Here is a 52,286-nt window from a genome sequence, read left to right on the forward strand (position 1 = left end):
GATCCAGCACTACTCGGTCCAGCACCCCCCTGATCCACCACTCCCTAGTCCAACACCACCCGGTCCAGCACCACCCGGCCCAGCGCCCCCCGGTCCAGCACCACCCGGTCCAGCGCCCCAACCCTAAGCGCCATCCCAACCCCAAGCACCGACCCCAACCCCCAGCCCCAGGCCCCAAGCCCCGAAGCATCCGCACGCACTTATCCATACTTTTGTATGGCCATCTCCCATAAAGAGCGGAGTTGAGAGCAGTTGTGCATGGATTGAAGGGAGAAGAATGCACTTTTGCATAGGTTAATGCGAGGGAGAAGCGGGAGGAGAAAATGAGCGCGGGGGAAGCGGAGGAAGCGGGAAGCGAGAGCGAGCGCGAGGGAAACGGGAAGTGAAAGCAAGTGCGGAGGAAGCGGGAGGCGAGTGCGGGGGAGGCGAAAGTGACTGTGGGGCGGCAGCGAGAAGCAATGAGAGGCGGCAAGCGGCAGTTAATGGGACAATCTCGGCGGGAAAGAGGGTTTTTGGCCTTATACTGGCACTTTACTGAATGCCGCACACGCCTGTGAGCGCGGCGACGAGCCGAAAGGGAGACCGTGCACGCCGTCAAAGTGGACAGCCGCAAGATTATGGCCATCGGGCTCGTCATTGTGGCCATCTTCGCTGCCGTCGCCATCACGACGAACCTGTTCTACCTCGGGCAAATTCAATCGCTCGTGCGCAACACCACCACGACCTCGGTCATGGAGCTTTCCACGGCCCGCGCGCGCTACCTGGACGAATGCCTCACCGCCGACCAGAACGCCGTGCACAGCCTGGCCCACTACATCGCCCATTCGAGCTCCGCCGAGGCCCGCGATCAGGTGCGCGACTTCATCTCCACCCACGACGCCGCCGCAGCCTGGATTCGCGGCACCGACGGCTCGGTGTGGTGCTCCTCGGACAGCACCGACTTGTATGACCCGGCCTTGGAAGACGAGCTGTTCGGTCCGGCGCTTGCCGGCGAGACCGGCTCCACCCAGATGTATCTGGGCCACAACGGCGAGCGCCGCATCATGTTCTACGCTCCCATCGTGGAAGAGCCCGTGCTCACCAATGCCGGCGACCACGCGCCCGCCGTCGACGCGAGCCAGGTGCTCGGCGCCGTCTACGTCTCCTACCCCACCGACGAGCTGCAGAACTCCTACGGCACCACCTACACCGACGCCGGCGCCACCTTCGTGGTGAACGCCGCGGGCACCATCGTGCTGGACGCCAACCGCGGAACGAGCGAGGCCGTCCAGGGCAGCTTGGAATCACTGCTTTCGGGCGAAGCGGCGGGCGCAGACGGAAAAGGCATCGCAGGCGAAAGCGGCGCCGGCGCCTCTCAAAGCACCGGCGACGACACGACCGACGGCGGCGCGACAGCCAGCGCCGGCGCCCCCACCGCCGCAGACAACAAGGCCGCCGAGCTGCTCGCGGGCATCGCCTCCAACGAGTCGGGCAGCCTCGTCATGAACCTGGACGGCGCCGACCAGTTCGTCTTCTACACCCCCATCGAGGCCAAAAGCGGCTGGTCGCTCGTGACCATGCTGCCCCTCTCGGTGGTGGAATCCGACGGCGCGCAGATCGTGGGCATCACCAACCAGATGGTGGCCGTGCTCGCCGTGGCCGTAGCGCTGGCCGCGGCGGCCATGGTGGCGCTCATGGTGTACCGCCGCCGGCGCGAGCACCGCTACGAGCAGTACATCCAAAGCGTGTACTCGGCCATCGGCGCCAACATCGACACCGCCATCTTCATCGTCGACCGCAAGGAGCGCCTCGTGGAGGCGGTCTTCGAAAACACCCAGGACATCTTGGGCATTCCCGCCCGCGCGTTCTTCGTGCACGACGAGCTGTCCCCCAACGAGGCCTACGCCAAAGTGGCGGCCATCGTGCACTCGGGAGATGCCGACGAGCAGCTCTGCTGGGAATTCGAAGCGGACAACCCGGCCCTCGGCCGCCCCCAGTGGCTGCGCATGACGGCCCGGCCCGTGATGCTCGCCGAGCGCGAGAAGACCATCTTCTCGCTCACCGACGCCACCGCCGACCACGAGACCCGCGCCCGCCTCGAGCGCGCCGCCGTGGCCGCCGAGGACGCCAACCGCGCCAAGAGCCAGTTCCTCTCGTCCATGAGCCACGACATCCGCACGCCCATGAACGCCATCCTGGGCTTTTCCACCCTCATCGAGCGCGAGGCCGACAACCCCGAGCTCGTCCGCGACTACAACCGCAAGATCGCCACTTCCGGCCAGCATCTGCTCGGGCTTATCAACGACGTGCTGGACATGTCGAAAATCGAGTCGGGCAAGACGACCCTGGCCACCGAGCCCTTCGCGCTGTCGAGCACCGTGGAGGCCGTCGAGGCCATGATGCGACAGCAGACCGACGCCAAAGAGCAGGAATTCACCGTGGAGATGGAGGGCATCGACCACGATCGCCTCATCGGCGACGAGGGGCGCCTGCGCCAGATTCTCATGAACCTGCTCTCCAACGCCATGAAGTACACGCCCGAGCGCGGCAGCATCTTGCTGCGCGTGGACGGCTCGGCCAAGCACCGCGGCAAGCTGCAGCACCTGCGCATCATCGTGCGCGACAACGGCATCGGCATGTCGGCGGACTACCTGGCCACCATCTTCGACTCGTTCACCCGCGAGGAATCGAGCCTCACGAACAAGATCCAGGGCACGGGACTGGGCATGGCCATCACGAAGAACCTCATCGACCTTATGGGCGGCACCATTTCAGTGGAAAGCGAGCTGGGCCAGGGAAGCACCTTCATCGTGGACCTGGACTTCCCGCCGGCATCGGGGGCCGAAAGCGCGAAGAGCACGGACGCGGCGAAGGGCGGCGCCCCGAGCGCCGAGACAGCCGGGGCCGAAGGCGGCGCGGCTGAGGTAGACCCCGAGGCGCTGGCCGGCAAGCACTTCCTCGTGGCCGAGGACAACGACCTGAACGCCGAGATCATCGGCGCTATTCTGAACATCCACAACGCCACCTGCGAGGTGGCCGCCAACGGCGAGCAGGCCGTGGCGAAGTTCGCGGAAAGCGCGCCAGGCACCTTCGACATGATTTTCATGGACGTGCAGATGCCCGTGATGAACGGCCACGACGCGGCGCGGGCCATCCGCGCGCTTGACCGCGACGACGCGCGCAGCATCCCCATCATCGCCATGACCGCCAACGCCTTCGCCGAAGACGAGCGCCAGGCCCTAGAGGCCGGCATGAACGCCCATGTGGCCAAGCCCATCGACATCCACGTCCTCGAGCGCGTCGTCGCCGAACTCTCTCAATAGCGTATCGCGCTTCGCGCTCTAAGCAGTTACGTCGTCAATCTTCAATTGCTGGGGTTCTGGGTCCGCGCCGGCTGACTGTGCGCTCGGCAGATCGTCGAGCATGGCGCGGGCTTCCTTGAACTGACGGGTGAGCTCTTCTGTGGGGTCGCGGCGGCGCTCAGTGGCGGCCACGGACTCGTCGGTAATGGCCATGGCGCAGGCCACGGCATCGGTGTGCGTGTAGGAAAGCGAGATGGGAATCTCGCGCACGCCCTGCTCGCGGGCCACCTCGCGGGCGCGTCCGGTGAGCACCGCATAGGGGCGGCCCTTGCTCGTGCGTCGCACTTCCACATCAAGCCAGCCAATGCCCTCGGAAAAGCCGGTGCCCAGGGCCTTCAGCACCGCCTCCTTGGCGGCGAAGCGCGTGGCGTAGTGCACCTCGGGATGGGCATGGTCGTCGCAGTAGGCGCGCTCGGCGGCAGAGTACACCTTCTCCACGAAGGCCGGCGAGCGCTTGATGATCTTGGCCATCCGCACGATTTCCACGATGTCCACGCCCAGCCCGACGGTCTCCTCGGGCACGGCCATGGACAAAGCGCCATCCACGATGGCCTGGGATTTCTTGGAACGGGCCACAGGCGCGCCTTTCCTTTCAGTGAGCGAACAAGCAAAGGCGCCGCATCGGATGCGATGACGGCGCCGGGGTTTCGGGGTTACTCGACGGTGACCGATTTCGCCAGGTTGCGAGGCTGATCCACATCGCAGCCGCGCTTGACGGCCACGGCGCGGGAGAGCAGCTGCAGCGGCACGCTGGCCGTGATGGGCGAGAACGCATCGCGCACCTTCGGCACATAGATGACATGGTCGGCGTGCTTCTTTATATCCTCGTCGCCCTCGGTGGCCACGGCGATGATGCAGGCGCCGCGGGCGCGGGACTCCTGCAAATTCGACACCACCTTGTCGTACACCGCGCTGTTGGTGGCGATGGCCACCACGGGGAAGCCCTCGTCGATGAGCGCGATGGGACCGTGCTTCATCTCGCCGGCGGCATAGGCCTCGGCGTGCAAGTAGCTGATCTCCTTCATCTTCAGCGCGCCCTCGTAGCTGGTGGCAGCGCCCATGCCGCGCCCGATGAACAGCGCAGAGGCGGCGTCCACCATGGCACAGGCGGCCTCGTCTACCGCATCGTCGCACTCGGCGAGGATGCGCTCCACCTGCTCGGCGGTATCGGCCAGCTCGCTGAACAGAAGCTTGATCTGGCCGCCGGTGAGCTCGCCTTGGGACTGGCCGAGCAGCATGGCCAAAAGCGTGAGGGACACCACCTGGCCGAGGAAGCTCTTCGTGGAGGCCACGGCGATTTCCTTGTTGGCCTTGGTGTAGATGACACCATCGGACTCGCGGGCCACGGGGCTTCCCACCACGTTCGTGATGCCGAACACCTTCGCGCCCTTCACACGGGCATCGCGAATGGCCGCGAGCGTGTCGGCGGTCTCGCCGGACTGGGAGACGGCCACCACGAGCGTGGTCGGCGTGATGATGGGATTGCGGTAGCGGAACTCGCTGGCCACTTCCACCTCGCAGGGAATACGCGCCCAGCTCTCGATGAGGTTCTTGGCGATAAGTCCCGCATGGTAGGAGGTGCCGCATGCAATGATGTAGACGCGGTCGACGAGGTTGAGTTCCTCGGCGGACATGTCCAGCTCATCGATGACGAGCGAGCCGCCGGACAGGCGCCCGGCCAGGGTGTCGCGGATGACGCGGGGCTGCTCGTGGATCTCCTTCAGCATGAAATCGGGGTAGCCGCCCTTCTCCGCCACGTCGATGTCCCAATCCACATGGGTGATCTCGGGATCGATGGGGTTGCCGGACGTATCGAAGTACTCGATGGCGTCGGGTCGCAGGCGGGCCATCTGGCCATCGGCGAGCACCACCACATCGCGGGTGGCGTCAATCATGGCGATGATGTCGGAGGCCACGTAGCTGCCGCCGATGCCGCGGCCCACCACGATGGGCGAGTCCTTGCGGCAGGCGATGATGGTGCCCGGCTCCTGCTCGGCCATGACCGCCAGGCCGTAGGCGCCCACGAGCTGACTTGCGGCCTCGGCCACAGCGGCGCGCAAATCGCCCGAGCCGTCGGCGAGCATGCGGTGGAAGATCTCCTCCACCAGATGGGCCACGACCTCAGTGTCGGTCTCGCTCTTGAACGCATGGCCGCGGGCGATGAGCTCCTCGCGCAGCTCGGCGAAGTTCTCGATGATGCCGTTGTGCACCACGGCGATGTCGCCGGCGCAGGAGGTATGCGGATGGGCGTTGGCCTCGCTCGGCTTGCCGTGGGTGGCCCAGCGGGTATGGCCGATGCCGCAGGTGCCGGTCATTTCGAAGTGGCCCAGGGTGTGGGCCAGCTCGGCCACCTTGCCCTTGCGCGTGACCACCTGAATGCCGCCGTCCTGCTCCACCGCCACGCCGGCCGAGTCGTAGCCGCGGTACTCCATGCGCGTGAGCCCCTCTACGAGAATGGGGGTAGCGCTCGCCTCACCGGTGTAGCCAACGATTCCGCACATATCGTTTCTCCTTGATTGAGACGGGCGGCACGCACGCCGCCCGATGTCAGGTCATTAGCGAGTTATTGTACCGAAGGCACCCGTGCCCCCTCAACGCCTTCCACGAAAAGCCCGTCTCAAGCACGCCTAGGCCAAGCGGGGCCGCGGGGCGTTCTGACCAAGCGAGTTCCTTAAGCGACCAGAACATGACTAAATGTCCTGTTCTGCAGAGCGAGGACTGTCTGAGCGAATCAGAGCGCCCCGCGGTTCCGCCCCGGAAGACTCACTACCCGCGAACTTCAGCGCCCGTCGCCTTTTCCACCTTGGCAACGAGCTTGGCGTGGGCCTTCTCCACTTCCTCGCTCGTGAGCGTGCGGTCGGGGGCGCGCCAGATGAGGCTGTAGGCCATGGACTTCTTGCCCGCGCCCACGCGCTCCGCGTCGCGGTACACGTCGAACAGCGCCACGGATTCCAGAAGCTTGCCGCCGGCCGAGGTCATCACCTGCACCATCTTCTCGTGGGTCACATCCTCGCCCACCACAAAGGCCTGGTCCATGGTCACGGCCGGGAAGGTGGGCACGTCCACGTAGGGGCGCGCCGGCTGTGCATGCTTCACGAGCGCGCTCACATCAAGCTCGAAGGCCACCACGGGCGGCTCGGCGCCGAAGGCGTCGGCTACAAGCGGGTGAATCTCCCCTACCCAGCCGATGACGGCGCCGTTGGCCATCATCTCGGCAGCGCGGCCCGGCTGCAGATGCGGGGCCTCCTCGGCCGAAAGCGCCCGGAAGCGCACCTTGGGCAGCGCCAGCTCGCGGGCCAAGTTCTCCAGCACGCCCTTGGCGTCGAAGAAGTCGAAGGGCACCGCCGGCGCGTTCCACGCCGCCTCGCGCAGAGCGCCGGCCATCACAGCGGCGAGCTTCTTGCGCTCCTTGGCCTTCTTGCGCCCCTCGGCCGCGAAGAACACCGTGCCGATCTCGTAGAGCTGGATGTTCTTCACGCCGCGGCTCTGATTGTAGGCCACCGAGCGCAGAAGGCCCGGCACGATGGACTGGCGCATGACCGACTGCTCGGCATTCAACGGGTTCAGCAGCTCCACGGCCACGCCCAGCCCCTCGGCAGGCAGGCGCAGACGCTCGATGTCGCCCGGCTCGGCGAATGAGTAGGTCATCGTCTCGTTCAAGCCCGAAGCGCGCAGGGCGTCGTTCACAAGGCGCACGGTGAGCTGCTCGGGCGTGCGGGAACCCACGCGCTCGCGGCCGCCGGGCAGCGTGGAGGGAATGCGGTCCATGCCCCACAGGCGCAGCACTTCCTCGTACAGGTCGATCTCGCGCTCCAGGTCGGGACGGAAGGTGGGCGGCAGCACCCGCAGCACGGCCGGGTCGTCGGTGGTCTCCACAGCGCAGCCGAGACGCACGAGGATGTCGCGGATGAAATCGTCGGGAATCTCAGCGCCCATCATGCCCACAAAGCGCGGGATGCGGAAGAAGAGCTCGATCTGCTCGGTGGGCTGGCCGTACACATCCACCACGCCCGGGCGCACGGTGCCGCCGGACACCTCGGCCAGAAGCGCCGCGGCGGCCTGCGACACCACTTCGCACAGATTGTCGTCCACGCCGCGCTCATAGCGCATAGAGGACTCGGAGATGAGCCCCAAGTTGCGGCTCGTGCGGGAGGTGCGGCCGCGCTCGAAGGCGGCCGACTCCAAAAGCACGCAGGTGGTTTCTTCGGTAACCTCGCTGTTCTCGCCGCCCATGACGCCGGCAAGGGCCACCGCGCGCTTTGGCGTGGCGATGACGGTCATGTCCTCGGTCAGCTCGCGATCCTCGCCATCCAGCGTCATCAGGTGCTCGCCTGCGGCGGCGGCGCGCACGATGATGTGGGCGCGCCCGTCATCGGCGGCCACCTTGGCGAAGTCGAAGGCGTGCAGCGGCTGGCCATAGAGGTACAGAATGTAGTTGGTCACGTCCACCACGTTGTTGATGGGACGCCCGCCCGCCGCCGTCACGCGCTCGGCGAGCCACTCGGGGCTCGGGCCCACCTTCACGTTGTCGATGACGCGGGCGGTATAGCGCGGGCAGCGCGCGGCATCGGGCACTTCCACGGTCACCGCGTCGGCCACGTCCTCGCCCGCGGTCGCTCCGGCAAGCTTCTCCACATCGGCGGCCAGCGGATAGGCGACGGGTTGCTGGTACATGGCGCCCACTTCGCGGGCCATGCCCACCATGGACAGGCAGTCGGGACGATTCGGGGTGATCTCCAAATCGAGCACCGTATCACCCGCGCCCAGGTAATCGGCCATGGACTGACCCACCGGCGCGTCATCGGGCAGCACCCAGATGCCGGAATGGTCCTGGCCAAGACCCAGCTCGCGCTTCGAGCAGCACATGCCGCAGCTGGCCACCCCGCGCAGCTTCGACTTCTTGATCTTGAAATCGCCGGGCAGCTCGGCGCCCACCAGCGCCACGGGCACCTTGATGTCGGCGGCGATGTTCGGCGCCCCGCAGACGATCTGCACCGGATCGGCCTCGCCCGCATCCACCGTCACCACGTGCATATGGTCGGAATCGGGATGCGGCTCGCAGGTAAGCACGTGCCCCACGACGATGCGGTCGAAATGATCGCCCGTCTTCTCCACGCCTTCCACGCCCGTGCCCGTCAAGTCAAGCCGATCGCAGAACGCCTTCAAATCGGAGGGAACCTCCGTATAGGCCGAAAGCCACTTCAATGATACTTTCATCTGTCCTATCTTTCTCTAAAGCGCTTCCCGTCATGTTTTCGCGGGAAGTCGATGAGCCACTAGAGCGACGGGGTGCAGAGAGGCGCAGGGTGGTGCTCACCAAGCGAGTTCCGCAGCGAACGAAAATGTCCAGTGGACATTTTCGCCGAGCGAGGACTGTCTGAGCGACTGAGCGCTACCCTGCGACTCGACCCCGAAGAGCCACAACCAGACTTAAAACTGCCTCAGGAAGCGCATGTCGCCTTCCAGCAGCATGCGCAAATCAGGCACGTCGTACTTCAGGCAGGCGATGCGCTCCACCCCCATGCCGAAGGCGAAGCCCGAGTACTCCTCCGGGTCGATGCCGCTCATGGAGAGCACGTTGGGATCCACCATGCCGCAGCCCAAAACCTCGATCCAGCCGGTGCCCTTGCACATGCGGCAGCCCTCGCCGTGGCAGATGCCGCAGCTCACATCGGCCTCAGCCGAAGGCTCGGTGAACGGGAAGTAGTGGGCGCGGAAGCGCGTCTTGCGCTCCGGGCCGAAAATCTGCTTGCACATGTAATCCAGCGTGCCCTTCAGGTCGCCGAAGGTGATGCCGCGGTCGATGACGAGGCCCTCGATCTGATGGAACTGGGGCAGATGCGACGGGTCGGCCACATCGCGGCGGTACACCTTGCCCGGCGCGATCATGTAGATGGGCAGATCCCAGTCCTCCATGACATGCACCTGCACGCCGGAGGTCTGGGTGCGCAGAAGCACGTCGGACTCGCCGCGCACCCGGGAGGTGTCGCCGGACAGGTCGCGCACGTAGAAGGTGTCCTGCATAGAGCGGCTCGGGTGGTCGGCCGGCGCGTTTAAGGCCGTGAAGTTGTAGTAGTCGGTCTCGATCTCGGAGCCTTCCACCACCTTGTAGCCGAGCCCCATAAAGATGTCGGACACCTCGTCGATAATGCCGTTGATGAGGTGGCGCGTGCCCATCTGCTGGGCGCGGCCGGGCAGCGTCACGTCCACCGCCGCCGCGTCGATGGCCGCCTCGAGCTCGGCGGCATCGAGGGCCGCCTTGCGGGCCGCCAGGGCCTCTTCCACCTCCACGCGGGCAGCGTTCACCGTCTTGCCCACGGTCGCGCGCTCCTCGGGAGGCACCGAGCCCATCGACCTCAGGTAGCCGGTCAGCGTGCCGGACTTGCCGAGCACGGCCACGCGCACAGCCTCAAGGGCCGCCGACGTATCGGCCGCGGCGATCTCGGCCAAGGTGCGCTCGCGCAGCGCCGCGAGCTCCTCTGCGATTGCCATAGGTTTCGCCTTTCTTCTCAGTGCAAACAAAAAGAGCCTTCTTCCGTCCTGCCTGTCGGCCCGAAGGCGTTCAGGAATCCAAGGACGGGAGAAGACTCTCGCGGTACCACCTCGGTTGGCGATGGCCGGCGCGGCGCGTTGAACCGCGGCGGACATGCCCGCTCGTTGCGCTCTGTGACGGGAGCACCCGGCATTCCCTACTGGACGCCTCGCGTGCGCGTTCGCGTTCAGGAATGCTGCTCGGAAGGGAATAGGGCTCGCTCAGAGGGCCGGGCTCTTTCAGCCGGTGAAGCCGTTCTCTGGTGACCGTGACGCGCGCCTGCTGTCTTCGTCATCGCATGTAACGCAGAAGTATAGCGCAAATTCGAAAGCGCGGCCGGAGAAAACTACAGGAAGCGGTACTTTACCGTGCGCAGGCCCCAATCGCGGCAACTGGAGAACCCGAAGGCCTTCCAGACGCCGGGCTGCAAATCGAGCACTCGGGAGCCGCCGCCCATGGAGCCGCAGTCGTTCACCGTGGCGTACACCGTCTGACCGCCGTAGACGATCTCGACGGTGCGACCGAAGTAGCTGCGGTAGTTGGGAAGGGACTTCGGCACGGCCACGCCCATGGAGTTGTCGTCGCAGACCGCACCGGTGGATGTCGTGCCCGGATTCGGCGTGCTCGGGTCGGTGCTGCCGCCGTAGGCCGAAGCCACGCCGCTCAGCCACCCTTCGGACGAAGAGCTGCTCGAGTCGGAGCTGTCGGAACCTGATCCGCCCGAACTGCCCGAATCGCCCGATGACCCGCCATCGGAGACGGGCTCGTCGTCGGAGACCACCGGATCGCGATCGGTCGTGTTCGCATCGGGACTCTCCTGGACCGCCTCGGCAGCGGCGGCGGCCTCCTCTTCCTTCTGCTTGCGCAAGGCCTCGGCCTGGGCGGCCAGCTCGGCCAAGCGCGCGGCCTGCTCCTCCTTGGCGCCCTGAAGCTGCTCGGTGGCCTGGGCCACGACCGCCTCGGCCTCGGCGCGCTTTTCCTCTTGGGCGGAAAGCGCCTGCTCCTGTTGGTTTTTCTGGGCATTCAACTCGGCGGACACCTCATCGAAGGCGCGCTTGCGCTCCTTCTGCTCGGCCACCTCGTCGGCCTGGTAGGACATGATTTGAGTGACGTACTCCATATTGCGCAGCAGATCGTCGAAGCTTTTGGAGTCGAGAATGAGCCCGAGCAGGCTCATGGAACTGCCGTCTCGGTACTCGCCCACGGCCACCTGGCCCAGGGCCTCGCGGCCCTCGAGCACCGCCTGCTGGGCCTCCATGGCCGAAGCGGCCGTCTCGTCTATTTTCGCCTGGAGCTCGGTTACCTGAGCCGAAAGCTCTTCGTACTCGCTGTTGATCTGGCTCATGCGGGATTCGGCCTCGTTCAACGTGGCCTGGGCGGCATCCACGGCCGCCTGGGCATCGTCGGCCGGATCGGCCAAGGCCGCCGAGGGCGTGAAGCCCACAAGGGACAACGTGAGCAGCAGCGCCAGCGCGGCAGCCGCCACCTTCCTTCCCTCAAGCGCTAGATATGCCAAGGCTTCCCTTCCGTTTGCCCAATACGCCGCAGCGCGCCTCCCGGGGCGCGAAGGCGCCGCAGGCAGGCTGCACCGACCTATCTTCCCTAAACCAACCAGACGAGGCAAGCATCTTGCCGAAAAAGACACGAGCCCGATGCTCTCCTGCGTTGAAAGCAGAGCACGATTTCGTCATATTGCAAATATTTGTTCGTATTATTCTTGCAACTCCTCAGGATTGACGCTATACTGCGGAAAACGAGGAAAGGAGCAGCGATGCATGCCATGGTTACGGCCCGAGTCCCTCTGGAGATACGAGATCAAGTGAACGCGAAGCTGCGCTCCATCGGCTCATCGCCCACCGAGCTGGTGAACGCCGCCTACGATTACGTGCTCGCCACCGGCGAGCTTCCCGATGCCCAGCGCGGCGATACGCCTTTGCACATCACGCTGACCGATGCCCAGGCCAACGAGCTGCGCTTCCGCTTGCGTCACGCCACGCGCCCGGTGCCCGCCTCCTTCTGGGAGGCCCAGAATGCGCGCCAGGTGCTGAAGGAAGGAGAAGAGCCATGCGGCTTTTAATCGATAGCGACATCCTGCTCGACTTCATCGGCGAGCGCGAGAGCACCGCCGCGGCCTGGGTCAAGCTCAACGCCATGGAACTGGCCGGCGCCGCAGAGCTCTGGGTCACCGCCGACGCCTTCGCCGATGTGCGCTCGCGCCTCGAGGGAGTGCTTTCCGACCACGATGCCCGCTCGGCGCTGCGCTCGGCCATGGCCTTCCTGTCGGTGTGCTCGGTCGACGGCCCCGATGTGCGCTTCGCCTTGGAACATGAGGCCCTCCCCTACGACGCCGCCATCACCGAGGCCTGCGCCCGCAAGCTGCAGGCCGACTTCATCGTCACCAGCGGCGGAGAGATCGCCGTGTCCCGAGCCGTGCGCCGCGTGACGCCCGATGCGCTGTTCTCCGCGCTCGAGACCGAGCAGGGCGTCGTGTTCGACGTCATCGAGTTCTAGCGAGGTCGCCTTATGATCGACGAAATACAAGTGAGGGACGTGGCCCTCATCCGCGAGGCGTCCCTGGCGCCCTCGCGCGGTCTTACCGTGCTCACCGGCGAGACCGGCGCCGGCAAGACGGCTCTCGTGAGCGCCGTGAAGCTGCTCATCGGCGAGCGCGCCGACAGCTCCACGGTGCGCGAGGGGGCCAAGGGTGCCGAGGTTCGGGGCCGCCTGTTCCCTGCCGACCCTGAAGCCGACGAGCTCGTCGTCGTGCGCAAGGTGAGCGCCGACGGACGCAGCCGGGCCACCATCAACGGGGCCATGGCCAGCGTGTCCGAGCTTGCGCGCGCGGTCGGGCCGCTGGTGGAGCTCTGCGGCCAGCACGAGTACCAGGCCCTGCTCAAGCCGGCCGAGCACGGTCGCATCCTTGACGCGTGGGCCGACCTTGACGCGGGCGTCGCCTCCGAGTACCGCCGGGCGCTTGAGGAGGCCCGCACGGCGGGCGAGGCGTTGGAAGCGCTGCGCGCCCAAGCGAGCGCCTCCAACGTGCAGCTGGAAGAAGCTCGTTTCATCCTGCAGCAAATCGAGGCCGTAAACCCCCAGGGCGGAGAGTACGAGGAGCTGCACGACTGGCTGGCCCGAGCCGAGCACGCCGAGGTGCTCGCCCGCAACTCCCACGGAGCCGCAGACGCGCTCTCGGGAGACGGAGGGGCGCTCGACGCCCTGAATGCCGCCATCTCGCTCATCGACGAGGCGGCCCGGGCCGACGAGGGCCTGGCCCCCTTTGCCACCTCGCTCAGGGAAACCTGCTTTGTGGTGGAAGATGTCGCCCGCGACATGGCAGGCTACTGCGACTCCATCGATTTCGACGGCGAATCACTGGCCGCCGCGCAAGAGCGCATGGGAGCGCTCACGGGCCTCATGCGCAGCTTCGGCCCCACCATGGAGGCCGTCTTCGAGCGCTGGGACGAGGCGGCGGCGCTGGTCGGGCTGGTAAATGACGCCGACGACCGCATCGCCCGAGCCGAGGCGGCGCTGGCCCAGGCCGAAGAGGCCCTGGGCAGCGCGGCCCGCGCCTACAACGAGGCTCGAGAGGAGGCGTCGCCGCGCCTCGCCGCCGCCGTGAACGAGGTGCTTGGCCGCCTGGAGATGGGAACCGCCTCGGTGGTGTGCACCGTAAGCCCCCTACCCCGCGCATCCTGGAGCGCCCAGGGCAGCGCATCGGTAGCCTTCGCATTCAAGCCCGGCGCCTCCATGCAGCCCCGCCCGCTCGCCCGCATCGCCTCGGGCGGCGAGATCAGCCGCGTCATGCTGGCCGTGAAGGTGGCCTTGGGGGCCAAGGACGGCACCGAGACGCTCATCTTCGACGAAGTGGATGCCGGCGTGGGCGGAAGCACCGCCAACGCCCTGGCCGCCGTGCTCGCCGAGCTGGCGGAAAGCCACCAGGTCATCACCATCACGCACCTTGCCCAGGTGGCCGTGCTCGCCGATGCCCACTACGCCGTCACGAAAACGGGCGACGACGCGCCGGAAACGCTACTTTCTCCCCTCGAGGGCGAGGCGCGCGTGGCCGAGGTGGCCCGCCTGCTCTCCGGCACCACCACCGAGACCTCCCTCGCCCACGCCCGCGAGCTTTTGGGCTAGAAGCAATCCTTACTCGCTGGCCTGCTGGGCAGCGAGGTCTTGGGCGAGGGCCTTGGCGTCGTCGTAGGCCAGAAGCTGGTCGATGGTTACGAACTTGAATCCCTCGGCCTTCAGCTTCGGCAGGGCAATCTCCAGCGCCTCGATGGTCTGGCTGCGGTCGCCGCCGCCGTCGTGCATGAGCACGATATCGCCGGACTTGGCCGAAAGGATGCGCTGGGCAATAGCGTCGGCGCCCGGCGTCCGCCAATCCTCGGTGTCCACGTTCCAGCCGATTTCGCTGGTGATATAGGGCTGCAGGTTCCAGATAATCTCATCGTGGAAGTTGCCACCAGGAGAGCGGAACGCCTTGGAGGCCTCTTTGCCCGTGGCCTCAGCGATGGCCTGCTGGCCCATCTGCACTTCCTCGATCTGCTTCTCGGGGCTCTGGCGCGTCATGTCGACGCCGTTGCCGCCGCCGGTGGCCGCGTGATCGTAGGAGTGCGTGCCGATTTGGTGGCCCTCGGCGGCCATGCGCTGAATCGTCTGCATGTAATCGGTCTTGTCGGAAATCTGCTCGCCGATGGTGAAGAACGTGGCAACCGCCCCGTTCTCCTTCAGCACATCAAGCAGCTCGTGGGTGGTGGGCCACGGACCGTCATCGAAGGTGAGCGCGATGACCTTTTCTCCGTTGGTGTTGGCGTTGTACCTCAGGTAGATGTTGTCGGAGCCCTCTCTGACGGTCTCTTCCACGGTCTTGCCCGACACCTTGCCCGTGCGCTTCTCAATCTGCGCCGTCTCGCCGGGAACGTACACGTGAATGGCACCCTCGCCCAGCTCCACCTGGCCCGGCTCGGTCTCCACCGTTTCCGCGTCGTAGTCCTCGGTGACATCGACGCCGTTGTCCATCTGCACCGAGTCGCCCTTGTGCAGCTCGGTGGCCTGGTCGGTCACCTCGTCGCCGTTGAGCGTGCCGGTAAAGGCCGTGCCGCCGCCCTCCTCGAGCACCTCGCCATCGACGGCCACCAAGTTGCCGGGAGTCGGCGACACCACGCCCTCGGCGATTATGTCGCCGAGCGTGGTTCCCCTGTCGACCGTGCGCGTCATGCCGTTCACGGTGACGTTGAACTGCAGCGGGTTCAGATACAGATACACGCCTGCGCCGATGGCGGCCAGGATGACCAGGGCGGCGATGACGGAAATGACACTCGCCTTCTTCTTGCCCCTCTTCTTGTAGCGCCCCATGTCAGCATAGGGGGCCATCTTGCCGTCGGAGGGAGTCGCGGGCATCACGCGAGGCGGCACTTGGGCCGCATAGCCCGCGTACCCGCGCTGGGGCTGCGACTGAGGTTGAGGCTGGGGCGGAGCCTGACGCCCCTGGGGATAAGCCTGCTGAGGAGCCATCGCCGGCGCGTCGTGGCTCGCGGCCGCCGAACCCGGATAAGGCCGGTTGGTGGCCGACACGTAGCCCTCGTAGGCGGCGCGGGCCTCGGCTTCGCGGGAAGCCGCGTCGCGGCCCGACGGTTGCGCGCCCGCCGGCTGCTGCGACGGTGCCGCCGCGCGCGGCGCAGAGGCCGGAGACGACGCCGCAGATGCGGCAGAGCGGCGAGTGGGCTTCTTGTGCTGTCGCGGGTTGTTGCGAGGGTTGTTCGAACCCTGGGAGGCGGGCTGGTCGGGCATCGCTTCTATCCTTCAGGCATGCATCGTGTGGTCTATGGGTTATTCGGCGATTATACGCCGAATAACCCATAGACCCACCGTGCGGCGGCTTACATTTCCGTAAAGTTCCCAATCCATAGCAGTTCCACAAAAGCCGAGCATGGACGCGCGGCGCCCTAGCTGCTGCGGCTGCTCCCGTAGGCGGCGTGCTTGCGGTTGCCGTAGGCGCTCCCCTTGCGGGCGCTCTTCTTCAAATCCTTCAGCACGTCGTCCTCGGACTTGTCCTCCACGGTGCTCTTCAGCTTCACCACCTGGTCGCGCAGGCGGGCCGCCTCCTCGAAGTCCATGTCGCGGGATGCGGCCGCCATATCGTCCTCCATGGACGAGATGAGGCGCAGCACCTCCTCGCGCGACAGCTCCGCGAGCTCCTTGTTCACCTGCTCGGCCGTGGTGCCCTCCACGTCCTCGGTGATAAATCCCATGATGTCGCTGATGGCCTTGCGGATGGTCTGGGGCTCAATGCCGTGCTTTTCGTTGTAGGCCATCTGGATGTCGCGGCGCCGGCGCGTCTCGTCGATGGCCCGGCGCATGGAGTCCGTGATGCGGTCGGCGTACATGATGACCTCGCCCGACACGTTGCGGGCCGCACGCCCGATGGTCTGGATGAGCGAGCGGTGGTTGCGCAAAAAGCCCTCCTTGTCGGCGTCCAGGATAGCTACGAGCGACACCTCGGGCAAGTCCAGCCCCTCGCGCAGAAGGTTGATGCCCACGAGCACGTCGAACTCGCCGCGGCGCAGATCGCGCAGGATCTCGGTGCGCTCCAGGGTGGCGATGTCCGAGTGCATGTAGCGCGCCTTCACGCCCTGGTCGAGCAGATGATCGGTCAAGTCCTCGGCCATCTTCTTCGTGAGCGTGGTGATGAGCACGCGCTCGTCGCGGGCCGCGCGCTCCTTCGCCTCGTCGATAATGTCGTCGATCTGGCTTTTGCTCGTGCGCACCACAATCTCCGGGTCCAAGAGGCCCGTGGGGCGGATGACCTGGTCGATCTTCGCCTGGCTCACCTTCTCCTCGTAGTCGCCGGGCGTGGCCGACACATAGATGAACTGCGGGATGCGCTCCTCGAACTCGTCGAAGCGCAAGGGGCGGTTGTCCAGGCAGCTAGGCAGGCGGAAGCCGTGCTCGGCCAGGGTGATCTTGCGGGAGCGGTCGCCCTCGTGCATGCCGCGAATCTGCGGCACCGTGACATGGGATTCGTCGATGATGCAGAGGAAATCCTTCGGAAAATAGTCGATGAGGGTGTAGGGCGGCTCGCCCGGCTCGCGCCCGTCCAAATGCCGCGAGTAGTTCTCGATGCCGGAGCAGAAACCCATGGTCTCCAGCATTTCCAAGTCGTAGTTCACGCGCATCTCCAGGCGCTGGGCCTCCAGGAGCTTCCCCTCTTCCTTGAACTGCGCGAGGCGCTCGCGCAGCTCGTCCTGGATGGTGGTAAGCGCCTTGTCCATCTTGGGGCGCGCCGTGACGTAGTGGGAAGCCGGCCAGATGGGCAGCGCCTCGTAGGAGTTCAGCACCTCGCCCGTGACCTGGTCGATCTCATCGATCGATTCTATCTCATCGCCCCAGAACTCGATGCGGATGGGATGGTCGGCGTAAGGCGGGAACACATCGAGCGCATCGCCCCGCACGCGGAAGGTGCCGCGCTTCTGCTCGTAGTCGTTGCGGTCGTACTGGATGTCGATGAGCTCGTGGATGACCGCATCGCGGTCCATCTCCTTCTGCCTGTCCACGAACACCGCCATGCCGGCGTAGTCCATGGGGCTGCCGATGCCGTAGATGCAGCTGACCGACGCCACCACGATCACGTCGCGGCGGGACAGAAGCGCGCTCGTGGCCGCGTGGCGCAGCTTCTCCACCTCCTCGTTGATGGAGGCGTCCTTCTCGATGAAGGTGTCGGAGGCGGGCACGTAGGCCTCGGGCTGGTAGTAGTCGTAGTAGCTGACGAAGTACACCACGGCGTTGTCGGGGAAGAACTCCTTCAACTCGGCGGCCAGCTGGGCGGCGAGCGTCTTGTTCGGCGCCATGACGAGCGTCGGCTTCTGCACCGCCTCGATGGTCTTCGCCATGGTGAAGGTTTTGCCCGAGCCCGTGACGCCCAGAAGCGTCTGGTAGCGCAGGCCCTCTTCCACGCCCTTCGCCAGCGCGGCGATGGCCTCGGGCTGGTCGCCCGACGGCTCGAAGGGCGAAACGACTTTGAGCGGGGTGTTGGCCAGACGCACCTCGGGCAACTCCCCCTCCATGACCATGCCCTCGATATTGGAAAGATGAGTGGACACGCACGTCCCTTTCTCACTAGGTTCGCGATAAGGGATTCAGTCTAGCACGCTGCCCGATAATTGAACAGATGTTCGCATAGATTTCATGGACGCTGTCACGCCTCCGTTACCCTCCCCGTGCGCTTCCAGGCTGGTTCCGCAATACAAAAGCCCCCAAGCGACATGAGAGCTCGGGGGCAATAGCAATGCTGCTAGAGGGCTTAGGCACTCGGCGGCTTGGGAGCACTCGGCGGCTTGGGAGCGCCTGGAGCCGACGGGGCGCCGGGCGGCACGGGAGCGCTCGGTTTAGCGGACTCGGGTGCATCTCCCATATCGCCTTTGCAATGCGGGCATTTCTTTAGTTTAACTCCGCCAACGATAGGTACCTGTTGGCCGCAATGCGGACAGATGGGAATAGTGTCCGCTTCAGCTGGTCTAAAGCACATAGGGAATCCTTCCGTAAGGGCGCCGCCGACAGGCAAACGCCCTTTTAGCTCATCGTCTCCTGTTTACCAGGCAAATCCGTTATCGCCGCGACCAGGCTTCAGGCGCACTTCATTGCCAATCTTGATAAGGCCCAGTCCATAGGGGGCAGATTGACCTGCCTCTTTTTTCTCGATACCGATGCTCTCGAGAATCGCCTCGTAGGACTCACCGTCAGCAAGGCGTCCATTGATGTAATCGATGCGCTCCTGATCGGACATGTTGAAGATTGTTTCGCGGTCCATAAGACATCTCCTCCGCAGTCGAAGCGCGCGACAGGCGCGAGACACCTGCCGCGCGGGAACATTACATTGGCTTGTAGATAGCCACCTTCTCGCCAAGTTCGGCCGCCTTTTCGGCAAGTTCGTCAAGCGGCCCAACTTGCATGCAGAATGTGAGGCAGTGCTTCACGCACATAGGCTTTTTACCCTCGTCCAGGCGAGCGGCGCACAGGTCGCAACGTCCCGTCGGCACGGGCACATAGTCCCAATCCCAGCCATCATCTAGCGTCGGATTGTCTTTCTTCCAGGGACCCTTTTCGAACACCTTGATGCCAAATTGATCGGCCTCGAGGTCGTGGTACTCCTGGCACGCCACGACGCAGGCTCCGCAGTTATCGCAGTACTTGTAGTCAACGAGAAGACCGTAATTGCTGTAGTCTGCCATGTTCGCACCTCCTCTTATTTGATCCAGCCGTGGCTGTCGACCAGCACAGGCGGAATCTGCTTATAATTCTGCTCGTTACGATCTTCGATGCTCTCGACTTTGCGGATATTGGCCATGATGCCCTTGGCAGGACAGCCGAATCCCAAGTTACCGACATTGAAGTGGGGGACGAGAAGATTGAAATTGGCCTTGAATACGCCGTATAGATTCGGCGCGCTACCCTCGTCCTCGGGGAACCACCATCCGTGCTGACAGTGAATGGTGCGCTCGTCGATGGTGGGAGTCACAACCGCGCGCCAATTGCCCTGGCCGAACATGTTGTAAACCTGCACCCAATCGCCATCTTCGATGCCGTACTTCTGGGCCGTAACCGGATTGATCTCTACCAGCGGATCGGGATTGAGGGCGCGAAGCTTCGCAATCTGGCGATGCTCGGAGTGGAAGAACGCCGAGACGCGAGCACCCGATGTCGCCATGAGCGGATATTCCTCAGCCAACTCGGACTTCGAAACCTGGGTGTAGGTCGGCTCTTCATAATAGGGCATCGGATCTTCGCCCCAAGCGTCATACAGCACCGAATAAAGCTCGAACTTACCTGTCACCGTATTAAAGCCGGGCTGACCGTCGTTACGCAGCATGCCCTTCTCGTACTTCTTGTAGGTCATCGGCGGGAAGTACATGCCCATCTCTTTGAACTCGTCCCACGTGAAGGGCAGCAGCGGTTCGCCTTCGAGCTGCTCGTTGAGCCACTCGTCGGTGTTGTTGTACTTCGGCCAGTTGGAATGCGGTGTGACTCGACGGCCCACTTCCCAACAAATCTCGAGATCAGACTTGGTATCGCCCACGCTGAACGCCTTCGCCATGCACCCCAGCCAAACATTGTTGGACATGTAGTAGGGAATGACGAAACCATCATGCTCGGCAAAGGTGCTCATGGGCAAGAACAGGTCCGCCAAGCCCTCAATGGTGGGGTTCATGTACAAGTCAGAGGCAATCGTGTACTCCATGGGCAGCAGAGCCTTGTACCAACGCTGATTCTGGTCGGCGCATGTTGCGGAAAGGAAGTTCGAGGAATTAATCCAGGCCATCTTCACCTCGTAAGGCTGACCCGTCTCCAGCGTTTCCAGTGTCTCGTCAGGATGAGTGGAGGCCATCGTAGCCGCAAAGGCAGGCCATTTGTCGACGCCGATTCGCTTCGCCCAGAGCTCATCGGACAAATACATACGAGAGTCGGTGACCCAGCGGCCCAAGCGCACAGATGGGTCGCCCACCGTCAGGCCGCCGGGAACATCAATGTTGCCCGTGATAGCCTGGATGGATAGGATGGCGTGACCAGCCTGAACGCCGTTCTTATTCTGGTCGATGGCCAGACCCCACAGGATGCACATGGGATTGGCCTTCGCCATCATGCGTGCCGCCGTACGAATATCCTCGGCAGGAACCCAAGTAATTTTCTCGACGAGCTCAAGAGGATACTCGTTAACGCGCTCGGCCAACTCTTCGAAACCGTAGCACCAATTCCCGACGAAGTCGTGATCGTAGAGATCCTCATTGATGATGACGTTCAAGATGCCCATGGCCAAGGCGGCATCCGTGCCGGGCTTCAGCTGCAGCGTCATGTTGCCCTTGCGAGAACCAAGCCACGTAACGCGCGGATCGATGCAGATGATTTTCGTGCCACGCTTCATCATGTCGATAAGCGAATGGCCAAAGAAACCGTCGCCGTTGGACCACAAAGGCATCTTGCCCCAGCAGACGGCCACCTCGGTCAGCTTATAGCGAGGATCGTCCATACGATCCGGGAAGTAGCCCGTGTCAAGCTCGGGATACCCGGCGCCCAGGATGTAGTCGGCTACCGAGGCGCGAGGGCCATAGCACGCCCATCCAGACTGCGCATAGCAAAGGTTCGGCGTGTTAAGGGAAGAGAAAGCCAGCGGATAATAGAACATACACGCCTCACGGCCCGTACCACCGAACACGAGAATTGCCTCGCGGCCATACTTCTTCTCGATGTCCCCAACCTTCTCTTCAATAATCGCGAAGGCTTCATCCCAGGTAATCTGCTCCCACGCATCCGCCTGACCGCGCTTTTCCGGGTCGCGTTTCATGGGATAAATGATGCGCTTGGGATCGTAGGTATAGTCCTTGAGCGCCAAACATCTCGGGCAGAGACGTCCTTGCGTGATGGGATGCGTCTCATCGCCCTCGACATGAATCAGCTTCCCATCCTTTACATGCAGCTCAACACCGCAACCTACAGGATGATCGCCCGGAGGAGACCAAGCACAAGTCCGGAAAATTGTGGACCCGTCGGCTTGCGGCGTTTGCCATTCATGCTCGAACTGCTTGTCCATTTCACACCTTCCTTTTCTTCTTTCCATACGCCTCGATTTTTATAGCGGAAACCCTTTTCCGCCGCGCCCTCACCTTATGGAATCTAACGCGCCCACGATATAGGGTAAAAAGTGCGAATATAGACTCTGCGCGGGGGCGTCGTACCTGGAGTACGAGCCTGAATCCGCCGAGATAACGACCCGAACCAAATCAACCCCACAAATCAACAGGGCCGGAGTTCCCCGGCCCTGTCTACTCGGTTTAAGGTCGCGCCTCAGAGCGCACGCGCTTTCAAGGTCTGCGCGACTCACTTGCGTTTATCATGGGAGGCGTCGTCATAGGAGCAGCTGTGGCGTGCCGCCTTACCATTTGCAGCTTACGATACTTCTCATCCACCGCCCGCTTGAACTCGTGGTCGACTGCGCCGTCTTCCCCGACAAAGACCGCCGATCGAGTAAGGTTCTCGGCAACTTTTGCCCTTAAGGCCAAGTCCTTGAATGCGTCGATCTGACCAGACTGCTCTGCTTCCACTCTTGCAGCATAAGTTTTCTCGGGAGTTGGCTCGCCGAACATGAAATCAATATCCTCGTCGGTCAAGCTGATTCCAAAATGGGTCGCCCAAGCCGCAAGTGCAACATCCTGGCGAACTCGCTCTCGTGCATCTCGAGCGATTTGCTCGAAAAATGTCGCATCGTCCATCCCCTGAATCGCCAAATACGCCGGACGATCAAGCTCAAACTGATCGAGAAAACGATCGAACTCCCTCAGCATCTGCTTCTCAACACCGGTAATCGCGGCGGAATCCGGCTCACCTACCAACCTCTCCCCCAAGACGCGCATGACTTCATGCTCAATCTCGTTGGCATATCTTCGCTGCCTCTCCAGAAACAGTTTTCGAGCGGTCCTATCCCGAAAGTCTTCCACCGAGTCAGAAAGAGCTATCTTCTCTTTGACCCACTCATCGGTTATGTCGGGAATCACATGACGCTTGATTGAGCGTATCTCAACAACGCTGTGCAGGGGGATCTCCATCGGCTCGCCGGTATCGGCCACCCCGCATCCGCCGTCCGAGGGAGTCTCTTTCCTGGTCGCCACCTGCGAATTATCCTCATAGATGAAATCGACCTCAACCGTATCTCCGGGCACATGACCTAAAAGAGCCGTCTCCAATTCATTTGGAAGGGACCCAACGCCCAGCTGGACATCAACATCGTCATGGGTGAAACCCGGAAATACCTTCGCCCCCTCGCGCGTGATAATCTTGAAGCAAACAAGGTCATCTGCTTTGATGGGATGCGAGTCGATTGCCTCGTTTGCCCCATGGCGCGATGCGATGCGCTCCATTTCTGCAAGCACCTCATCATCGCTCACTAAAAAGGAAGGCACTGTCACGCGAACCGGTTCCCATGACGACAGCTCTGCATTCCCGTATTTTTCCTGAATCACTGCGCCGCTCCTTACTCGATTGCGAGACGCGCCCGATAGTCCGAGAGGCAAGCCGTCTCAACCGTTCTTCTTAATGCCAATCTAAAGGGTCGTGAACGCAAATCCTATCGGTCAAAAATACTGAAATCCTGAGAAACCACCCTCATTTCGCACCTGAGGACTGAGGCGCACTCCTACCTTGAGTAGTAAACTATCTCCCATCGGAGCTCGGCAGACGGAGGAACGGCACGGTGCTATTACGGCCGCTATTGCGAGGCGAAACCATCTCGCGATTTCTCCGTTGCAATACAACGTCATCAAATAAACCGAAATTCAAGTAACGTGCAAAGAGGTGGCCCATGGGTGCTAAAACTGCACTAGCCCAAAACGACCAGTCAAACGGCTTTCTCTATGCCACGAGAAGCCTCGTAGGACTCGCTGCATTCGGCTCTTTGCTACTCGTTACCATCTTTGGAACTTACTCTCTCACTGCCCCAGAAAGAGGTTTCCCGCTCCCGACCGTTGCCCTCTTCGCCTCGATAACCGTAACGCTTGGCCTCATGCGACTCGGATCGAAACACCCCAATACGCTCAGCAAAATTAAGCAATCCGTCAAATACATCGCGCTAATCGCCGGCATCATCGGCGCTTTATGTCTTCTCTTCGAGGACCTTTGGGTCGTGAGCGGCATCGTGGAGGGTGCGGGCATTGCAGCGCTCAGCCTTATGTGGGTGCTCGACCTCTGTCGCTACACCTACCGAATGCTCACCATGCTCTTACCATCTGCAGCAACCATTGCAGCTCTGATAACGGCTCCGATTCTCGCTCTTGGCTTACCTCCCCAAACGATGGCGATTATCGCCCTCGTCCTCGTCCTTGCGACCAATGCCATTATTTGGCCTAGCAATAGCATCTGGAATATGGCCGGCCTCGCTATCACCGGAGAACAGTCGCAGAAGCGCGCTATCACGGCAAGCAACGATCGCTGGACCTATGCGACCATAGGACTGGATATTGGCTTCGCGATTGGAGCGGCGTACTACCTTTTTAGATTCTCCGAAGACATCGCCTCTGCAAGCGCGCCCTTTCCGTTCATCCTGTTCATCTGCGGAGCCGTGGCATGCGCGGGAATCTTCCTCCTCTGCCGTCACAACAAAGACGATTACCAGCTCGAGGCGTTCGCGAAAGACTATATAGCTCTCACAGTAGCGCTATGCGGACTGCCCATGACCCTTTTGGCGACCAGCGCAGCAATCACCTGCGTAGCCGTTCTCATGCTCGTGATGATGGTTCAGCTCATCATCGTCGCAATCGCGTCTATCGAGTTCATCCGTTTCGAGGAGCTCTCTCCGCTCTGGTACGCATCTGAAGAGTCTTTTGTAGCCGGCGGTGCCACTCTGGGCCTTATTTTCACCGGAACGTGTCTAGCACTTACTCCGAATCTGCCAGGCTTCCCAATTGCCGTTTTTGTCGTCGTAACGTTCAACATCTTTTCTCAAACGAGGATTAACCTTGGCTCATTTCCCACAAACGAGTTCTTCAAGTCTCTCGAAGATTCCACGGCGACTCATACGCAAGAAACCGAGCCCGCATCTTCTCCGCCATACATCAATGGCTCACCCTCCGACGAAGGTGAGCTCATTGGAACGCAAAATGGCGCCTGGAAGCGCAAAATAAGTCTCGTATGCGAGGAGTACCAGCTTTCCCCTAGGCAAAGTCAAATTCTCGAAGTTCTGGCAAAAGGCCGTGACGCCCGCTATATCGAGAGCCACTTCTGCATTTCCAATTCCACTGCGAAATCGCACATCTACAACATTTATTGCAAGCTCGACATCCATTCTCGCCAAGAGCTGCTTGACATCATCGAGAGCACCCAAATCCATTAAGGGCACACCAGCGAGCATGCTCTTTATTCAATGTTGCTATGAAGGAGGCAGTCTATGTGCATGCACTGCAGCGACCTGTGCGACAAATGCAAGCCGGCACAACTCAAGCTCGTCCAATGCCCTTCCTGTGGAAAAGGTACCCTGGTCACACGCGAGGATTGTCTCGTGGCGCTGGGCTATTGGACTTCAACCGACGACGCGATAGCCAAGCGACTTTCGTGCGCCGCATGTCAAAGACCCCTACAAGATGAGATAAAGCGCTCCATCACAGCGCTCCCATGTGCTTATAGCGGCATCATATGCGGATATCCATGCCGCAAGAGAAACGCCAAAAGAAGCAGCCGGGACGAGCCCTGTCGAAAGCAAGTCCTGGCTGCTTCTCGCGCATAAATGATGTGGACGAAACGCCTTTGAGCTAGCGCGTTTGAGGCTTCCTCCCCCGGCCAAAGCCGACGAATACGAAGGCTGCAGCGAACACGATGCATATGGCAACAGCCACCACGAGAGAGCTTTGGTTGACCGTAAGCCCCGTAACCTGCGACAGGAGACCACCTATCGGCGAGATGACATACGGCGACGCCGACTGACCGATAGACTGACCACACGTTGCAAGCGATACAGCGAACGAAGCCGACGCAGGGTTTACCGCAGCATTCGAAATACTGCTCATAATGAGAGGAATGCAAATCGAGAAGGCCAAACCGCACAGCAGGGAGCCGAGATATATTTCCGGCAACCCGCTTGCGAAAGCCATAAGGGCATAGGAAATTGCTAGGACACCTAAGCCTATCGAAAGCGTCAGCCCACGTGCAATCTCATAGATCTTGCCGAAAAGAAGGCCGGCGAAAAATCCTCCGAAAGCAAAAATCGCAAGGGAAATGCCCGCCTCGGCGGGTCCACCGAAACCGAACTCAGTAATCAGCACGTTGATGACGTTGGAATACACCTGTCCGCCCATGAAGAACACCACAGCAACAACGAACCACAGCACAACACCCGCAGTAACTTTAATGCCGCCGTCATGGCCGGCACGACGCGCGCTGTCTCGCTCAGGTCGCCGATAGGGAACACACGCCACAACACCTGCGAGAGACACAAGTCCAATGAGATGCACATAAAACACGGCCTGATAGCCCATATCAACGATGGACCCCAACATTCCACCTATAATCGAAAACAGCACGCATCCAAGCATCTGAAAGGATGTCATTCGGCCCATCACTTTATCTCGCTCAGTCCCCTCATAGTTCTCGGCGACAAGCGCTGCCGTACTCGCCTGAACCATACCCAGACCAAGACCAAATATAACTCGACATGCTATCACCGCTGTCCAGCTGTCAACAAAAGCTGGCGCCGTACCTCCTGCGATGAAAAGCAGGATACCGATGATGCTAATGGTTTTCTTGGCCATCACCGACATCAGCCAGCCAGACACCAACGTAACGAATATGATGACGAAGCAGGGCACGGAAACAACGCCGAGCGCTGTCACTTGATCAATCTGATAGGAAGTCATGAACACGCCGATAGAGCTTGAAACGCCTATGGCGCCCATCATGAGAATCGCGACAGCGTAAATACCAATCTGGGTTTTCAAATTGCAACTTTGTTGCGGGCTTACTTCCATATTTAACCTCCTCGGCCAAGCGCGACAAACAAGTTCGGCGCGCTGCTTTAGCAAAACCGCACGACATTCCACACGCGGAGTGCTTCACGGTCAGCACCATTTCTCGAGAAAGACGCCACTCAATAGTAGCCAGAGCCATAGTCCGCGACATCAGGTTTCAGGTGCTATTCAGTGTTTTCCGGAAAAATTCGCACCTGGAGTGCGACGACCCCGCTCACGCTTATAGAGCCCGATGATTACTTCAAAAGCACCCAATGCTATACTCGTCACGCTCGTTTTCGAAGGAGGAACCGTGAACGCAAAGACCATCGCCCCCGGCATCGGCATCTGCGCTGCCATCGCCATCCCCTGCTGGTTTATGGGCGAGGCGCTGCCTGTCGTGGGCGCCCCGGTGTTCGCCATTCTGCTCGGCATGCTCATCGCGCTGTGGTGGAGGCAGCCGGCCCGCGGCACCGTGCAAGACGGCATCGCCTTCACGGCGAAGAAGATTCTGCAGTACGCGGTCATTCTGCTCGGCTTCGGACTGAACCTGGCCCAGATCGCCGCTGTGGGTGCCGAGTCGCTGCCGATTATCTGCTCCACCATCGCCACGGCCCTCATCGTGGGCTACATTCTTTACAAAGTGCTGCACATGGATTCCGCCATCGCCACGCTCATCGCCGTGGGCTCTTCCATCTGCGGCGGTTCGGCCATTGCGGCCACGGCCCCGGTCATTCACGCGAAAGACGAGGAAGTGGCTCAGTCCATCTCAGTCATCTTCCTGTTCAACGTGCTGGCAGCGCTCATCTTCCCCACCTTGGGCAGCATGCTCGGCATGTCAAACGAGGGCTTCGGACTGTTCGCCGGCACCGCCGTGAACGACACCTCCTCGGTCACCGCCGCGGCGGCCGCCTGGGACGGCATGCATCCCGGCGCGAACGCCCTTGACGACGCCACTATCGTGAAGCTCACCCGCACGCTCGCCATCATCCCCATCACGCTCGTGCTCGCCATCCTGGTGGCGCGCCGGGAACAGGCCGCAAACGCGCCCGCTTCCGCCGCTTCGGCCGCTTCGGCCGATAACGCGCCCGCTTCCGCCCCCTTGGCCGCAAACGCGCCCGCTTCCGCCCCCAACGACGCTGCTTGCGCCGCAAACGCGCCCGTTTCCGCCACGCAGGCATCCGCGCCCGCATCTTCGCCCACGCGCGGCGAAGGCATGCTCGGCGCCTTCTCGCTGAAGCGCGCTTTCCCGATGTTCATCCTGTTCTTCCTGGCCGCCAGCGTCATCACCACCGTCGCCGTGGCGCTGGGCGCCGATATCGCCGTTTTCGCCCCGCTGAAAACGGCGAGCAAGTTCTTCATCTGCATGGCCATGGCCGCCATCGGGCTGAACACCGACCTGGTGAAGCTGGTGAAGTCCGGCGGCAAGCCCATCCTCATGGGCGCCATCTGCTGGATCTGCATCGCCGCCGTGAGCTTGGGCATGCAGCATATATTAAATCTGTGGTAGCGAACAACCAGGCGACGTAGGTTCGCCCAAGGGAGTCAGCGAGAGGCCCTGCCGCGTTTCAGATTCGTCCGCCTTTGGCCCAAGCGTACTTCGGTACGCGCCGTGGCCAAAACAAGGGCGAAGATGAAATGCGGCAGGGCCTCGTAGCGTCGGCATTGATCCTGTTGCGTTAGCAACAGGATTTATATTGGTTCCACCAAACGAGCACTTCGTTGCGCAGCTCCTCGGGGGTGCCGTCGTTGTTGAAAACCACATCGGCCGCCTCGATGCGGTCGGCGTCGGTGATCTGACGGGCGATACGGGCGCGCACGTCCTCCTCGTCCCAGCCGGCGGCCACGGCGCGCTCGATGCGCACGTCCAGCGGCGCGAGCACGGCCAACACCACATCGGCCCCGTAGGCCAGCGACTGCTGGCGGTTGCGGAACACCGAGTACTCCACCACCACGGCGGGCTTGCCCTCGGCGGCAAATCCGTCGATGAGGTCGGTGTAGCGCTCCTCGATGCGCGGCATGGTGACGGTGTTCAGCTTGCGGGTAGCCGCCGGCGTAGCGAAGGCCTTGGCTGCCAGGGCGCTGCGCACCACTTCCCCGTTCTCGTCGAAGATGTCGTCGCCGAAGGCAGCGCGCAAATCGTCCTTCACCGTATCCCACGCGAGCACCTCATGCCCCACCTGGTCCAGATCGATCCACGCCAGGCCCTCGTCGGTCAGCGCCTTGCGCGCCGTGGACTTGCCAGCCCCCATGCCGCCGATGAGAAACAGCTTCTTCATGTAGTACCTCCCCTTTTGGGCGTCAGAATTCGTTGGCATCATGATACACGAAAACAAACGGGCCGCCCCACTGGGACGGCCCGTCAAATTCAACGCGGTAGGTGCGTTGCGGAAGGCGCGCTTACTCGGCGTCCTCCACGGTCTCCTCGACCTCAACGACCTCGGCCTCGGCCGGAGCCTCGTCCTTCTTGCGGCGGGCCGGCTTCTCCTCGGCCTGCACCGACTCGTCCACGTCGATCTCGAAGCCGAGCTCCTCGGCGGCGGCCTTCATGGACAGGGAGATGCGGCGGCGATCCGGGTTGATCTCCATGACCTTCACCTTCACATCGTCGCCCGCGTGCACAACCTGCGCCGGGGTGTCGATGTGGCGGCCGGCCATCTCGGAGATGTGCACCAGGCCCTCGATGGAGTCGCCCAGCTCGACGAAGGCGCCGAACGGGACGATCTTGGTGACCTTGCCGTCGACGATGGTGCCCACGGGGTAGTTCTCCACCAGCTTGATCCACGGATCGGGCGTGGTCTGCTTGAGACCGAGGGAGATGCGCTCACGCTGCAGATCGACATCGAGCACCTCGACCTCCACCTCGTCGCCCACCTTGACGACCTCGGAGGGATGGTTGACGTGGTTCCAGGACAGCTCGGAGATGTGCACCAGGCCGTCGATGCCGCCCAAATCCACGAAGGCGCCAAAGTCCACGATGGAGGACACGTTGCCCTTGAGGCGCATGCCCTTGGAGAGCTTGGAGAGAATCTCGGCGCGCTCGTTCTTGCGGCCCTCCTCCAGAAGAACGCGGCGGGACAGCACGACGTTGTTGCGGTTGCGGTCCATCTCGATGACGCGGGCCTCGATCTCGGTGCCCAGGTACATGTCCAGATCCTTCACGCGACGCAGGTCCACGAGAGAGGCCGGCAGGAAGCCGCGCAGGCCGATATCCAGGATGAGACCGCCCTTGACCACCTCGATGACCTCGCCGGTGACCACTTCGCCGGCCTTGAACTTCTCCTCGACGGAAATCCAGGCACGCTCGTACTCGGCGCGCTTCTTGGAGAGGATGAGACGGCCGTCCTTGTCCTCCTTCTGGAGAACCAGAGCCTCGATCTTGTCGCCCAGGCTCACGATGTCGGACGGATCGGCATCCTTGCGGATGGACAGCTCGCGGGAGGGGATGACGCCCTCGCTCTTGAAGCCGATGTCCACCAGCACCTCGTCGTGCTCCAGCTTGACGACGGTGCCGTCGACGAGATCGCCCTCGTCGAACTCGGTCAGCGTGCCGTCGATCATCTCGTTCATCTGCTCATCGGAGATGTCGGAGAAGTCGATCACGGAGGTGTTCTTGATTTCGGTCAAAACGGACCCCTTTCAAAAACTAAATCGGGGACCCTTCGTCATGATGGTTGATACTTACCATGTTCGCTTGCAGAAGCAAGAGATCGCGGTGCAACAAACATGTCTCGGGGGCCAGCAGATACTTTCACTCGCCGGTTTCGGCAAGCCCGCCCAGTATAGCACCGCCGACCCATGAAGAATTGTGAATTTTGCCCGAGTGCCGACATTTTTCGCAGGGCGCTCACAGAGCTCCCCGATGCCCGCACGGCAAAGTCGCGCCAGACGGTGGGGAACCCGAACGCGACGGCCATCGCCGCGAGCGATGCCGCTCCATCGTGAACGGGTATTACCCAGCGGCAAAGGCCATCGGCTAGCATGGTCTCAGGAGGTGCCGAACATGGAAACACAGGCGGCAGGGGCGTTTCTCATCTACTGTCTCGTCAATGCATTTACCCCCGGACCGGGAAACATCCTCGCCCTCAGCACGGCGGCAAGCCACGGTTGGCGGCGTGGAATGCCCCTGTACCTGGGCATTTTCTGCGGCTACTTCGCCGTTCAGGCGATCTGCGCGCTCACGGTGTTCTTCTTGGGCTCGGCCGTGCCCGACGCACTCGGGATCTTGAAGTACGCGGGCGCCGCCTACGTGGTCTGGCTCGCCGTGCACATCGCGCGCAGTCGCCCCGAAGACGACGAGTCGGGCGGGCGCCCCTCGTTCGCCCAGGGGCTCCTGCTGCAATTCGTCAACGTGAAGATATACCTGTTCGGCATCACGGCGCTCGTCGGCTTCATCGTCGGCCACGCGAGCGATCTGCCCACGCTCATGGCCACCGAGATGGTGATCGCCTCCATCGGGACCGTGGCAACCCTCGCCTGGATCGCCTTCGGCGTGGCGCTCCAGAAAGCCTACCTGCGCCACTTCCGCGCCGCGAACCTCGTCTTCGCCGCCACGCTTGTGCTCTGCGCCGCAGAGATGCTCGCCTGAGCGTTTGCGAGAGCAGCGTGGGGCCGGCCCCTTGGCAACAAGGGGCCGTTCTTCATCTTTCGCTTTGCCCGCTGTTCGTCTCTCCAAAAACGCCTTTGGGACGTTGTGACAACCGATAAGCAGTCGCGCTGCTGTTAGGCTTACCATAAACGCAATAGCAATCCTGCCGCCGGGCAGGGTTCCGAGCGCTCGGAACGGCATCCATCGTTAGGCCTTTGAAGATGGGTGCGGTTTCGGGCGCTTTTGTTTTGCGGAGAGCACAGCGAAAGAGGAGAAAGCCATGGACTTCTACATTGTCGATTGTTTTGCCGAGGGGACCCACCAGGGCAACCAGCTTGCCGTCTTTTTCCCCGACACCCCCCTCTCAACCGATATGATGCAGGCCATTGCCCAGGAGATGCACTTCTCGGAAACGACCTTCGTCTGCTCGGGCGATAAGGGCGGCCATCGCTTCGATGTCCGCATCTTCACACCCGATGTGGAAGTGCCTTTCGCCGGACACCCGACCCTGGGCACGGCCCACCTGCTTCGCGAGGTAAATGAACTTGGCGCCGATGCGACCGTATACCTCGACCTCAAAGCAGGCAGCATCCCCGTGCGCGGCGAAAACGGCTGCCTGTTCATGACCCAGAACCAACCCGAGTTCGGCACCTTGGTCGACCCGTCCGACATCGCGGCAGCCCTTTCCCTGGAAGTAGGCGATATCGATGACAGTCTGCCGCTTCAGCTAGTATCGACAGGGCTCGAGGCCATCATCGTGCCGCTGACCTCGCATGACGCCCTGCGCCGCTGCCGCGTCAATTTCGATGCCCTGCGCCATGTTCATGAGACCTACTGCAAGTGCAATGTGCTCGTGTTCGTGCCCGAGCCAGACGCCCTAGAGGCCCGCGTGTTCATGGACGATACCGGATTCCCGGAAGACCCCGCCACGGGCAGTGCCAACGGCTGCCTCGCGGCCTACCTCCTGCACTACGACGTGCTCGGAAGCCATCACCTCGCCTATCGCGTGTCCCAAGGAGCCGATATCGGCCGGCCATCCACGCTGCAGGTCCGCGCGTCGCTAGAGCAGAGTCGCTACGCCATCGAAGTCGGCGGGCGCGCTTGCACCGTCGCGAAGGGAACATGGCTCGCCATCTGATTGCCTCACGTTCGCCAACCCAAAAAGTCAGCGAAGCGCTAGAATAGACAGGCACGTTTCTTCGGATCGGTTTCATCGAGATAAGGCTCTGCATGGAATTGACGCTTTCGATGTTTCTCGCGCAGGCAGGCGACCACCCTGTCCTGCTCGGCATTCTGGTGCTGGTCATCGGCGTGACGATCATCTCGGGCGCCACCGACGCCCCCAACGCCATCGCCTCGGCGGTCTCCACCCGCTGCCTCTCCCCCGGCACGGCCCTCGCGCTCGCCGCCGTCTTCAACTTCGTGGGGCTCGTGGGCATGACCTACATCTCCACCGCCGTGGCCCACACCATGTTCAACATGGTGGACTTCTCGGGCAATACCCACCAGGCGCTTCTCGCCCTCATAGCCGCCATGATAGGCTCGATCGGCTGGGGCGTGTTCTGCTGGTTCTGGGGCATCCCCGCCTCGAAATCCCACTCGCTCATCGCCGGCGTCACCGGCGGCGCCATCGCGCTCAACGGCCTGGCCGGCGTGGTGCTCTCCGAGTGGATGCTCGTCATCTACGGCATGGTGTTCTCGCTCGTGGGCGGATTCGTCCTCGGCATGGCCACCACCAAGATCATCGAGTTCTTCTTCTCCTGCGTCGACCGGCGGCGCGGCGACAAGGTCTGCGTGGTGCTCCAGGACATCTGCGCGTGCGCGCTGTCGTTTCTGCACGGCGCCCAGGACGGCCAGAAGTTCATGTCCATCGGGCTTTTGGGCATCGCGCTGGCCTTCGGCATGGAGACGAGCGGCGCCACCGACTTTCCCCTGTGGCTCATGGTCATCTGCTCGCTGGCCATGTCGCTGGGCACGCTGCTCGGCGGCAAGCGCATCATCAAATCGGTGGCCATGGACATGGTATCGCTCGAGAAGTACCAGGGCGTGGCCGCCTCCGCCTCCACGGTGATCACCCTGTTCGTGGCATCCATGACCGGCATGCCCGTGTCCACCTCGCACTGCTCTACCGCCTCCATCATGGGCGTGGGCGCCTCGAAGAGCTTCAAGCGCGTGAACTGGGGCGTGGCCCGGCGCATGGTGTGGGCCTGGGTGCTCACCTTCCCCTGCTGCGGCTTCATCGGCTGGGGCCTGGCCAAACTGTTCATGCTGTTCTAAGGGCATCCCTCATCCTGCCGCAGACATAGGTGGTACGCGACCTAGATTAGCCAGCGGCGCCAAGCGAATTGGTGCACCAGATGGGTATTGCTTCAATTACATTACTGACAGGATATCTCATAGAATTAACTAGTTAGATCATGATATGATTGGACCAGTAATCCTTAGGAAATGAGGTATGTCGTGGTTGCCCCTAAAGGCTCTATCTACTCTTCCACCGCTCTGGCTTCTCGCCAGCGCGAAGTCAAGGATGTGGCCGATCGCCAAGTGGTCTATATTACCGAGAACGGCAATGGCGCCTATGTGTTTTGCTCGGAAGAAATCTTCGATCGCGAACTCAAGCAAGCGCGCGAAGAGGCTCGTTATCAGGCGGAAGTGGAATTCGTTCTCCGGCGCGCCAAACGCGACATCGAGGAAGGACGCTTCACCACCGATGTCGATGGCTTTGTCGCCCGCATGCGCGAGAAGCGGGGGCTGTAATGGCCGAGGTCCGTATCTCCGAAGGTTTCGAAGAGGATCTGGACATCGTTCTCTCAGACAAAGTCCTCGGCGACATCCTCAAAATCGTCGAAATGCTACCCACTATACCGAGCATGGGCTCAACCGATGCGGCCGCCGCGCTCGCCTACGAGTTCGGCAAGGGCGTTCGCAAAATCCCCGTCGGGCCCTTCGACATCGTTACCTTTTACGAAGATGAGGCCGACCGCGTCACCGTGCTCGGCCTCATCCATCAGCGCGCCGCCTGGTAGGAACGTCCTAGGGCAGCCAAAGCGATCGCGCCGAAGACCAATCAGAGCCCCAAGGGCCCGAGGGCGCGACCGAGAATGTTGTGGGCGCGGGCGATGACCATGCCGTAGTTGGCGATGGGGACGCCCTGCTCGCGGGCACGTTGGATGCGAGTCGCCATCTCGCGGGCGTTCAGGGTGCAGCCGCCGCAGTGGACGACGGCGGCATAGGGGGCGAGGTCCTCGGGGAAGTCGCGGCCCGAGGTGAACGCGAACTGCGGGTCGGCGCCGCTGATAGCGCGAATCCACCGGGGCAGCTTCACCGTGCCGATGTCCTCGCAGGTGCGGTGGTGCGTGCAGCCCTCGGCGATGAGCACCACGTCGCCATCGGTCAGGTTCTCCAAGGCATGCACGGCCTGAAGCTGCGTGGGCAGGTCGCCCTTGTAACGAGCCATGAGAATGGAAAACGAGGTGAGGGGCACCGATGCCGGCAGCAATTCGGCCACAGTGCCGAACACCTGGGAATCGGTAACCACCAGCCGCGGCAGGCACGTCAGCGTATCCAAAAACTGAGGCAGCGCCTCCACGCTGGTAGCGCAGGGAAAAGCGCCGGCTTCCAGCGCATCGCGCAACACCTGCTGCTGGGGCAGGATAATGCGCCCCTTGGGCGCTGCCGAATCCAGGGGAATCACTAGCACTACCACATCGCCCGGCTCGAGCAGGTCGGCCACAAGGTGACGGTCGTCGCCCACACAGGCCACCAAAGCCGCAATCATGCCCTTCAAGTCGACCATGCCCGCCCCCGTAGTGGCAGACAGGCGCACGCGGGCGTGTCGGCAACCACGTTCGTCCTCGTCGATGGTGGCGGCCAAGGCCGGTGTGGCGGCATCCAGCAGATCAACCTTATTCTCGGCAATCACATAGGGAATGCGCCGTTGCTGGAAGGCAGTCACCAACTGCTCATCGAAGGGCGTCATGCCGCGAGTGGCATCCACCACCAGCACGGCCACATCGGCCGTATCCAACACTGCCGTGGCCCGTGCCACGCGCTGGTTCCCCAGATCGCCCGTATCGTCGATGCCGGGAGTGTCGATCACCAGCACCGGCCCCACCGGCAAAAGCTCCATGGCCTTTCGCACCGGATCGGTGGTGGTGCCGGCCGTGTCCGAGACCACCGAGACCGTCTGGTTCGTCAAGGCGTTCACCAGGCTCGATTTGCCCGCGTTGCGCACGCCGAAGAACGCCACGTGCGCGCGCTCGCCGGAAGGGGTATCGTTCAGGGACATGGAAGCTCCTTGCATGTTGGGGAATCCTTCGACGCCGCGCTTCGCGCTCCGCTCGGGATGACGCAGGCGGCTAGAACCGGAAATCGCGCTCGCCGGAGCGGACGCGGGCGATGTAGGCCGCGCAAGCGTCGCGGCGTCCCTCGGGAAGCAGCGCCAGTTCGCGCTCGATAGTCTGCCAACCCGAAGCCGCCGTCGCCGGCGAGGCGTAGTCGGCCAGGTACTCTGCCAAGGTTATCAGGGCGTTCGGCGCGCAGAAGCTGCTGATCTGGCCGCTCTTGCAGAACTCCATGAACCGGTCGCCCGTGCGGCCGGCGCGGTAGCACGCCGTGCAGAAGCTGGGGATATGTCCCTCGTCCATAAGCCATCCCACCACTTCGTCCAAGGTGCGCGTATCGGACACGTCGAACTGCTCGGTGTCATGGGGCCGCGCCTCATCGACGTAGCCGCCCACGCTCGTGCGGCTGCCGCCGGAAATCTGCGACACGCCCAGCTTGAGCGCCCGGGCCCGCAGGTCGGCCGATTCCCTCGTGGAGATGATCATGCCCGTATAAGGCACCGCAATGCGAATAAGCGCAATAACCTTCTCGAACATCTCGTCGGGAATGCCGCCCTCGAAGGCGTCGGGGTCGATGTCGCTGGCCGGCTTCACGCGGGGCACCGAGATGGTGTGCGGCCCCACCCCGAACACCGCTTCCAGATGCTCGGCATGCATGAGCAGCCCGGCGAACTCGTAGGCGTAGCCCTCCAGGCCGAACAGCACGCCCAGCCCCACGTCGTCGATGCCGGCGGCCATAGCCCTATCGTGGGCCTCGGTGTGCCAGGCGTAGTCGGCCTTGGGCCCGGTGGGATGCAGCGCCTCGTAGCGCTCGCGGTGGTAGGTCTCCTGGAACAGGATATACGTGCCAATTTCCGCCGCCTTCAACTGGCGGTAGGCATCCTCGGTGGTGGCGGCGATGTTCACATTGGCGCGGCGGATGGCACCGTTTTCGTGCTTCGTGGCGTAAATGGTCTGGAGACTTTCCAGAATGTAGTCAAGGGGGTTGTGACGCGGATCCTCACCGGCCTCCACAGCCAGACGCTTGTGACCCATGTCCTGAAGGGCGATTACCTCGGCGCGGATCTCCTCCTGGGTGAGCTTGCGGCGCGGGATCTCGCGGTTGGTCGCATGATAGGGGCAGTACAGGCAGCCGTTCACGCACCAGTTGGAAAGATAGAGCGGCGCGAACAGCACCACGCGATTGCCGTAGTAGGCCTGCTTGATATCGCGGGCGAGCTGGCGTATCTCGGCGTTCACCGCGGCATCGTCGCACGCCAGAAGCACGCTCGCCTCGCGATGGGTGAGCGTTGTGCCGTGGTCATGGGCCGGCGCCAGGTTGGCCCGCGCCTTCTGCAGAATGGAGCGCGCCAGCTCCACGTCGTCCTTGTGGGCCTCGGCATAGGCCAGGGTGTCCATAATCTCCTCGTGATTGATGAACTCGTCGGCGCGCGGTGAGCGCACGTCGTAGCTAGCCACGTTGTTCCTCCTTCGGACTCGGCTCGGCCGCATCTCCCCGGTCGATGACGAGACGACGTCCCAGCGGTGCGAGTTTTCGCTCCAGCTCGGCCCATTTCTGGAATGCGGTCTTCTCCGACACCGGCTTGCGGTCGTACAGCTCGTAGCTTCCCTGGAGCGCCGCAGGCGACACGTTCGGCATGACCACGTTGGCCCCGGCGCCGATGGCGCGCTCCCGGCCGTCGGGCTTAAGCGCCTCCAGCGCCGTGGTGGCCGGCAGCAGCACCGCGGGATGCATGAGCCGAATCAGGGAGAGCAAATAGCACGTGAGATCTACCGTACCGGCCTCTTCGCTCGCGAAGGGAGTCCCGTGATGGGGAACGAAGGGGCCGATGCCGCACATCTCGGGCTTGAAGCGCTCGATGAACTTCAGGTCGGCGGCAAGGCGCGCCGGCGTTTGGAAGGGCGAGCCCGCCATGAAGCCCGCGCCCACGGCATAGCCGAGATCGCGCAGAGCGCGCAGGCACCCCATGCGGGCATCGAAGCTCATGGGGACGGGGTGCAGTTGCCGGTAATGCGCGGGCGTGGCGGTCTCGTGGCGCAGCAGGTAGCGGTCGGCGCCCGCCTCCCTCAGGCGCCGGTAGCTGTCGCGCGACCGCTCCCCCACCGACAGCGTGACCGCGCAGCCGGGAAACGACGCCTTCAAGTCGCGCACGAGCGAGCACAGCCACGCATCGGTTAGGGCCGGACTCTCCCCTCCCTGGAGCACGAAGGTGCGAAAGCCCGCGCGCCAGGCCTCCTGGGCGCAGGCCATAACTTGCTCGGAGCCCATCTGGTAACGCGCGCAGTCCTGGTTGCTGCGCCGAATGCCGCAGTAGTAGCAGTCGTTGCGGCACACATTGCTGATCTCGATGAGCGCGCGGGCGAACACCGCGTCGCCGTACACGCGCTCGCACGCCTCGCGCGCGCGGCCGGCCAGCTCGGCGGCCAGCTCGGGCGTGCGGGCAGCGACGAGCCGCTCGTATTCGTCCGCAGAAAGAGACCGGGTGCGCGCCAGTTTGTCGATGAGCTCCCTCATCACCTAGATCCGCCACGTCTCCTGGTCGGTGTGCAGCCATTCGTGGGCCGTGTGGGAGAGCGGCTCGCCGATCCAGTCGGCGTACAGCTGCGCGATGTCGGGGTTCTCGTGGGAGTAGCGCAGGGCGTCGCCGGCGTCCAGGCGGTTCAGCACGCCCGCGCGGTCGCTCGCCAGCTCGCAGTTGAACGCGATGGGCTGGCCGCCGCCGCCCACGCAGCCGCCGGGGCAGGCCATGATCTCGACGAAGTCGAAGGCCGCCTCACCGGATTTCAGGGCCGCAAGCAGCTTCGCCGTGTTCTCCAAGCCGCTGGCCACGGCGATGCGCACTGTGGCGTCCCCCACCGCCAGCTCGCGGGAAATCCACGGGGTCTCCGGCGTGGCGTCGGTGGTGTCGCACACGCTGAAGTCGGGGTTCTCGCCAGTGATGAGGAAGGCCGCCGAGCGCAGGGCCGCCTCCATCACGCCGCCGGTGCGCCCGAAGATGGTGGCCGCGCCGGTGGACAGCCCCAGCGGGTTGTCGAAGGGGGTCTCGGGCAAGTCCGCGCAGCTCACGCCCACCATGCGCAGCAGGCGGCCGAACTCGCGCACTGTGAGCACGGCGTCCACATCCGTGCCAGCCTCGGTGGCCAGCTCGGGCACGTCGCACTCGTACTTCTTCGCCACGCAGGGCATGATGGACACGACGAACAGGCGCTTGCCCGCCTCGTCGGCCTCGGCCGCGAGCGTGTTCTTCACCACGGCGCCCATCATCTGGTGGGGCGATTTGGCGCTGGACAGCTGCGCGGTGAACTCGGGGTAGTGCTGCTTCACGAAGCGCACCCAGCCCGGGCAGCAGCTGGTGAACATGGGGCGGGGTGCATCAGACCCAAGGAACTCCACGAACTCGCTGCCCTCTTCCATAATGGTGAGGTCGGCGGCGAAATCGGTGTCGAATACCTTGTCGAAGCCCACCGCATGCAGGGCCGCAGCCAAGCGTCCCGGAGTGGCCGCCTCGCGGGAGAGCCCCACGCCCTCGCCCCAGGCAGCGCGCACGGCCGGAGCCACCTGCACCACGGTTTCCACAGCCGGATCCAGAATGGCGTCCATGATGCGGCCCACGTCGTCGCGGGCGGTAAGGGCGCCCGTAGGGCAGTGGGTGATGCACTGGCCGCACAGCGCGCAGCCGGCATCGGCGATGGGCAGATTGTCGCGCACGATCACCTTCGTCGAGGGACCAGTGCCGGTGAAGTCCCACACGCCGCAGTGCTGCACCTTGTCGCAGATGGCCACGCAGCGCATGCACTTGATGCATTTGCTGCTGTCGCGCTGCAGCGGGAAGGCGGCATCCCACGGCTCCGGCATGGGCAGGGAATCGCCTGCATCGCCCAGATTGAAGCGGCTCGCCAGATTCCGCAGAGCGCAGGTGTCCTGGCGCACGCAGGTGGCGCACAGCGCCCGATGGTCGTCCATGATAGCCTGCAGGTTCGCCCGACGCGCCGCAGCCACCTGCGGGGTGTCGGTGCGCACCGCCATGCCCTCGGCCGCGGCGGTGTTGCACGCCGCCACCAGGCCCGCACCCTCTACCTCGACCAGGCACACCCGGCACGAGCCGATGCAGTTCAGGTCCTTCAAATAGCACAGCGTGGGAATGTCGATGCCCGCCGCCGTGGCGGCCTCAAGCAGCGTGGAGCCCTCGGCCACCTCCACCGCCCGGCCGTTCAACGTGATGGTTACCATGCCTCAAGCCCCCTTCCGGTCAGCGCGCCTATGCCGTATACATCGCACCGCAGGCAGCGGCGGCACTCCTGGGCCGCCTCCTCGTCGGTTATCGGAACCTCGACGCCCTCGAAATCGCGCTTGCGCTCGCACGCCGGGCGCTCGGCCACCTGCACGCGACCGTAGGCCGTCCGATCGTTGGGACGCGCCGGCGGCACGACGGCGCCGCAGTCCAGCTCGTGGTGGAACCCGAGCTCGTGGTCGATGTTGGCCGCAGCCGTCTTGCCCGCGGCGATGGCCATGATGACGGTCTTGGGACCCCACTGGCAGTCGCCGCCCACGAAAACGCCGTCAAGGCCCGGCGCCCTCAGGTACTCGTCGGCGCACAGGTACGTCCGGTCGTGCTCCATGCCGAACTCGCTGAACGGCGCGCATTCGATGGCCTGGCCGACGGCGATAATGACCAGGTCGGCCGCAAGCCGCACTTCCGGCCTGCTGGCAGCCACGGGAGCGGGACGCCCGCCGCGCATCGCGCCGATGCGCTGAGGCTGGCAGATGAGGGCCGCGGCCTGGCCGTCCTCGCCCACCTCGATGCGGGCCGGCGCCTGCAGGCACATCATCTCGACGCCCTCGGCCATGGCGGCCCCCACCTCGGAGGGCAGCGCGGTCATGTCCTCCAGCCGGCGGCGATAGGCCACGGTGACCGAGGACGCATGGGCGCGAACGGCCGTGCGAGCGCAGTCCATGGCCACGTTGCCGCCGCCGACAACCACCACATTTTTGCCCGTGAAGTCCGGATAGCGCTCGTCGCCGATGGCCTCCAGCACGTCCACCGCGCTCATGACGCCGACCGCATCAGCGCCTTCGATGGAAAGCGTCTTGCCGCCTTGCGCGCCGACGGCCACGTACACGGCGTCGTATTCCTCGGTCAGCTCGCGCATCTGGTCCGTCTGGATGTCGCAGCCCGTGCGCACCGTGATATCGCCGGCATTCAGCACCGCGCGAATGTCCTCGTCCAGGCGCTCGCGGGGCAGGCGGTACGAGGGGATGCCGTAGCGCATCATGCCCCCCAAGCGGTCGCGACGCTCGAACACCGTCACCGCGTGTCCCATCAGAGCCAGGAAGTAGGCGCAGGTAAGGCCGGAGGGGCCGGCGCCCACCACAGCGACGCGCTTGCCGGTGGCGGGCAGCGGCGCGGGGGTCTCCACCGCGTCGGCCGCCACCGTGTCCACGATGTACTTCTTGATGCCGCGAATGTTCACAGGCGCGTCCACCATGGTGCGGCGGCAGCGCTCCTCGCACGGATGCTCGCACACAAGCGCGCAGGCAGTGGGGAACGGGTTGTCCTTGCGGATCATCTTCACGGCCTCGGCAGCGCGGCCCTCCTCGGCCAGCGCGATGTAGGCCGGCACGTTCACGTGGGCCGGGCACTGAGTGACGCAGGGCACCGTCTGGCGCGTGCCGGGCGCGCACTGCCCCGCCTCAACGTGGCTGGCGAACTCGTCGGCGAAGGCGTCGAGCCCGGCCAGCACCATCTGACCCGCCTGCCAGCCCACAGCGCAATCGGCCGCATCGCGCAAAAGCGCAGCCTTGGCGCGAATCTCGCCGACCGCCGCCTCCGTGGCGCGATACTCCGCCACGTCGCGCAGCAGCGCCGCGATCTTCGGCATGCCCTGAGCGCACGGCGTGCACTTGCCGCAGGTCTGCGCCATGCTCGCCTGCAGCTGCCCCAGCATCATCCCCACCGGGCACTGTCCCGGCGGCATAGCCTCGACGCGACGCGCGAACGCCTCGACGAACTCTCCCATGCGCCCATCGGCTCGCGCCGCGGGCTCTACGGTCAAACGCCCCATAGCTCTCTCTTTCTGCTCTCTCGCCAATTGGCACAAAATATCACAGCGCATATTTCCAATCGGTAAACTCGCCCAGCACCGGCCCGGACAGCCGCCCCACCGCGCCGACACCCCGTACGGAACTCCGCAACCAAGACGCAACAATCCAGCAGGGGGCCTCCTGTCCCCTGTCATGTCGCGTCAGGGAAAATAAATGAAGCGGCCCCGTGCGCTCACGGGGCCGACATGTTTGCTAGAGCGCTGCCACGGTGCCGAGTCCGTGCTCGGCGGCAGCATCGAGGGCCATCTTGGCGCAGGCGATATCCAGCAGCGCGGTGCCGGCTGAGTCGAACACCGTCACCTCGTCGGGGTCGGTACGGCCCGCCACCTTGCCCGCGAGCACTTCGCCGAGCTCGCCGGCCACGTGATCGGCATCGAAGACGCCTTGGGCCAGCCCGAGCTCGATCTCGCCGTTGCCGATGCAGTTCGCCGTATCGTCGGTGAACAGGCGCCCACCGGCAATGATGGCCGGGTCGATTTCCTGCTTACCCGGCATGTCGGCGCCCATGCAGGAGAAGTGCGTGCCGAAGCGCACCCAATCCGCATCAATAAGCGGTGTTGTGGACATCGTAGCCGTGATGACGATATCGCTCGCATCCACCGCCTGGGCGAGGTCGCCTGCCGCCTCGAAGCGCACATCGGGGCGCTCGATGCGGAACTGGTCGGCCAGCTTCTGCGGCAGCCGCTGCGCCAGATCGCGGGCACGGTCGGGGTTGTGGGGATTGGCAACGCGCACGGTCTTAATGCTATCGGACAGCGAGAGGGTGGCCGCAACCTGGTAGAGCGCCTGGTGCCCCGCGCCCACCATGAGCAGGCTCTCCGATCCAGGATTGGCAAGAACGCGAGCGCCTAAGGCTCCAGCCGCACCGGTTCTGAGCCCCGTGATGCCAGCGCCGTCAACAACGCCCACCGGCTCGCCGGTCTCGGTGGAAAGCACGACGATGAGGCCGTACAGATCGGGCAGGCCGCGGGCGGGGTTCTTCGAGAACCACGCCACGGTCTTGTGCCCGAACACGCCGGCACCGCCCAGCACGCCGGATTTGATGTCTATGTCGGCCACGCCGGGCTCGAAGGCATGGTAGACCATGGGCCACGCCTCGGCCTCGCCCGTCGCCTTCTGCTCGTAGGTCGCGCGCACGGCGTCGATTACCTCGCCCATGGTAAGGCAGGCGGCCACGTCCTTGGCGGACAAAATACGAATCTCGCTCATTTACATCTCCTGTTCTGGGACGCAAGCGCGCCCCTTAAGCGGGCGGGACGTCGCGCCAGCGTCCCGCGCAATCGTCTAACGAAGTCCCACGGCCTCGAAGAGGCAATCGTCGAGGGCATCGAGCAAAGCTTCGTTCTCCTCCGGCGAGCCCACCGTGATACGCAGCCAGTCCGCGATACGCGGCTGGTCGTAATGGCGAACGAGCACGCCGCGACGCTGCAGCTCGCGGCACAGCTCTGCGGCCGGCATGCCAACAGGCCTCGTGAAGACGAAGTTGGTCTTCGAGGGAAGCACTGCGAAACGGCGCCAGCGCAGCTCGTCGGCAAGGAAGGCGCGCTGTTTCGCCACCGCCTCCATGCACTGCTCCAAATAGTCCGTGTCCTTCACGGCCGCGATGCCCACAGCGGCCGTAAGCGCGCTCACGTTGAAGGGATTGGTGCTGAACTTGATGTCGCGCATATCGTCGATAAGCTCCTTGCGGCCCACGGCAAAACCAACGTGGGCGCCGGCCAGGTTGCGCGACTTCGACATAGTCTGCACGACGATGAGGTTCTTGTAGCGCTTAACCAGCGGAAGGCAGGTCCCGTCGCTGTAATCGACATAGGCCTCGTCGACGATTACCAACCTGTCCGGCCGCGCCCGCACGATGCGCTCGATATCCTCGATCGGAAGGGCGATCCCCGTCGGCGCGTTCGGGTTCACCAGCACCACAGGGCCTTCGAACGCCTCAAGCGCCCGCACGTTCACTGTGAAGTCCTCGTTCAGGGGCACCTCCGTAAAGGGCGTGCCGAAGGTGGTGCACCAATCGCGGTAGAAGTTGTAGGTAATATCGGGAAAGGCAACCGGCGTCTCGTCGTCGAAAAACGTGCGGAAGGAGATGGCGAGCACCTCGTCGCTGCCGTTGCCCACGAACACCTCCTCGATGCTCACGCCAAGAACCTCCGCCACAGCCTCCCGAAACGCGAGGCAATGGGGATCGGCGTAGCGCCCGAGCCCGTCGATGAGCGCGTCAGTGAGCGCCGCGCGCACGGCGGGCGAGGGCGGCAGCGACGTCTCGTTGGCGTTCAACTTCACATAGGGCCGGTCGTGGAGCTGCAGGCCCGGCCGGTAGGGCTGAACGTTGGTGTAACGGCTGCTGAGGAACTGGCTCACGGCGCTCACCGCCTTCCGGTTTCAATTCGGCGTAACTTACTCCAGCGTGCGCAGATACTCGCTGATAGCGAGCAGGCCGCTGCGCAGGGCATCGGGGTCGTCGGAGTAGCCGTAGCCCACGCGGAAGCTCTTCGGCTCCTCGAAGCAATCGCCCGGCGTGACGAACGCACCGTTGAACTTCACCATATCGGTGCAGAAGTCGTAGGAGGGGATGTCGTAGTCGTAGTAGACGAGCGCCGTGGTGCCGGCCTCGGGCTTCACGATGGACAGGTGCGGCTCGGAATCGACCCACTCCATGAGAGTGGCGAGGTTCTCGCGCACAATGCGACGGCTGCGATCGAGAATCACATCGGCATGAGCCAGAGCGTAGGCGGCCACCGCCTCGTCGAACATGCCGCAGGAGATGAGGTTGTAATCGCGGTGGGACAAAAGATCGCGGCGCAGCTGCTCGTCCTTGGTGATGCACCAGCCCAAACGGATGCCCGCCAGCGACCACACCTTGCTCATAGAGCTGGTGGTGACGCCCTTCTCGTAGAGGTCGGCAACGGACTCGGCGTACTCGTCGGTCTGGTTCAGATGACGGTACACCTCGTCGCAATGCAGCCACGCGTCGTTCTTGCGCGCCACCTCCACGATGGCTCGCAGCGTCTCGCCATCGAGCAGGGCACCCGTGGGGTTGTCGGGGTTGTTGATGCAGATGAGCTTCGTCTCCGACGTGCACAGAGCATCGAGCGCCTCGACATCCACATGGTAGCCGTTCTCCTTCTCGAGATGCAGCACGTCCACCTTGGCGCCGCACATCTCGGGAATGGAATAGAGCTGCTGGTAGGTGGGCATAACCGACACCACATGGTCGCCGGGATTCACCAGCGTCGAGAGCACGAGCGAGTTCGCACCAGCGGCACCATGGGTGGGGATAATATGCTCGGGCTTCACCGTGCGGTAGAGCTTGGCGATGCCGGAAAGCAAATCGGGGCGACCCTCGATGTCGCCGTAGGTGAGACGGCGCGTCGCAAAGGCGTCCAGAAACGCCTGTTTGTCGCCACCGGTAAGCTCGAAGAGCTGGTCGAGGGAAAGCGAGTACACGCACGTCTCGGCGACGTTGTAGGTGCACTTGGTCTCCCAGAGGTTCATCCACTGCTCGACTTCGAAATCCTTGATCTCCATGGGTGTTCTCCTTCTGCTGGTTTCCGGTCTCTCCGTTGGGAACGTGGTTCCAGCATAAAAGGCGAAGCGGGAGCAGAGGGTGGAGGTAGTCACAGGCTCTGGGACCAGCGATTGTGGGCGGCCACAACGGCACTTGCGGCCGGGGTCGAGGTCGGCCGCGCACGGCGGCAAACGAGCCGCGCACCCTGTCGCTCGCAGCGCCCTGTGGCAGCGCGATGCCTAGAGGAAGATCATCGACAAGTAGGCGAACAGCTGCTTGTCCGTGGCGTCCTCCATCGCCAGCACCGCGCGGGCACGGTTGACGCGGTTGCGCACCGAGTTGGGATGCTGGCAGAGGCGCTCGGCCGCAAGTGCCGTCTCTCCCCCGCACTCCACATAGACGCGCATGCTCTCGACGAGATTGGAGCCTGCCTCCTCATCGGAGGCGGCAAGCCGGCCAAGGCCCGCTGCGCACGCACGTTCAAGCAGCAAGCCGTTTCCCCGCGCAATACGGAAGGCCTCCGGGCCCAGCATCTCCCACGAGACGACAGAGCGCCCCGTTCTTTTTGCCGCCTCGCCGCACCCGAGAGCCTCAGCGATGGCCCCGTCGGCCCCATCGGCGGCGAGCATTTCGGAGAGGCCGGCTGCGCAATGTCTCCCGAAGCCGGCAGTCAGCGCTTCGATGTCGCCCGTCTCCAACGCATCAAGGTCGTCGGCGACAAGAAGGGCCAAAAGACCCTCGCCGAAGCGTATGACCAAGCAGGGGGCCACCTTCGAGAGGCTTTTGGAAAGCTGGGCCCTCAAAGCGGAGAGCACCAGCGGATCGCCCTCGTCGGCAAAGAAGGCCACAGCCTGCACCCTGGAGCCCGCAAGGCCCGTGACGTCCATAAAGCGGCGACGCACCTCGCAGGTCGCTCGCGCGTCCAACAATTGGCGAAGCTGCTCCTCGATGAGACTCGCGGCCGCGTCGGCAGCCAGCATGCCTCGCGCATCGGTGATGATCTGCTCGAGCAGCCCCGAGTCGTAGCGAATGAGGGGCACGCTGCGCCGGCGACTCGCGGCAACGACGCGCTCCGACGGTTCGTAGGGAATGGAGCCCTTGATGAAGATGCAGGCCACATCTCGGTTTATCAGGCAAACGAGTGCCTCGTCAACCAGCGCGCTCTCGCCACCCGAAAACCCAAGCGAGGTGAATACGGCATCCCCCGGATAGAAGCTGTCGTAATCGCCCGTCAGGGGCTCCACGTCCAAGACGGCCACCTCTTTCACCGAGCGGCGCGCTACGACGTCGACCCCCGCAAGAATGCGAACGCCAGCCATCACCGGCAGAGCAGCGAGGTCTTTGGGTGTGATCACGATGGCTCCTTCCAAACGAAGGGCCCGGACGTCGGCCCGGACCCTTGCGACTCGCCTCTTTTACGCCTGCTTGGCCTGGGCCTCGCGCAGGGCCTGGGCCATCTGATCGGCACAGGAGGTGGGGCGCCGACCGCAGGTGTGGCCCTCCATCATGGCCACAATATCATCGACGTTCTGGCCGGCCACGAGCTTCGAGATGGCCTTCAGATTGCCGTCGCAGCCACCGGTGAACTGGACGCTCTTGATGGTGTCGCCGTCGAGCTCCACATCGATCTGGCGGGAGCACACGCCACGGGGAATGAAGGTATGCATGGAAATCCTTTCTCGCTTCTGTGTTCAAACGAGATTGTACCGCAAGCACCCCTGCCCCAGCACGCAAGCCGTCCCACTGACGAAAGACGGGCCACACGCGCCCGCTACACTGCCGCCGCGCCGCGCTCGCCCGTGCGAATGCGCACGACCTCTTCCACGGGAGCCACGAAGATCTTGCCGTCGCCCACCTCTCCGGTGCGGGCCGCATCCACGATTACGTCGACGAGCGCGTCTACCGCGCCGTCTTCCACCACCACTTCGAACTTCACCTTCGGCACCATGTTCAGCAGCACCTCGGTACCGCGTACGTACTCACTCCAACCGTGCTGGGCGCCGCAGCCGTGCACCTGGGATATGGTCATGCCGCTCACGTGCGCCGCGAACAGCGCCTCCTTCAGCGGCTCCATCTTCTCGGGCCGCACAATGGCCGTCACTCGCTTCATAGCTATCAGCTCCTTTTCAGCCACTCGTTTCCTAATCCAAGCCCAAATAGGCGGGGTACGCCGACTCGCCGTGGACGGCCACATCCAGGCCGATCGCCTCCTGCTCGGCGGAGACGCGCAGGCTTCCCTTGAAGCAGGCCCGGATGATAAGCCCCAGCACCACATCGGCCGCCACCACAAACACCACGGTCACAACAATGCCCAGCACCTGCGCACCCAAAAGCGCGAAATCGCCGGTGTAGATAAGGCCGCCGTGCTCGGTCCACGACAGCTCCGGCACGCAGAACAGGCCCGTGAGAATGCCGCCCACGATGCCCCCGACGCAATGACAGCCGAAGGCGTCCAACGCATCATCGTAGCCCAAGCGCCGCTTGGCCTGGGACACCGCGAAGTACACCACCGGACTCACGACAAATCCCATCACGAGCGCGGCCCACGGCTCCACGAAACCCGCGGCCGGCGTGATGGCCACCAGCCCCGCCACAAGCCCCGTAGCTGCGCCCACGAGCGTGCACTTACCCACCCGCACCCGCTCCACAATCATCCAGGAGAGCACGCCGGCGGCGCTGGCTGCCACCGTGTTCAGCAGCGCGAGGGCCGCCACGCCGTCGGCGGCGAACTCGCTGCCCGCGTTGAACCCAAACCAGCCGAACCACAGAAGCGCGGCCCCCAGGGCCACGAAGGGCACGTTATGCGGGCGGTAGCTCATGACCGCAAACCCCTTGCGCCGCCCCAGCATCAGGCAGAGGATGAGCCCCGTCAGGCCCGAGGAGATGTGCACCACATCGCCCCCGGCGAAATCCAGGGCGCCGATCATCTCTCCGATCAACGAACCTTCCCCGCCCCACACCATGTGCGCGAGCGGCGCGTACACCGCAACGACCCACACGGCCACAAACGCGCACACCGCGCCGAACTTCATGCGCCCGGCCACAGCACCGGTGATGATGGCGCAGGTGATGAGCGCAAAGGCCATCTGAAAGACGATGTCGACAAGCGCCGGGTAGCCCGCAGAAAGCGCCGAATCGTCAGCGAGCGCGCCCTGGCCTGCCAGCACTGTGAAGGCCGTCGGCGTGCCCGTAGCCTCGGCCATCATATCGTTTACCGCCGACAGGCAGCCAATTTGGTCGAACCCGCCAAAAAACGGCAGCGACCCGTCGCCGCCGTAGGCAAACGACCAGCCGCACACCACCCACGCGACACCCGCAATGCCGATGACGCCGAACACCATGACCATGGTGTTCACTACGTTCTTGCGACGCGAGAGCCCTCCGTAGAAGAAGGCGAGTCCGGGCGTCATGAGCAGCACCAGCATGGTGCACACGAGCATAAACGCCGTGTAACCGGTATCAATCATAGCGATTGACCTCCTTTAGCGGGGTCCGGTGAGAAGGGATGGGGAGGCGCCGCCTGCCGCACGGTCTGAAGGCGCGCGCCCTGTCGGCAGTCTCCCCATCCCTTGTCACCCGTGACCCGATGTTCGGGGACGCACCGATTGTTCCACGATCCTTCGCGCAGCTGAAATGTCATCGATGATTGTTAACCCCCTCAAAAAGAAGTGTTAACGCCCGCGACCAATCCTTGTTACTACGAAGAAACAATGGGCGAGATTGGCGACGAACGCTGAAGCAACGACTACAATGAGACCGTTGCGCGAGCTCGTTCCGATTTTTTGGCCAAAAACCATGCCGAGTGAACTTTTTTAGAAGGAGAAAAGGGCGTTTCGAGCCTCCAGAAGCCCCAAACCACACGAAAACAGGCGTCACGGACTCCTGAAACCGCGACGGAGCGCCTCGAATTGTTCACTCGAGGCCTTTTGGGGCCAAAGAAACGAAACGAGCCCGCACGAACACCCCCATTGGAACGAAAATCGGAGAGGAGCCCCATGAGCGTTTCATTCAGACAGGTTGAGCGAGACGAAGAAGTTGAAGCCCTGGCCCACATGGCCTACGTCATCTGGAACGAGTACTGGCCCGAGCTCATCGGCCAGGAGCAGACCGACTACATGGTGGAGAAGTTCCAGAGCCTGAACGCCTTCCGCACCGATATCGCCGACAATGGGTACGAGTACTGGTTCATCATGGAGCAGGACGACGAGACGCCCGCCGAGCTGGGACAGGCGTCCCCCACCCCGCGCATCGTCGGCTATACCGGCGGACACGTGGAGTCCGAGACGAATCGCTTTTTCATCTCGAAGATCTACCTGCTAAAGGAGCACCGCGGCAAGGGCCTGTGCTCGGCCACTATCCGCTTTTACGAAGAGCTCTGCCGCGATCGCGGCTTGGGCGCCATGTATCTCACGGTCAACAAGGCCAACGAGATGGGCCTACGCGCTTATAGGGGCAACGGCTTCGAGGTCATCGACTCCGTGGAAACCGACATCGGCGAGGGCTTCGTCATGGACGACTACATCATGGAGAAGAAACTGAAGTAAGCCAGCGTCAAACCCCGAAACGCGTAAAGGCCGTTCTGCGCACGGGAGAAGGCCTTCTTGTTTGCGCAGCGGATTCACCGACGCAAGACATGCGAAAGGGCGCCCACGGTTGCACGTGGGCGCCCTTTGCTCGAATAGCCGGCACCGCTCTCAGGGAGGGGAAGGGACGCGGCACCGGGCGAATTCGCTCATTGCCGCCTACGGAAGACCCTGCATCGGCACAGGATGCCCCGCAAGCTGCCGCCCCTATTCCCAGGGCTCGAGGGCCGCGGCGTTCTGGCCGGCCTCGCGTCCCCAGACGCAGGTATTCAGGATGGCCCAGCCGCACCCGGGGTAGAACGAGCCGACGTAGTTGCCGCCCGCCACAGCACCCGCGGCGTACAGGCGAGGAATGGGGCTGCCGTCCGTGGCGATGACCTCGGCCTTGATGTTGGCCTTCACGCCCGCGTAGGAGCCCATGGGGCCGGGGCGCATGGGGTCGGCGTAGAACGGCGGCGTGACGATCTTCCCCATGTCGGCGCGACGACCGAAGCTCAGATCCTTGCCGGTGTCGCAGTAGCGGTTCCAGGTATCGATCTCCTCTTTCAGGTTCTCGGCGGGCACGTTGATGAGCGCGGCGAGCTCCTCGATGGTATCGGCCTTAACCACGCGATCGCTCGTCTCCACGTCGATGCCCTGGAGCAACCAGGAGTAGGTGTGGTCGGCGTCCACGATGAAGTACACGTTCACGCCGTCGGGATCCTCCGGCTGCCAGCCGTTGGCGAAGACGGCGTTGGCGCACTCGGAGATGACGTAGCCCCACTCGGCGTCCTCCTGGCAGAAACGGCGGCCGTTCTGGTTCACGAGGATGTTGCCCTCGCTGCGCCATGACTTGTACTCGTTCGAGCCGCTCACCATGCCCGTAGCGTATTCGGCAATGCCGCCGATGTAGTGGTTGTCGTTCATGCAGCAGGCCTGGTTCAGCTGAAGCTGCGCGCCGATCTCGCGGGCCATACGGATGCCGTCGCCGGTGTTCGTCTCCACGTCGTGGGAGGTGGCGCCATAGCCGGCCGAGGCGCTGTCAAGCCCGGCGTCGCGCATGGTCATGCCCCAGAACTGCTGGTTCAGTCCGAGCTCACGGGCCATGGCGGTGTTGTTGTCCACCGAGGCGCAGGCGAGCACCACGCCCTTGCGGGCCTTGGCGTACTTGGTCTTGCCGTTGTCGCTTACCTCCACGCCGATGACCTCGCCGCCCTCGTTCTGCAAAAGACGCGTCACCTCGTGGTTGTTCTTCACTACCAGAGCCTCACCGTAGGTGTTGGCGTGATCCTGGAGGGTCTTGTAATGGCCGTTGATGGACGTGCCCGTTTCGAACTCGTCGTTGTCGATCTCGCCGGACAACCACAGAGAGCGCGGCACGATATCGGCCTCGGTATCGCCCAACCCCCAGATGGGAGGCAGGATATCGGCGGCGTCGTAGGTACGGCCGATGGAGATGAGCCAGTCCACCGTCTCGCCGGAGCGCAGGCACGCCTCGCGGATGATCTCAGCATCGCCCATGCCCTGGGACCAGCGAATCATCTGCTCGGCGAAAGCCTCGCCGGTGTCGCCCGCGTATCCGGTCAGCTCCTCCTGGGTCGACCACCCGGCCGCCAGGATCACGCCGCCGCAGAGCGCCGAGTCGCCGCCGATAAGCGTGCCCTTCTCGAACACGAGGGCCTCGGACCCAGCCGCGGCCGTCTCGATGGCCGCGCACATGGCCGCCGAGCCCGATCCCACGACCACCACGTCGGCCTCGTAATCCCAGTCGATGCTGGAAGGGTCGACACCGCCGCCCGTAGCCGCCAGGCTCTCGCCCTCGCTGCTGCCGGCCGCTTTAGGCGCGCAACCCGCAAGCATACCCGCGCCGAGGGCCGCAGCCCCCAAAACCGATGCGCCCTTCAGAAAATCGCGACGTCCGAATGTCGTCTCCATAATGCTCCCCTTTCAGGTTTCTCTCCTCAAAGCAAGGTCTTGCTTCCTTTGACGCCACTCAGTCTAGAAAGGGACCGTCTGCCTGTAAATTTCGGAAATCGTCACTTATCTTCCCTGGTCAGACGCTTACCTCCTGTCAAGTGACGGTTTTCGTCACTTGAAGGGCTGGTGCAAGGCACCCCGGAATTGGTACCATAGGCGCAAGGGAAAGGGAGGCTTCGTGGCACAGGGAAAGGCACCGATGATCGCAGAGCTCAACGAGCTCATTCACGACGAACACTTCATGGCCTTCATCCAAGAGAAGGCGTGGAACTACGAGTCGAGAGACGATTTTCTGGCCAACTCGCCGCCCTGCGGCCTCGATGCCGATACGACCTGGGAACTCGTCTCCTTCGTACGGCGCATGAGCGGCTGGCCGCCGGTGCGCAGCCAGATGCCCCGAGCCGGCAAGGCCCTCACCCCCGACCTCGCCTTCCAAACGACGCCGCCGTCGGTGGAGGCGACGATCAGCGAGCTGGCTGCCCGCTGCGACGAGCACTCACGGCTCTGGGAGGCCTTAGAGCCCCTCATCCGGCATAGGCGCATCGTCTCCCCTCTCGCCGAGGATCTTGCGGCCGCCGTCGAACGCGAGGGCCTCGCGATCTCCTACGAGACAGTGCGCGCCCTGATTCTCGACACGCGCGAACCGCAAGGCGACGATGAGCGCATCGTCGCCAACACCGCCGCGCTTCTGCAGGAACCCTGCGCGCCGAGCGCGATACCGACAGCTGACGTGCTCCGCAACCTCCACCAGGCTATCGTCTGCGGCACCGACCTTTCCGAGAGCGCGGGCCGCGCAGCGGCCGCAGCACCGCCAAGCTCGATGCCCGAGGCCTTCGTCCAATGCGAGGTCA

Annotated in this window: 40 protein-coding genes; 13 read left to right on the top strand and 27 right to left on the bottom strand. The window is 63.5% G+C overall.

Annotated features, from left to right (window positions below):
* Positions 1-584 precede the first annotated feature (584 nt).
* Positions 585-3,302 (top strand): ATP-binding protein, encoded by a 2,718-nt coding sequence (locus tag VJ923_RS09725; RefSeq protein WP_326440964.1) that lies wholly within the window; start codon positions 585-587, stop codon positions 3,300-3,302.
* 18 nt (positions 3,303-3,320) lie between these two features.
* Here VJ923_RS09725 and acpS read toward each other — a convergent pair whose 3' ends face one another.
* The 5 genes from acpS to VJ923_RS09750 form a co-directional block, all read right to left on the bottom strand.
* On the bottom strand, positions 3,321-3,917 hold the full coding sequence (gene acpS / locus VJ923_RS09730; RefSeq protein ID WP_326440966.1) for a holo-ACP synthase: 597 nt from the start codon (positions 3,915-3,917) through the stop codon (positions 3,321-3,323).
* 77 nt (positions 3,918-3,994) lie between these two features.
* Positions 3,995-5,842: a glutamine--fructose-6-phosphate transaminase (isomerizing) gene (gene glmS / locus VJ923_RS09735; RefSeq protein WP_326440968.1), complete on the bottom strand. Its 1,848-nt coding sequence runs from the start codon at positions 5,840-5,842 to the stop codon at positions 3,995-3,997.
* Positions 5,843-6,107: 265 nt separating this feature from the next.
* Positions 6,108-8,558 carry a phenylalanine--tRNA ligase subunit beta gene (gene pheT / locus VJ923_RS09740; RefSeq protein WP_326440970.1) on the bottom strand — a complete coding sequence of 817 codons (2,451 nt, stop codon included), beginning with the start codon at positions 8,556-8,558 and terminating at the stop codon, positions 6,108-6,110.
* Positions 8,559-8,771: 213 nt separating this feature from the next.
* A complete protein-coding gene (pheS, locus tag VJ923_RS09745) occupies positions 8,772-9,833 on the bottom strand; it encodes a phenylalanine--tRNA ligase subunit alpha (protein WP_326440972.1) in 1,062 nt (353 codons plus the stop codon).
* A gap of 386 nt (positions 9,834-10,219) precedes the next feature.
* Positions 10,220-11,389, bottom strand: a complete 1,170-nt coding sequence (locus VJ923_RS09750; RefSeq protein ID WP_326440975.1) for a coiled-coil domain-containing protein — start codon at positions 11,387-11,389, stop codon at positions 10,220-10,222.
* A gap of 255 nt (positions 11,390-11,644) precedes the next feature.
* On the opposite strand from VJ923_RS09750, the gene VJ923_RS09755 reads away from it, so the two are divergent.
* Genes VJ923_RS09755 through VJ923_RS09765 form a run of 3 tightly spaced genes read left to right on the top strand, consistent with a single transcriptional unit; the run spans position 11,645 to position 14,010 of the window.
* Complete coding sequence (locus VJ923_RS09755) at positions 11,645-11,950, top strand: hypothetical protein (protein ID WP_326440977.1); 306 nt, start codon at positions 11,645-11,647, stop codon at positions 11,948-11,950.
* Positions 11,938-12,384, top strand: coding sequence for a PIN domain-containing protein (locus VJ923_RS09760; protein WP_326440979.1), 447 nt, complete (start codon positions 11,938-11,940; stop codon positions 12,382-12,384). The genes VJ923_RS09755 and VJ923_RS09760 overlap by 13 nt, the downstream gene beginning before the upstream one ends.
* A 12-nt stretch (positions 12,385-12,396) precedes the next feature.
* On the top strand, positions 12,397-14,010 hold the full coding sequence (locus VJ923_RS09765) for a DNA repair protein RecN (RefSeq protein WP_326440981.1): 1,614 nt from the start codon (positions 12,397-12,399) through the stop codon (positions 14,008-14,010).
* 9 nt (positions 14,011-14,019) lie between these two features.
* Here the strand turns inward: VJ923_RS09765 and VJ923_RS09770 are convergent, their stop codons facing one another.
* The 6 genes from VJ923_RS09770 to VJ923_RS09795 form a co-directional block, all read right to left on the bottom strand.
* Complete coding sequence (locus VJ923_RS09770) at positions 14,020-15,666, bottom strand: polysaccharide deacetylase family protein (RefSeq protein ID WP_326440983.1); 1,647 nt, start codon at positions 15,664-15,666, stop codon at positions 14,020-14,022.
* Between the two features lie 155 nt (positions 15,667-15,821).
* Positions 15,822-17,945 carry an excinuclease ABC subunit UvrB gene (gene uvrB / locus VJ923_RS09775; RefSeq protein WP_326441041.1) on the bottom strand — a complete coding sequence of 708 codons (2,124 nt, stop codon included), beginning with the start codon at positions 17,943-17,945 and terminating at the stop codon, positions 15,822-15,824.
* Positions 17,946-18,463: 518 nt separating this feature from the next.
* Positions 18,464-18,682: a hypothetical protein gene (locus VJ923_RS09780; protein WP_326440985.1), complete on the bottom strand. Its 219-nt coding sequence runs from the start codon at positions 18,680-18,682 to the stop codon at positions 18,464-18,466.
* Between the two features lie 61 nt (positions 18,683-18,743).
* Positions 18,744-19,103: an oxidoreductase gene (locus VJ923_RS09785; protein WP_326440987.1), complete on the bottom strand. Its 360-nt coding sequence runs from the start codon at positions 19,101-19,103 to the stop codon at positions 18,744-18,746.
* Between the two features lie 14 nt (positions 19,104-19,117).
* A complete protein-coding gene (locus VJ923_RS09790; RefSeq protein WP_326440989.1) occupies positions 19,118-21,484 on the bottom strand; it encodes a molybdopterin-dependent oxidoreductase in 2,367 nt (788 codons plus the stop codon).
* 244 nt (positions 21,485-21,728) lie between these two features.
* Positions 21,729-22,883, bottom strand: a complete 1,155-nt coding sequence (locus VJ923_RS09795) for a trigger factor (protein WP_326440991.1) — start codon at positions 22,881-22,883, stop codon at positions 21,729-21,731.
* Between the two features lie 338 nt (positions 22,884-23,221).
* On the opposite strand from VJ923_RS09795, the gene VJ923_RS09800 reads away from it, so the two are divergent.
* Positions 23,222-24,748 carry a response regulator transcription factor gene (locus VJ923_RS09800; protein ID WP_326440993.1) on the top strand — a complete coding sequence of 509 codons (1,527 nt, stop codon included), beginning with the start codon at positions 23,222-23,224 and terminating at the stop codon, positions 24,746-24,748.
* Between the two features lie 415 nt (positions 24,749-25,163).
* On the opposite strand, the gene VJ923_RS09805 is transcribed toward VJ923_RS09800, so the two are convergent.
* On the bottom strand, positions 25,164-26,375 hold the full coding sequence (locus VJ923_RS09805; RefSeq protein WP_326440995.1) for an MFS transporter: 1,212 nt from the start codon (positions 26,373-26,375) through the stop codon (positions 25,164-25,166).
* A 292-nt stretch (positions 26,376-26,667) separates the two neighbouring features.
* On the opposite strand from VJ923_RS09805, the gene VJ923_RS09810 reads away from it, so the two are divergent.
* Positions 26,668-27,864, top strand: coding sequence for a YeiH family protein (locus VJ923_RS09810; protein ID WP_326440997.1), 1,197 nt, complete (start codon positions 26,668-26,670; stop codon positions 27,862-27,864).
* Between the two features lie 169 nt (positions 27,865-28,033).
* Here the strand turns inward: VJ923_RS09810 and coaE are convergent, their stop codons facing one another.
* A complete protein-coding gene (coaE, locus tag VJ923_RS09815; protein WP_326440999.1) occupies positions 28,034-28,633 on the bottom strand; it encodes a dephospho-CoA kinase in 600 nt (199 codons plus the stop codon).
* A gap of 121 nt (positions 28,634-28,754) precedes the next feature.
* The gene (gene rpsA, locus VJ923_RS09820; protein WP_326441001.1) at positions 28,755-29,981 is read right to left on the bottom strand and encodes a 30S ribosomal protein S1; all 1,227 of its coding nucleotides are present in this window, start codon (positions 29,979-29,981) and stop codon (positions 28,755-28,757) included.
* A gap of 376 nt (positions 29,982-30,357) precedes the next feature.
* Between rpsA and VJ923_RS09825 the strand changes: the two genes are divergently transcribed.
* The 5 genes from VJ923_RS09825 to VJ923_RS09845 all read left to right on the top strand — a co-directional run bounded on the left by VJ923_RS09825 (position 30,358) and on the right by VJ923_RS09845 (position 33,968).
* Positions 30,358-30,942 (top strand): LysE family transporter, encoded by a 585-nt coding sequence (locus VJ923_RS09825; RefSeq protein ID WP_326441003.1) that lies wholly within the window; start codon positions 30,358-30,360, stop codon positions 30,940-30,942.
* Between the two features lie 280 nt (positions 30,943-31,222).
* Entirely contained in the window at positions 31,223-32,080 is an 858-nt protein-coding gene (locus VJ923_RS09830) for a PhzF family phenazine biosynthesis protein (RefSeq protein WP_326441005.1), read from the top strand.
* Positions 32,081-32,172: 92 nt separating this feature from the next.
* The gene (locus tag VJ923_RS09835) at positions 32,173-33,219 is read left to right on the top strand and encodes an inorganic phosphate transporter (protein WP_326441007.1); all 1,047 of its coding nucleotides are present in this window, start codon (positions 32,173-32,175) and stop codon (positions 33,217-33,219) included.
* Positions 33,220-33,390: 171 nt separating this feature from the next.
* The gene (locus VJ923_RS09840; protein ID WP_326441009.1) at positions 33,391-33,699 is read left to right on the top strand and encodes a hypothetical protein; all 309 of its coding nucleotides are present in this window, start codon (positions 33,391-33,393) and stop codon (positions 33,697-33,699) included.
* Positions 33,699-33,968: a type II toxin-antitoxin system RelE/ParE family toxin gene (locus VJ923_RS09845; protein ID WP_326441011.1), complete on the top strand. Its 270-nt coding sequence runs from the start codon at positions 33,699-33,701 to the stop codon at positions 33,966-33,968. The genes VJ923_RS09840 and VJ923_RS09845 overlap by 1 nt, the downstream gene beginning before the upstream one ends.
* 41 nt (positions 33,969-34,009) lie before the next feature.
* Here the strand turns inward: VJ923_RS09845 and hydF are convergent, their stop codons facing one another.
* The 12 genes from hydF to VJ923_RS09905 all read right to left on the bottom strand — a co-directional run bounded on the left by hydF (position 34,010) and on the right by VJ923_RS09905 (position 48,363).
* On the bottom strand, positions 34,010-35,230 hold the full coding sequence (gene hydF, locus VJ923_RS09850; protein ID WP_326441013.1) for a [FeFe] hydrogenase H-cluster maturation GTPase HydF: 1,221 nt from the start codon (positions 35,228-35,230) through the stop codon (positions 34,010-34,012).
* A 70-nt stretch (positions 35,231-35,300) separates the two neighbouring features.
* On the bottom strand, positions 35,301-36,743 hold the full coding sequence (gene hydG, locus VJ923_RS09855; RefSeq protein WP_326441015.1) for a [FeFe] hydrogenase H-cluster radical SAM maturase HydG: 1,443 nt from the start codon (positions 36,741-36,743) through the stop codon (positions 35,301-35,303).
* Positions 36,736-37,800 carry a [FeFe] hydrogenase H-cluster radical SAM maturase HydE gene (hydE, locus tag VJ923_RS09860; protein ID WP_326441017.1) on the bottom strand — a complete coding sequence of 355 codons (1,065 nt, stop codon included), beginning with the start codon at positions 37,798-37,800 and terminating at the stop codon, positions 36,736-36,738. The genes hydG and hydE overlap by 8 nt, the downstream gene beginning before the upstream one ends.
* Before the next feature lie 3 nt (positions 37,801-37,803).
* Complete coding sequence (locus VJ923_RS09865) at positions 37,804-39,516, bottom strand: [FeFe] hydrogenase, group A (protein ID WP_326441019.1); 1,713 nt, start codon at positions 39,514-39,516, stop codon at positions 37,804-37,806.
* Entirely contained in the window at positions 39,510-41,348 is a 1,839-nt protein-coding gene (locus tag VJ923_RS09870) for an NAD(P)-binding protein (protein WP_326441021.1), read from the bottom strand. Before VJ923_RS09870 ends, VJ923_RS09865 begins: the two co-directional genes overlap by 7 nt.
* A gap of 232 nt (positions 41,349-41,580) precedes the next feature.
* Entirely contained in the window at positions 41,581-42,597 is a 1,017-nt protein-coding gene (locus VJ923_RS09875) for an ornithine cyclodeaminase family protein (protein ID WP_326441023.1), read from the bottom strand.
* Between the two features lie 75 nt (positions 42,598-42,672).
* Entirely contained in the window at positions 42,673-43,749 is a 1,077-nt protein-coding gene (locus tag VJ923_RS09880) for a pyridoxal phosphate-dependent aminotransferase (protein ID WP_326441025.1), read from the bottom strand.
* A 36-nt stretch (positions 43,750-43,785) separates the two neighbouring features.
* Positions 43,786-44,916 (bottom strand): aminotransferase, encoded by a 1,131-nt coding sequence (locus VJ923_RS09885; protein WP_326441026.1) that lies wholly within the window; start codon positions 44,914-44,916, stop codon positions 43,786-43,788.
* 219 nt (positions 44,917-45,135) lie between these two features.
* A complete protein-coding gene (locus VJ923_RS09890; protein WP_326441028.1) occupies positions 45,136-46,251 on the bottom strand; it encodes a helix-turn-helix domain-containing protein in 1,116 nt (371 codons plus the stop codon).
* A gap of 60 nt (positions 46,252-46,311) precedes the next feature.
* A complete protein-coding gene (locus tag VJ923_RS09895; protein WP_326441030.1) occupies positions 46,312-46,563 on the bottom strand; it encodes a TIGR03905 family TSCPD domain-containing protein in 252 nt (83 codons plus the stop codon).
* A 104-nt stretch (positions 46,564-46,667) separates the two neighbouring features.
* Positions 46,668-47,006, bottom strand: coding sequence for a P-II family nitrogen regulator (locus tag VJ923_RS09900; protein WP_326441032.1), 339 nt, complete (start codon positions 47,004-47,006; stop codon positions 46,668-46,670).
* A gap of 31 nt (positions 47,007-47,037) precedes the next feature.
* On the bottom strand, positions 47,038-48,363 hold the full coding sequence (locus VJ923_RS09905) for an ammonium transporter (protein ID WP_326441034.1): 1,326 nt from the start codon (positions 48,361-48,363) through the stop codon (positions 47,038-47,040).
* 528 nt (positions 48,364-48,891) lie between these two features.
* Here VJ923_RS09905 and VJ923_RS09910 point away from each other — a divergent pair.
* Positions 48,892-49,440, top strand: coding sequence for a GNAT family N-acetyltransferase (locus VJ923_RS09910; protein WP_326441036.1), 549 nt, complete (start codon positions 48,892-48,894; stop codon positions 49,438-49,440).
* Between the two features lie 246 nt (positions 49,441-49,686).
* Here the strand turns inward: VJ923_RS09910 and VJ923_RS09915 are convergent, their stop codons facing one another.
* Positions 49,687-51,393: an FAD-dependent oxidoreductase gene (locus VJ923_RS09915; RefSeq protein WP_326441038.1), complete on the bottom strand. Its 1,707-nt coding sequence runs from the start codon at positions 51,391-51,393 to the stop codon at positions 49,687-49,689.
* Between the two features lie 220 nt (positions 51,394-51,613).
* Here VJ923_RS09915 and VJ923_RS09920 point away from each other — a divergent pair.
* The coding region (locus VJ923_RS09920; protein ID WP_326441039.1) for a hypothetical protein at positions 51,614-52,286 on the top strand (673 nt) is incomplete at its 3' end.

It is taken from the genome of Adlercreutzia shanghongiae, from assembly GCF_035830635.1.
Taxonomy (GTDB): domain Bacteria; phylum Actinomycetota; class Coriobacteriia; order Coriobacteriales; family Eggerthellaceae; genus Adlercreutzia; species Adlercreutzia shanghongiae.

Coding starts and splice junctions, on each gene's coding strand:
- glmS (WP_326440968.1), bottom strand. CDS start 5,842: ATGTGCGGAATCGTTGGCTACACCGGTGAGGCGAGCGCTACCCCCATT.
- pheT (WP_326440970.1), bottom strand. CDS start 8,558: ATGAAAGTATCATTGAAGTGGCTTTCGGCCTATACGGAGGTTCCCTCC.
- pheS (WP_326440972.1), bottom strand. CDS start 9,833: ATGGCAATCGCAGAGGAGCTCGCGGCGCTGCGCGAGCGCACCTTGGCC.
- VJ923_RS09755 (WP_326440977.1), top strand. CDS start 11,645: ATGCATGCCATGGTTACGGCCCGAGTCCCTCTGGAGATACGAGATCAA.
- VJ923_RS09760 (WP_326440979.1), top strand. CDS start 11,938: ATGCGGCTTTTAATCGATAGCGACATCCTGCTCGACTTCATCGGCGAG.
- VJ923_RS09765 (WP_326440981.1), top strand. CDS start 12,397: ATGATCGACGAAATACAAGTGAGGGACGTGGCCCTCATCCGCGAGGCG.
- VJ923_RS09770 (WP_326440983.1), bottom strand. CDS start 15,666: ATGCCCGACCAGCCCGCCTCCCAGGGTTCGAACAACCCTCGCAACAAC.
- uvrB (WP_326441041.1), bottom strand. CDS start 17,945: ATGGTCATGGAGGGGGAGTTGCCCGAGGTGCGTCTGGCCAACACCCCG.
- VJ923_RS09780 (WP_326440985.1), bottom strand. CDS start 18,682: ATGGACCGCGAAACAATCTTCAACATGTCCGATCAGGAGCGCATCGAT.
- VJ923_RS09785 (WP_326440987.1), bottom strand. CDS start 19,103: ATGGCAGACTACAGCAATTACGGTCTTCTCGTTGACTACAAGTACTGC.
- VJ923_RS09790 (WP_326440989.1), bottom strand. CDS start 21,484: ATGGAAAGAAGAAAAGGAAGGTGTGAAATGGACAAGCAGTTCGAGCAT.
- VJ923_RS09800 (WP_326440993.1), top strand. CDS start 23,222: ATGGGTGCTAAAACTGCACTAGCCCAAAACGACCAGTCAAACGGCTTT.
- VJ923_RS09805 (WP_326440995.1), bottom strand. CDS start 26,375: ATGGAAGTAAGCCCGCAACAAAGTTGCAATTTGAAAACCCAGATTGGT.
- coaE (WP_326440999.1), bottom strand. CDS start 28,633: ATGAAGAAGCTGTTTCTCATCGGCGGCATGGGGGCTGGCAAGTCCACG.
- VJ923_RS09825 (WP_326441003.1), top strand. CDS start 30,358: ATGGAAACACAGGCGGCAGGGGCGTTTCTCATCTACTGTCTCGTCAAT.
- VJ923_RS09830 (WP_326441005.1), top strand. CDS start 31,223: ATGGACTTCTACATTGTCGATTGTTTTGCCGAGGGGACCCACCAGGGC.
- VJ923_RS09835 (WP_326441007.1), top strand. CDS start 32,173: ATGGAATTGACGCTTTCGATGTTTCTCGCGCAGGCAGGCGACCACCCT.
- VJ923_RS09840 (WP_326441009.1), top strand. CDS start 33,391: ATGAGGTATGTCGTGGTTGCCCCTAAAGGCTCTATCTACTCTTCCACC.
- VJ923_RS09845 (WP_326441011.1), top strand. CDS start 33,699: ATGGCCGAGGTCCGTATCTCCGAAGGTTTCGAAGAGGATCTGGACATC.
- hydF (WP_326441013.1), bottom strand. CDS start 35,230: ATGTCCCTGAACGATACCCCTTCCGGCGAGCGCGCGCACGTGGCGTTC.
- hydE (WP_326441017.1), bottom strand. CDS start 37,800: ATGAGGGAGCTCATCGACAAACTGGCGCGCACCCGGTCTCTTTCTGCG.
- VJ923_RS09865 (WP_326441019.1), bottom strand. CDS start 39,516: ATGGTAACCATCACGTTGAACGGCCGGGCGGTGGAGGTGGCCGAGGGC.
- VJ923_RS09870 (WP_326441021.1), bottom strand. CDS start 41,348: ATGGGGCGTTTGACCGTAGAGCCCGCGGCGCGAGCCGATGGGCGCATG.
- VJ923_RS09875 (WP_326441023.1), bottom strand. CDS start 42,597: ATGAGCGAGATTCGTATTTTGTCCGCCAAGGACGTGGCCGCCTGCCTT.
- VJ923_RS09885 (WP_326441026.1), bottom strand. CDS start 44,916: ATGGAGATCAAGGATTTCGAAGTCGAGCAGTGGATGAACCTCTGGGAG.
- VJ923_RS09895 (WP_326441030.1), bottom strand. CDS start 46,563: ATGCATACCTTCATTCCCCGTGGCGTGTGCTCCCGCCAGATCGATGTG.
- VJ923_RS09900 (WP_326441032.1), bottom strand. CDS start 47,006: ATGAAGCGAGTGACGGCCATTGTGCGGCCCGAGAAGATGGAGCCGCTG.
- VJ923_RS09905 (WP_326441034.1), bottom strand. CDS start 48,363: ATGATTGATACCGGTTACACGGCGTTTATGCTCGTGTGCACCATGCTG.
- VJ923_RS09910 (WP_326441036.1), top strand. CDS start 48,892: ATGAGCGTTTCATTCAGACAGGTTGAGCGAGACGAAGAAGTTGAAGCC.
- VJ923_RS09915 (WP_326441038.1), bottom strand. CDS start 51,393: ATGGAGACGACATTCGGACGTCGCGATTTTCTGAAGGGCGCATCGGTT.